The organism is Lacinutrix sp. C3R15, assembly GCF_018860825.1.
Taxonomy (GTDB): Bacteria; Bacteroidota; Bacteroidia; order Flavobacteriales; family Flavobacteriaceae; genus Oceanihabitans.
In genome coordinates this window covers 1-57,671 of record NZ_JAHKPZ010000005.1, presented here as the reverse complement: position 1 = coordinate 57,671, position 57,671 = coordinate 1, and the positions used below count along the sequence as shown (strand labels likewise).

The 57,671-nt window shown below is 30.8% G+C and carries 54 protein-coding genes, 3 tRNA genes and 1 pseudogene (1 of these 58 running past the window's edge); 29 read left to right on the top strand and 29 right to left on the bottom strand.

The features are described from left to right. A protein-coding gene (locus KO494_RS02630; RefSeq protein WP_215966038.1) for an SIS domain-containing protein crosses the window boundary here: on the bottom strand, nt 1-613 show its 5' portion. The gene continues 353 nt to the left of window position 1, outside the view; 613 of the gene's 966 nt are visible here — the first part of the coding sequence; its start codon is at nt 611-613; its stop codon lies beyond the left edge, outside the window. A 197-nt stretch (nt 614-810) separates the two neighbouring features. On the opposite strand from KO494_RS02630, the gene KO494_RS02625 reads away from it, so the two are divergent. Together KO494_RS02625 and KO494_RS02620 are read left to right on the top strand one after the other, a co-directional pair. Next, nucleotides 811-3,012 (top strand): ATP-dependent DNA helicase RecQ, encoded by a 2,202-nt coding sequence (locus tag KO494_RS02625; protein WP_215966037.1) that lies wholly within the window; start codon nt 811-813, stop codon nt 3,010-3,012. A 193-nt stretch (nt 3,013-3,205) separates the two neighbouring features. After that, complete coding sequence (locus KO494_RS02620) at nt 3,206-4,138, top strand: peptidylprolyl isomerase (protein ID WP_215966036.1); 933 nt, start codon at nt 3,206-3,208, stop codon at nt 4,136-4,138. Nucleotides 4,139-4,350: 212 nt separating this feature from the next. On the opposite strand, the gene KO494_RS02615 is transcribed toward KO494_RS02620, so the two are convergent. Together KO494_RS02615 and KO494_RS02610 are read right to left on the bottom strand one after the other, a co-directional pair. Then, nucleotides 4,351-4,698, bottom strand: coding sequence for a transposase (locus tag KO494_RS02615; RefSeq protein ID WP_252730258.1), 348 nt, complete (start codon nt 4,696-4,698; stop codon nt 4,351-4,353). Between the two features lie 58 nt (nt 4,699-4,756). Next, nucleotides 4,757-5,386, bottom strand: a complete 630-nt coding sequence (locus tag KO494_RS02610) for a T9SS type A sorting domain-containing protein (protein ID WP_215966035.1) — start codon at nt 5,384-5,386, stop codon at nt 4,757-4,759. Nucleotides 5,387-5,805: 419 nt separating this feature from the next. Here KO494_RS02610 and KO494_RS02605 point away from each other — a divergent pair, with 419 nt between their 5' ends. Then, nucleotides 5,806-6,348: a YfiT family bacillithiol transferase gene (locus KO494_RS02605; protein WP_215966034.1), complete on the top strand. Its 543-nt coding sequence runs from the start codon at nt 5,806-5,808 to the stop codon at nt 6,346-6,348. Between the two features lie 44 nt (nt 6,349-6,392). Here the strand turns inward: KO494_RS02605 and KO494_RS02600 are convergent, their stop codons facing one another. Continuing rightward, nucleotides 6,393-6,992, bottom strand: a complete 600-nt coding sequence (locus tag KO494_RS02600; protein ID WP_215966033.1) for a cupin domain-containing protein — start codon at nt 6,990-6,992, stop codon at nt 6,393-6,395. A 278-nt stretch (nt 6,993-7,270) separates the two neighbouring features. Beyond that, nucleotides 7,271-8,230: a hydrogen peroxide-inducible genes activator gene (locus tag KO494_RS02595; RefSeq protein ID WP_215966032.1), complete on the bottom strand. Its 960-nt coding sequence runs from the start codon at nt 8,228-8,230 to the stop codon at nt 7,271-7,273. Between the two features lie 103 nt (nt 8,231-8,333). Between KO494_RS02595 and KO494_RS02590 the strand changes: the two genes are divergently transcribed. Beyond that, nucleotides 8,334-8,813: a Dps family protein gene (locus KO494_RS02590; protein WP_215966031.1), complete on the top strand. Its 480-nt coding sequence runs from the start codon at nt 8,334-8,336 to the stop codon at nt 8,811-8,813. Between the two features lie 99 nt (nt 8,814-8,912). Here the strand turns inward: KO494_RS02590 and KO494_RS02585 are convergent, their stop codons facing one another. Continuing rightward, nucleotides 8,913-9,389 carry a DUF2141 domain-containing protein gene (locus KO494_RS02585; RefSeq protein WP_252730257.1) on the bottom strand — a complete coding sequence of 159 codons (477 nt, stop codon included), beginning with the start codon at nt 9,387-9,389 and terminating at the stop codon, nt 8,913-8,915. 159 nt (nt 9,390-9,548) lie between these two features. On the opposite strand from KO494_RS02585, the gene KO494_RS02580 reads away from it, so the two are divergent. Continuing rightward, nucleotides 9,549-10,151, top strand: a complete 603-nt coding sequence (locus KO494_RS02580) for a trimeric intracellular cation channel family protein (protein WP_215966030.1) — start codon at nt 9,549-9,551, stop codon at nt 10,149-10,151. A gap of 49 nt (nt 10,152-10,200) precedes the next feature. On the opposite strand, the gene KO494_RS02575 is transcribed toward KO494_RS02580, so the two are convergent. Both KO494_RS02575 and KO494_RS02570 read right to left on the bottom strand, forming a co-directional pair. Next, complete coding sequence (locus tag KO494_RS02575) at nt 10,201-12,348, bottom strand: M3 family metallopeptidase (RefSeq protein WP_215966029.1); 2,148 nt, start codon at nt 12,346-12,348, stop codon at nt 10,201-10,203. 57 nt (nt 12,349-12,405) lie between these two features. Beyond that, nucleotides 12,406-13,113 carry a peptidylprolyl isomerase gene (locus KO494_RS02570; RefSeq protein WP_215966028.1) on the bottom strand — a complete coding sequence of 236 codons (708 nt, stop codon included), beginning with the start codon at nt 13,111-13,113 and terminating at the stop codon, nt 12,406-12,408. A gap of 2 nt (nt 13,114-13,115) precedes the next feature. On the opposite strand from KO494_RS02570, the gene KO494_RS02565 reads away from it, so the two are divergent. Both KO494_RS02565 and KO494_RS02560 read left to right on the top strand, forming a co-directional pair. Beyond that, a complete protein-coding gene (locus KO494_RS02565) occupies nt 13,116-13,757 on the top strand; it encodes a CoA pyrophosphatase (protein ID WP_215966027.1) in 642 nt (213 codons plus the stop codon). Nucleotides 13,758-13,805: 48 nt separating this feature from the next. After that, complete coding sequence (locus KO494_RS02560; protein ID WP_215966026.1) at nt 13,806-14,609, top strand: 1-acyl-sn-glycerol-3-phosphate acyltransferase; 804 nt, start codon at nt 13,806-13,808, stop codon at nt 14,607-14,609. A 7-nt stretch (nt 14,610-14,616) separates the two neighbouring features. Here KO494_RS02560 and KO494_RS02555 read toward each other — a convergent pair whose 3' ends face one another. Both KO494_RS02555 and KO494_RS02550 read right to left on the bottom strand, forming a co-directional pair. After that, nucleotides 14,617-15,261, bottom strand: a complete 645-nt coding sequence (locus KO494_RS02555; protein ID WP_215966025.1) for a hypothetical protein — start codon at nt 15,259-15,261, stop codon at nt 14,617-14,619. Between the two features lie 4 nt (nt 15,262-15,265). Further along, on the bottom strand, nt 15,266-15,760 hold the full coding sequence (locus KO494_RS02550; protein ID WP_215966024.1) for an RNA polymerase sigma factor: 495 nt from the start codon (nt 15,758-15,760) through the stop codon (nt 15,266-15,268). Between the two features lie 130 nt (nt 15,761-15,890). Between KO494_RS02550 and KO494_RS02545 the strand changes: the two genes are divergently transcribed. Next, nucleotides 15,891-17,168 carry an NAD(P)/FAD-dependent oxidoreductase gene (locus KO494_RS02545; protein WP_215966023.1) on the top strand — a complete coding sequence of 426 codons (1,278 nt, stop codon included), beginning with the start codon at nt 15,891-15,893 and terminating at the stop codon, nt 17,166-17,168. A gap of 144 nt (nt 17,169-17,312) precedes the next feature. Here KO494_RS02545 and KO494_RS02540 read toward each other — a convergent pair whose 3' ends face one another. Together KO494_RS02540 and KO494_RS02535 are read right to left on the bottom strand one after the other, a co-directional pair. Beyond that, a complete protein-coding gene (locus tag KO494_RS02540) occupies nt 17,313-17,549 on the bottom strand; it encodes a hypothetical protein (RefSeq protein ID WP_215966022.1) in 237 nt (78 codons plus the stop codon). Further along, nucleotides 17,542-17,997, bottom strand: coding sequence for an SRPBCC family protein (locus tag KO494_RS02535; protein ID WP_215966021.1), 456 nt, complete (start codon nt 17,995-17,997; stop codon nt 17,542-17,544). The genes KO494_RS02540 and KO494_RS02535 overlap by 8 nt, the downstream gene beginning before the upstream one ends. A 258-nt stretch (nt 17,998-18,255) precedes the next feature. On the opposite strand from KO494_RS02535, the gene KO494_RS02530 reads away from it, so the two are divergent. The 7 genes from KO494_RS02530 (at nt 18,256) to KO494_RS02500 (ending at nt 29,900) form a co-directional block, all read left to right on the top strand. After that, a complete protein-coding gene (locus KO494_RS02530) occupies nt 18,256-20,187 on the top strand; it encodes a peptidylprolyl isomerase (protein WP_215966020.1) in 1,932 nt (643 codons plus the stop codon). An 8-nt stretch (nt 20,188-20,195) separates the two neighbouring features. After that, complete coding sequence (locus tag KO494_RS02525; RefSeq protein WP_215966019.1) at nt 20,196-21,056, top strand: peptidyl-prolyl cis-trans isomerase; 861 nt, start codon at nt 20,196-20,198, stop codon at nt 21,054-21,056. After that, nucleotides 21,022-22,476 carry a peptidylprolyl isomerase gene (locus KO494_RS02520; protein WP_215966018.1) on the top strand — a complete coding sequence of 485 codons (1,455 nt, stop codon included), beginning with the start codon at nt 21,022-21,024 and terminating at the stop codon, nt 22,474-22,476. Before KO494_RS02525 ends, KO494_RS02520 begins: the two co-directional genes overlap by 35 nt. Before the next feature lies 1 nt (nt 22,477). Beyond that, entirely contained in the window at nt 22,478-23,431 is a 954-nt protein-coding gene (locus KO494_RS02515; protein WP_215966017.1) for a MoxR family ATPase, read from the top strand. Nucleotides 23,432-23,858: 427 nt separating this feature from the next. After that, nucleotides 23,859-26,636: a bifunctional aconitate hydratase 2/2-methylisocitrate dehydratase gene (locus tag KO494_RS02510; RefSeq protein WP_215966016.1), complete on the top strand. Its 2,778-nt coding sequence runs from the start codon at nt 23,859-23,861 to the stop codon at nt 26,634-26,636. Between the two features lie 219 nt (nt 26,637-26,855). Continuing rightward, nucleotides 26,856-29,129: an aconitate hydratase gene (locus KO494_RS02505; RefSeq protein ID WP_215966015.1), complete on the top strand. Its 2,274-nt coding sequence runs from the start codon at nt 26,856-26,858 to the stop codon at nt 29,127-29,129. A 270-nt stretch (nt 29,130-29,399) separates the two neighbouring features. Continuing rightward, nucleotides 29,400-29,900, top strand: a complete 501-nt coding sequence (locus KO494_RS02500) for a TlpA disulfide reductase family protein (RefSeq protein WP_252730255.1) — start codon at nt 29,400-29,402, stop codon at nt 29,898-29,900. A gap of 72 nt (nt 29,901-29,972) precedes the next feature. Here KO494_RS02500 and KO494_RS16080 read toward each other — a convergent pair. From KO494_RS16080 to KO494_RS02480, 4 genes and pseudogenes are all read right to left on the bottom strand, one after another. Next, nucleotides 29,973-30,167: pseudogene (locus tag KO494_RS16080) on the bottom strand (T9SS type A sorting domain-containing protein); the annotation flags it as partial. 129 nt (nt 30,168-30,296) lie between these two features. Next, a tRNA-Leu gene (locus KO494_RS02490) sits at nt 30,297-30,380 on the bottom strand. A gap of 56 nt (nt 30,381-30,436) precedes the next feature. Continuing rightward, nucleotides 30,437-30,509 (bottom strand) — tRNA-Lys (locus KO494_RS02485). A 152-nt stretch (nt 30,510-30,661) separates the two neighbouring features. After that, a tRNA-Lys gene (locus KO494_RS02480) sits at nt 30,662-30,734 on the bottom strand. 141 nt (nt 30,735-30,875) lie between these two features. On the opposite strand from KO494_RS02480, the gene KO494_RS02475 reads away from it, so the two are divergent. After that, nucleotides 30,876-31,394, top strand: a complete 519-nt coding sequence (locus KO494_RS02475; protein ID WP_215966013.1) for a shikimate kinase — start codon at nt 30,876-30,878, stop codon at nt 31,392-31,394. Here KO494_RS02475 and KO494_RS02470 read toward each other — a convergent pair. Both KO494_RS02470 and KO494_RS02465 read right to left on the bottom strand, forming a co-directional pair. Next, entirely contained in the window at nt 31,386-31,889 is a 504-nt protein-coding gene (locus KO494_RS02470; protein ID WP_215966012.1) for a phosphoribosyltransferase family protein, read from the bottom strand. The two genes, KO494_RS02475 and KO494_RS02470, sit on opposite strands and share 9 nt — an antisense overlap. Before the next feature lie 42 nt (nt 31,890-31,931). Beyond that, entirely contained in the window at nt 31,932-32,306 is a 375-nt protein-coding gene (locus KO494_RS02465) for an RNA-binding S4 domain-containing protein (RefSeq protein WP_215966011.1), read from the bottom strand. Nucleotides 32,307-32,472: 166 nt separating this feature from the next. Between KO494_RS02465 and KO494_RS02460 the strand changes: the two genes are divergently transcribed. Then, a complete protein-coding gene (locus KO494_RS02460) occupies nt 32,473-33,531 on the top strand; it encodes an FKBP-type peptidyl-prolyl cis-trans isomerase (protein ID WP_215966010.1) in 1,059 nt (352 codons plus the stop codon). A 72-nt stretch (nt 33,532-33,603) separates the two neighbouring features. On the opposite strand, the gene KO494_RS02455 is transcribed toward KO494_RS02460, so the two are convergent. Further along, the gene (locus KO494_RS02455; RefSeq protein ID WP_215966009.1) at nt 33,604-34,188 is read right to left on the bottom strand and encodes an outer membrane beta-barrel protein; all 585 of its coding nucleotides are present in this window, start codon (nt 34,186-34,188) and stop codon (nt 33,604-33,606) included. Nucleotides 34,189-34,376: 188 nt separating this feature from the next. On the opposite strand from KO494_RS02455, the gene tgt reads away from it, so the two are divergent. The 10 genes from tgt (at nt 34,377) to KO494_RS02405 (ending at nt 44,827) form a co-directional block, all read left to right on the top strand. Further along, complete coding sequence (gene tgt, locus KO494_RS02450) at nt 34,377-35,507, top strand: tRNA guanosine(34) transglycosylase Tgt (protein WP_215966008.1); 1,131 nt, start codon at nt 34,377-34,379, stop codon at nt 35,505-35,507. An 18-nt stretch (nt 35,508-35,525) separates the two neighbouring features. After that, entirely contained in the window at nt 35,526-36,602 is a 1,077-nt protein-coding gene (locus tag KO494_RS02445; RefSeq protein WP_215966007.1) for an LptF/LptG family permease, read from the top strand. Further along, nucleotides 36,589-37,491 carry a DMT family transporter gene (locus tag KO494_RS02440; RefSeq protein WP_215966006.1) on the top strand — a complete coding sequence of 301 codons (903 nt, stop codon included), beginning with the start codon at nt 36,589-36,591 and terminating at the stop codon, nt 37,489-37,491. Before KO494_RS02445 ends, KO494_RS02440 begins: the two co-directional genes overlap by 14 nt. A gap of 54 nt (nt 37,492-37,545) precedes the next feature. Next, nucleotides 37,546-38,499 (top strand): acetyl-CoA carboxylase carboxyltransferase subunit alpha, encoded by a 954-nt coding sequence (locus tag KO494_RS02435; protein ID WP_215966005.1) that lies wholly within the window; start codon nt 37,546-37,548, stop codon nt 38,497-38,499. A 253-nt stretch (nt 38,500-38,752) separates the two neighbouring features. Further along, nucleotides 38,753-40,285: a replicative DNA helicase gene (gene dnaB / locus KO494_RS02430; RefSeq protein ID WP_215966004.1), complete on the top strand. Its 1,533-nt coding sequence runs from the start codon at nt 38,753-38,755 to the stop codon at nt 40,283-40,285. A gap of 45 nt (nt 40,286-40,330) precedes the next feature. Then, on the top strand, nt 40,331-41,344 hold the full coding sequence (locus tag KO494_RS02425) for an AI-2E family transporter (RefSeq protein WP_215966003.1): 1,014 nt from the start codon (nt 40,331-40,333) through the stop codon (nt 41,342-41,344). A 56-nt stretch (nt 41,345-41,400) separates the two neighbouring features. Further along, entirely contained in the window at nt 41,401-42,318 is a 918-nt protein-coding gene (locus tag KO494_RS02420; protein ID WP_215966002.1) for an aminotransferase class IV, read from the top strand. Continuing rightward, the gene (locus tag KO494_RS02415) at nt 42,311-43,036 is read left to right on the top strand and encodes a sulfotransferase (protein ID WP_252730253.1); all 726 of its coding nucleotides are present in this window, start codon (nt 42,311-42,313) and stop codon (nt 43,034-43,036) included. Before KO494_RS02420 ends, KO494_RS02415 begins: the two co-directional genes overlap by 8 nt. 248 nt (nt 43,037-43,284) lie before the next feature. Beyond that, nucleotides 43,285-44,469: an asparagine synthetase B gene (locus KO494_RS02410; protein WP_368496050.1), complete on the top strand. Its 1,185-nt coding sequence runs from the start codon at nt 43,285-43,287 to the stop codon at nt 44,467-44,469. Between the two features lie 91 nt (nt 44,470-44,560). Beyond that, the gene (locus KO494_RS02405; protein ID WP_215966000.1) at nt 44,561-44,827 is read left to right on the top strand and encodes an EF-hand domain-containing protein; all 267 of its coding nucleotides are present in this window, start codon (nt 44,561-44,563) and stop codon (nt 44,825-44,827) included. Nucleotides 44,828-44,912: 85 nt separating this feature from the next. Here the strand turns inward: KO494_RS02405 and KO494_RS02400 are convergent, their stop codons facing one another. The 3 genes from KO494_RS02400 to KO494_RS02390 are packed head-to-tail and all read right to left on the bottom strand — an operon-like array spanning nt 44,913 to nt 49,207. Continuing rightward, on the bottom strand, nt 44,913-45,713 hold the full coding sequence (locus KO494_RS02400) for a hypothetical protein (RefSeq protein ID WP_215965999.1): 801 nt from the start codon (nt 45,711-45,713) through the stop codon (nt 44,913-44,915). Continuing rightward, on the bottom strand, nt 45,686-46,861 hold the full coding sequence (locus tag KO494_RS02395; protein ID WP_215965998.1) for a CHASE2 domain-containing protein: 1,176 nt from the start codon (nt 46,859-46,861) through the stop codon (nt 45,686-45,688). Before KO494_RS02395 ends, KO494_RS02400 begins: the two co-directional genes overlap by 28 nt. Before the next feature lie 30 nt (nt 46,862-46,891). Beyond that, nucleotides 46,892-49,207 carry a sel1 repeat family protein gene (locus KO494_RS02390; protein ID WP_215965997.1) on the bottom strand — a complete coding sequence of 772 codons (2,316 nt, stop codon included), beginning with the start codon at nt 49,205-49,207 and terminating at the stop codon, nt 46,892-46,894. A gap of 185 nt (nt 49,208-49,392) precedes the next feature. Here KO494_RS02390 and KO494_RS02385 point away from each other — a divergent pair, with 185 nt between their 5' ends. Both KO494_RS02385 and KO494_RS02380 read left to right on the top strand, forming a co-directional pair. Beyond that, a complete protein-coding gene (locus KO494_RS02385) occupies nt 49,393-49,605 on the top strand; it encodes a hypothetical protein (protein ID WP_215965996.1) in 213 nt (70 codons plus the stop codon). A 27-nt stretch (nt 49,606-49,632) separates the two neighbouring features. Continuing rightward, nucleotides 49,633-50,835: a cupin domain-containing protein gene (locus tag KO494_RS02380; protein ID WP_215965995.1), complete on the top strand. Its 1,203-nt coding sequence runs from the start codon at nt 49,633-49,635 to the stop codon at nt 50,833-50,835. A gap of 99 nt (nt 50,836-50,934) precedes the next feature. On the opposite strand, the gene KO494_RS02375 is transcribed toward KO494_RS02380, so the two are convergent. From KO494_RS02375 to thrS, 7 genes are all read right to left on the bottom strand, one after another. Beyond that, a complete protein-coding gene (locus KO494_RS02375) occupies nt 50,935-51,360 on the bottom strand; it encodes a hypothetical protein (RefSeq protein ID WP_215965994.1) in 426 nt (141 codons plus the stop codon). Nucleotides 51,361-51,436: 76 nt separating this feature from the next. Further along, the gene (locus KO494_RS02370; protein WP_215965993.1) at nt 51,437-52,879 is read right to left on the bottom strand and encodes a C1 family peptidase; all 1,443 of its coding nucleotides are present in this window, start codon (nt 52,877-52,879) and stop codon (nt 51,437-51,439) included. A gap of 157 nt (nt 52,880-53,036) precedes the next feature. After that, nucleotides 53,037-53,825 (bottom strand): HAD family hydrolase, encoded by a 789-nt coding sequence (locus tag KO494_RS02365; RefSeq protein ID WP_215965992.1) that lies wholly within the window; start codon nt 53,823-53,825, stop codon nt 53,037-53,039. A gap of 99 nt (nt 53,826-53,924) precedes the next feature. Continuing rightward, complete coding sequence (rplT, locus tag KO494_RS02360) at nt 53,925-54,269, bottom strand: 50S ribosomal protein L20 (protein ID WP_215965991.1); 345 nt, start codon at nt 54,267-54,269, stop codon at nt 53,925-53,927. A 97-nt stretch (nt 54,270-54,366) separates the two neighbouring features. Next, nucleotides 54,367-54,564, bottom strand: coding sequence for a 50S ribosomal protein L35 (gene rpmI / locus KO494_RS02355; RefSeq protein WP_133758826.1), 198 nt, complete (start codon nt 54,562-54,564; stop codon nt 54,367-54,369). Between the two features lie 58 nt (nt 54,565-54,622). Beyond that, nucleotides 54,623-55,138, bottom strand: coding sequence for a translation initiation factor IF-3 (infC, locus tag KO494_RS02350; protein WP_303426868.1), 516 nt, complete (start codon nt 55,136-55,138; stop codon nt 54,623-54,625). A 69-nt stretch (nt 55,139-55,207) separates the two neighbouring features. Next, entirely contained in the window at nt 55,208-57,142 is a 1,935-nt protein-coding gene (gene thrS, locus KO494_RS02345) for a threonine--tRNA ligase (RefSeq protein ID WP_215965990.1), read from the bottom strand. Between the last annotated feature and the right edge of the window lie 529 nt (nt 57,143-57,671).

Sequence of the window (57,671 nt, the reverse complement as noted above, 5' to 3'; positions counted from 1 at the left end):
AAATATCCTGAACACGTAAATATAATTTTTTACCTAAAGCGCCACCTGGATGGTATTTAGCAAAGTCATTACTAGAAAAACCACGTAGTTCTAATAAACAAACAGCAAGTGCATCACCAAGCACTAATTGTGCAGTAGTACTGGTTGTAGGCGCAAGGTTGTTTGGGCAAGCTTCTTTTTCTACAAAAGCATTTAAAACATAATCTGCTTGCAGTCCTAAAAAGGAATCTTTATTACCTGTTATGGCAATCATTTTATTACCTGCACTCATAATTAAAGGCACAAGTACTTTAATTTCTGGCGTGTTTCCGCTTTTAGAAATGCAAATAACCACATCATCTTTTAAAATTAAGCCTAAATCTCCATGAATAGCATCTGCAGCATGCATAAAAACAGCTGGTGTACCTGTAGAGTTTAAAGTAGCTACAATTTTAGTAGCAATAATAGCACTTTTACCAATTCCTGTAATAATTACTCTACCTTTAGAGTTGTAAATAAGGTTAACGGCTTCAGCAAAATTATCATTTACTAAATGCGATAAATTTAAAATTGCTTTGCTCTCTAACTCAATAGTTTGCTTTGCTGTAGAAATAATAGAATGTATATTGCTCAAAATTTATGAGTTTTTTAAGTTGTTGCTAATAAAGATTTTTTTATCTTTAATGTTGGTCAATTAAATTCAATTTGTAGACATACAAAATGAGCTGCAAAGTTAACGAAAAATTAATGAGGTTGATTATATACACTACTAATTAATAGCAAAAAGAATTTAGTGTATTTTTATAATAATTTTAATATTAAAAATAATACATGTCTATTACTGAAAAGGACTTACAAGTCTCCCTAAAAAAATATTTTGGCTTTGGTAAGTTTAAAGGATTGCAAGAAGGTGTAATACAGAGTATTTTATCTGGACAAAACACTTTTGTTATAATGCCAACAGGAGGAGGTAAATCTTTATGTTACCAACTGCCTGCTTTAATGCAAGAGGGAACAGCAATAGTTGTTTCTCCATTAATAGCTTTAATGAAAAACCAAGTAGATGCTATACGTAGTGTCTCTGAACACGATGGTGTTGCTCATGTTTTAAATTCTTCACTGAACAAAACAGAAGTAAAACAGGTAAAACAGGATATTACAAATGGTATTACTAAACTATTGTATGTAGCTCCAGAATCTTTAACAAAAGAAGATAATGTAGAGTTTCTTCGAACCGTTAAAATTTCTTTTATGGCTGTAGATGAAGCTCATTGTATTAGTGAATGGGGACATGACTTTAGACCAGAATACAGAAATTTAAGAAATATTATTCAACGTATAGGAGATAATATTCCTATTATAGGTCTTACTGCTACAGCTACACCAAAAGTACAAGAAGATATATTGAAAAACCTTGGCATGTCTGATGCTAAGACTTTTAAAGCCTCTTTTAATAGACCCAATTTATATTATGAAATACGACCAAAAACCAAAACTGTAGATGCAGATATTATTCGATTTATAAAACAAAACGAAGGTAAATCAGGTATTGTTTATTGTTTAAGTAGAAAACGCGTAGAAGAACTTGCTCAAGCGTTACAGGTAAATGGTATTAAAGCAGTGCCTTATCATGCAGGTTTAGATGCTAAAACTAGGTCTAAACATCAAGATATGTTTTTAATGGAAGACATTGATGTTGTTGTTGCAACTATAGCCTTTGGTATGGGAATTGACAAACCAGATGTGCGTTTTGTAATACATCATGATATACCAAAAAGTATTGAAAGTTATTACCAGGAAACCGGAAGAGCAGGACGTGATGGTGGTGAAGGGCATTGTTTGGCTTATTATGCATATAAAGATATAGAAAAGTTAGAAAAATTTATGTCTGGCAAACCAGTTGCCGAACAAGAAATAGGTCATGCTTTATTACAAGAAGTGGTTGCCTTTGCAGAAACATCAATTTCTAGAAGAAAGTTTATACTGCATTATTTTGGTGAAGCTTTTGATAATGAAACAGGAGAAGGTGGTGATATGGATGATAATGTGCGTTATCCTAAAAAACAACAAGAAGCAAAAGAAGATGTGCAATTGGCTTTAAAAATTGTTGCCAGCACCAATGAAAAATATAAGTCTAAAGATTTAGTAAACGTTATTATAGGTAAAGAAAATGCCTTAATAAACTCACATAAAACCAATGAACAACCGTTTTTTGGTTCAGGAAAAAACCATGATAAAATATATTGGATGGCTTTAATAAGACAAGCACTAGTTGCAGGATTATTAAAAAAAGATATAGAAACGTATGGTGTTATAAAATTAAAACCAGCTGGTAAAGATTTTATTGAAAACCCCGTGTCTTTTATGATGACTGAAGATCATGTTTTTAATGAAACTACAGATGATTCTATAATTACACAATCTAAAGGTGGTGGTGCAGTAGCAGATGCTGCATTAATGGCAATGCTAAAAGATTTGCGTAAGAAAAATGCTAAAAAGCTAGGAGTGCCTCCATTTGTGATTTTTCAAGATCCTTCACTAGAAGATATGTCTTTAAAATATCCAATTTCGTTAGCAGAACTTTCTAATGTACATGGTGTAGGAGATGGAAAAGCAAAAAAATATGGTAAAGATTTTGTAGCGCTTATTGCTAAATATGTAGAAGAAAACGATATTATTAGACCAGATGATATGGTAGTTAAATCTACAGGAAGTAACTCTGCATTAAAACTTTATATTATTCAGAATGTAGATAGAAAATTACCATTAAGTGATATTGCATCTGCAAAAGGAATGGAAATGGCTTCTTTTATTAAAGAAATGGAAGCTATTGTATTTTCTGGAACCAAATTGAATATTGATTATTGGATAAATGATATTTTAGACGATGACCAACAAGAAGAAATTCATGACTATTTTATGGAGTCTGAAACCGATAAAATAGATGTTGCTATTGAAGAGTTTGATGGTGATTATGATGATGAAGAACTACGTTTGTATAGAATTAAGTTTATAAGTGAAGTGGCTAATTAGTTTTTTTAGGCATTACATAAAATAAAAATACAGAAAAGAGTTAGGTGTTAAAAGATAACACTTGGCTCTTTTTTATTTTTTTTTGTTCTTGGTTAATTAGTATTAAAAATAAGATGTAACTAAACTTTCTATCTTTAACTTTTTAACTTGAAACTTAGTTTCCTATCTTTGCACCTTATTAAAAAACTACAAGATGCAAGACGGATTATACGCAAAATTTAATACTACAAAAGGCGAAATATTAGTAGCTTTAGAATACCAGAAAACACCAGGTACTGTGGGTAACTTTGTTGCTTTAGCAGAAGGAAACCTAGAAAACGAAGTAAAACCACAAGGAACTCCTTATTATGATGGTTTAAAATTTCATAGAGTAATTCCAGATTTTATGATTCAAGGAGGTTGTCCTCAAGGAACAGGAACAGGAAATCCAGGTTATAAATTTGATGATGAGTTTCACCCAGAATTAAAGCATGATGCACCAGGAATTTTATCTATGGCAAATGCAGGACCAGGAACTAATGGAAGTCAGTTTTTTATCACTCACGTGGAAACCCCTTGGTTAGATAATAATCACACTGTTTTTGGTAAAGTTGTAGAAGGACAAGATGTAGTAGATGCTATTGCGCAAGGCGATGAAATTACTACTTTAGAAATTGTAAGAGTAGGAGCAGATGCTGAAGCTTTTAAAGCTGTTGAGGCATTTAGAACTTTTGAAGGATCTCGTGAAAAACGTTTAGCAGAAGAAAAAGCAGCACAAGAAGCAGCTTTAGATAAAATTGCAGCAGGATTTAATAAAACAGATAGTGGTTTACGCTACCAAATACTTCAGGAAGGTACTGGAGCAAAAGCAGAAAAAGGAAAAACAGTTTCTGTACATTACAAAGGACAATTAGCAGACGGAACCGTTTTTGATTCTTCTTATAAAAGAAAAGAACCAATTGAGTTTCCTTTAGGAGTAGGACAAGTAATTTCTGGATGGGATGAAGGTGTTCAATTATTAAAAATTGGAGATAAAGCACGTTTTGTAATACCTAGTCATTTAGGTTACGGAAGCAGAGGAGCAGGAGGAGTAATTCCACCAGATGCTACATTAATTTTTGATGTAGAGCTAATGGATGTTAAATAAACTCTGTTACAATATAATTTTTAAAAACGCTTCATGAAAATGAAGCGTTTTTTTATACTCATAAATTCTTTTGAAATGTATATCTTAGAGTTAGCATTTATGTTGGCCCGTCCTGAATAAAGGCTACATAATTTTATAAAAACAAGTTAAAATACGCTCTTTAAGGGAGTTTATTTTTGGGATTAAGTAAAATTAGAGGGACTGTGTGGTGCTTAAATTAGCATTAGTATTGTTTTTATGGCCTGTATATGTGCTGCGCGACTTTTACAGCGTCTTTCTGTAAATTTCAGGTGCTTTTTAAGGTTGTAGTTTATGGCAGAGAGCTGCATACATTTATTGGCCTGCTTGATACTGATGGTGTTAATCTTGCTTAGCTCCATAAACTGGGTTAGGGTGCCAAATACAGGTTCTACCGTACTTTGCCGGTTGTCTTTCATGTAGCGTCCTTTTAGGCTATTTGCTCTAGCAATATTTTGCTTATACACGGCGCAGTAATGGGTGGAGTTGCTAACTTTACTCGAGCATAAAATTGTTACAAAACAAATATAATTGGTAAGCAAAGAGGCTGCTTAAAAAATCAAGACAGCCTCTTTGCTTCAATTTATAAATTCAATATTTCTATAATTTGATAATCTTTCTGTGAAAAGTTATGTTCTCTGTTTCAATAATTAAAAGATAAACTCCAGGTCGTTGTTTACTTATGTCGATACTATTATCGTTATCAATTATTGATTCTAACACTATTTTTCCCTGTAGATCTGTTATTTTTATATTTCCTCCTTTAATACCATCTATAGATATTACCCCATTCGTAGGGTTTGGGTAAACATTTAATTTATCAAAAATCTTTGATTCATTAATTGATAATGTAGCACAATCAGGACTAGCTTCTACTCCTGGACCACATAGCATAGGAGCAGGGTTAAGACCATTTGAATTATAAGAGACCCATCCCGTTGAAGGAGGTGCAGGAGCTGTATTGCTAGGGTTTACATACATTATAGTTCTAACGCCTTCTGAGCCAGTAGTTTGATGAACAATTTCCCATTGACCAGTACCATTGTAGTTATAAACCACCCAAATTTGAGGATTTGAATTAAAATACCAGAAATCGGCACCATTATATGGTCCAATATTTGATGTGGTAGTTATGTTAACTGATGTCGATCCTGCTCCAGATATAGTAATTTGGGAAAATGAATTTGAGATACAGAATAGTGTGCAAATAAAAAGTAAAGTTTTTTTCATATTATGATATTTGGGTTATTTGACAAAACTAACTGCTTTTTTCTTATTATGAAATAAAATTCCTACTTTTTTAGTTAAGATAAGTTTACATAGGATTAAAAAGAAACAAGATAGATATTAGTATGACAGAAGAAAATCATTGTTACGAAATGCCATGGCAGAACGTGTATACGCTACATTAAAAGATGAGTTTTACCTAAATCAAAACTTTGATAACGTGGCTCACGCTAAAAGCGCTGAAAAAATGCAATTAATCTATACAACGAAATGAGATTACACTTATCTTTAGATTTTAAAACACCTAATATGGTATATAAATTTTCAGCTTAAAAATCAATTTTAACCTATAGCCATATTTCAGGACGAGACATGTAGCACCTGAGTTACTTGTTTAAAACATTATACCTATTTTGTTTATTATGAAAGATACTATAGCATACTTAAAATATCCTATTGGCCAGTTTGTATGTCCTGAAGAAATAACAAAACAAGATATAGGTGCATGGATTTCTGTACTAGAGCACTTTCCTAATCGATTAGAAACACTTGTTTCATCATTAAATGATGCGCAATTAGATACTGCATATAGACCAGAAGGTTGGACTGTTAGGCAGGTAATACATCATCTTTCAGACAGTCATCTGCATAGTTATATACGTTTTAAATGGGCTTTAACAGAAGATAAACCTGTAATTAAATATTATTATGAACAACTTTGGGCAGCATTAGAAGATGCTAAAACAGCACCTATTGCCATGTCTTTACTTCATTTAAAAGCTACGCATATTAAATTGGTGTATTTGTTAAAGGGTTTAGATCCTACAGATTTAAACAAGTATTTTATACATCCAGAACATACGGAAGCAGTAGTTTTAAAAAAGAATATTGGTATTTATGCATGGCATAGTAACCATCATTTTGCACATATAGAAAATCTTTTAAAGCGAAAAGGTTGGTTGTAATACCTTAAAAATAAAGATATTTCTGTTATTGGTATGCGCTGTTATTACACAAACTTTAGGTTGTACTTACCACAAATTTTTGCCACTTTTTCAAAATCTGGAGAGCCAGGAGGTAATTGTGCTAGTTCTTCAAACATGTTTTCAAGTCCTGCAGGAAAAATACTTAACATTGCTCTGGTATCTTGTTCTCCAATAACTTTCCAAGAATGCGGAATTCCTCTAGGACAAAAAATTAAATCACCAGCATTTAATGTGGTTGTTTTTTCTCCTATACGCATTTCTACTTGTCCTTCAATTACTTGAAAAACTTCATCTTCATTTTCATGAACATGAGGAGGAATACCAACTCCAGGTTTGTTATTCTGTTCTATTAAAGTAAACTGTCCGTTGGTGTCTTTACCTGTTAATTTAATATTTTGATTATCACCAAGAACATTTAAAAGTTTGCCTTCTTTGTTTTTAACAATTTTAGGATCTATAGCTTTTACAGTTTTGGCAACCTCTTTATTTTTTAGAGATTTTATTTGTGCTAACTCGTTTAAATTTTCATTTTTAGCTTCTAGTTTAGAGGCATTAACCATAGGAGCAAAAGATAGAGCTCCTAAACCTAATGCAGTCGATTTTATAAACTTTTTTCGGTCCATAATAGTTGGTTTTTACTAGGTTATTACACTTCTCCAAATTGTTGTAAACTTTAATTGAGTAGTCTTTTTTTTAGACTTTTAGTTAAAGTTTATACGTAGTTTTAATTTGTAAGTTACTGTATTTTAGTAAAATAAACAAGTTTAGGTTCTTGCTTGGCTTTGCAAATACTAGTGCAAGCTGTGCCAGTTTAAATTCTATTTATTGTGTTTTAAGTAGCACAATAAGAAAAGAAAATACATATTATGGTTTGTAAAAGGGTATTGATTATTGCGTGTATCTAGTTGCTTAATAAGCTATGTTTTTTAGGTAAAGGACTTATAATTTCTACATTTTGAAACGCAATAGCACCTCTAATAATACTAGAAATAACATCTTGTAAAGCTTCAATAATTTGCATTTTAAGTTCGCTTTTATGGTATATAATGCTTACTTCTCTTGCAGGAGAAGGTTCTGTAAAATGATGCAGGTTTTCTTTGTTTTTTTCAGACATGTCTAAGGTGTGTAAATATGGTAATAAGGTCATACCTAAACCTTCATTAGATAATTTTATTAAGGTTTCTATGCTACCACTTTCTAACTGAAAAGAATTGTCTGTGTGGTCTTTTAGTACTTTACATAAGTTAATTACACCATCTCTAAAACAGTGTCCATCTTCTAGTAAAAGCATGTCATCAATTTCTAGATCTGTAGTGTTTATTTTATTTTTAGCATGCAATCTATGATTTTTAGGTATGTATGCAACAAACGGTTCAAAATAAAGCACACGTTCTTTAATGTTTTCATTTAATAAAGGTGTAGCAGCAATGGCAGCATCTAGATGTCCTTCATTAATTCTAGAGATAATTTCGTCTGTGGTTAACTCTTCTATAACAAGTTTTACTTTAGGGTATTTTTTAATGAATGTTTTTAAAAACATAGGAAGCAATGTTGGCATTACAGTAGGTATTATTCCTATTTTAAATTCGCCACCAATAAATCCTTTTTGTTGGTCAACTATATCTTTAATTCTATAAGATTCATTCACTATGTTTTTTGCCTGGTTTACAATTTTACGGCCAACATCTGTAAGTTCAATAGGTTTCTTGCTTCTGTCAAAAATAAGAATATCTAACTCGTCTTCTAGCTTTTGTATTTGCATGCTTAAAGTGGGTTGTGTAACAAAGCACTTTTCTGCAGCTTTTGTAAAATTTTGATTTTCGGCAACAGCCAATACGTAGTATAATTGTGTAATTGTCATCTATATCAATTTAGACTATAAAAATATAAAAACTATCAATAAAATTTATGCGAATAGAGGGTAAATATTAAATAACTTTGTAGTATAACAAAAAGCAATAATTATGACACTAAATAGTATAGGATTAGATTCAAAAATCACAAAAGAATTAGCACAAGATTTAAATGGATTATTAGCTAATTTTCAAACGTATTATCAAAATTTAAGAGGTATTCATTGGAATATTAAAGGAAAAGCATTTTTTAATCTTCATATAAAATTTGAAGAATTATATACAGATGCTAATATGAAAGTAGATGAAATTGCAGAACGTATTTTAACTTTAGGTGAAACGCCTTTACATACTTTTGCAGACTATAGTGAACTTGCAAAAGTGCCTGTAGGTAAAAACATATCTGAAGATACTAAGGCTGTGCAATTAATTGTAGATTCTTTATCAGAATTATTACAAATTGAACGTGCTATTTTACAGAAAGCAGGAGATGCAAATGACGAAGGTACCAACTCTATGATGAGTGATTTTATTTCAGAACAAGAAAAAACAGTCTGGATGATGAAAGCTTGGTTAAATGAAACCGTCTAATCATTAAGTTATTCCTTAAATAACTGATTATTAGCAAAACGAAAGCCACGAAAACATCTGTTTTACGTGGCTTTTATTTATAGCTCTTTTTGTGTGTTACTAAAAACGAATAGTAATATTTACATCTTCTTTTTTAAGCTCAAATTTAGCAGCATCAAAAGTTGGAGGTCCATAAAGTATTGGGTTGTTAGACATGCCGTAACTTTCTTTAGGCATTCCGTTTAACTCAAAATCCATTTGGTTGTTGCTGTTTTCGTCATGAACTCCCATTATGGCATATTCACCAGGAATTACATTTTTAAATGTTAAAGTAGCTGTATCTCCATTTATTTCAGTGATGCTACTTTCTAAACCTTTTCCTTTCATAAAAGTAGATGCATTATGTAAAGATAAAATAACTTTTCCGTTGGTGTTTTTAATGTTTTTAACGGTTACTGTTATTTGCTTGCCTTCGGTTTCAGATTGTGCATGACTATTAAAAGTTGATAGAATAAAAACAAGTAGTAAAGCCAAAGATTTAGCCATTGTATTTTGATTTAAAAATTGGGTTCTGTGGTTTTTTTGTAAAGACTTCATTGGTTATGGTTTTATTGATTACTATGTAAAGATGCTTGTAATAAAGTGTTTTACATAAACGTTTTTACCCAATTGTAGTAATTGAAGGCTGAATTGTATTTTAAAACTTTAATGCTATACATTTGCAGCTTTAATACGTGTAATTTTAATTAAAATTTTATGTTCTATGTTATTGATCTATTAGGAACCATTGCTTTTGCTATTTCTGGCGTTTTAATAGCTATGAATAAAAAAATGGATGCTTTTGGTGTTTTAATTATTGCTTTTGTAACTGCAGTAGGAGGAGGAACTTTAAGAGATATACTTATAGGGCAAACTCCTGTTGGTTGGATGACAAATATGACCTTTACCTATGTAATATTAATTACTACATTATTCACCATACTTTTTAGATCAAAGATTAATTACTTACGTACTTCTTTGTTTTTATTTGATACTATTGGTATTGGCTTATATACTGTTGTAGGTATAGAAAAAGGACTTTTAGCAGGATTAGACCCTATAATTTGTATTGCTCTTGGTACTATATCTGCTTGTTTTGGTGGTGTTATTAGAGATATTTTGTGTAATGAAATACCTGTAATTTTTAGAAAAGAAATTTATGCAACAGCATGTATACTAGGCGGACTTACTTATTTTTTAGTTCGCAAGCTACCAATAGATAATAATTTTGTATTTGTAATAGCAGGAGTAGTGGTTATACTTACACGATTAATTGCGGTAAAGTTTAAAATTAGTTTACCTAGTTTGTATAAGCAATAAAAAAAGCCATACAGTAAGTATGGCTTTTTTATTTATAATAGAGGGGTTGTTATTTGGTAATAGGAAAACCTCTGTCTTTCATTAAAGCTTCAATTTTAGCATCTCGACCTCTAAATAATCGATATGCTTCTGCAGGATCCATTGCATTTCTAGGAGCAAATAAATACTTCACTAGTTTGTCTGCTATTTCTTTATCATAAAAACCATCAGGAGCTTCCGCAAATGCTTCCGAAGCATCGCTAGTTAAAACATCTGCCCACATATATCCATAATATGCAGTAGCGTACCCTTCGCCAGAAAAAACATGTCCAAAGTGAGGCGTTCTATGACGCATTGGTAACTCTTTAGGCATTTTTAAATCGGCTAGTGTTTCTCTTTCAAAGGCATCAATATCTATATTTGTTGGGTCTGCAAGGTGTAATTTCATATCCATTAAAGCAGAGGCTAAATATTCTGTAGTGGCAAATCCTTGATTAAATGTTGCTGCTTTTTTTATTTTTTCCACTAATGTTGCAGGAATAGGTTCTCCTGTTTTATGGTGTACTAAAAATGTATTGATTACTTGATCTGTAGCTAGCCAGCGCTCTAATAATTGCGATTGAAATTCTGTATAATCTCTAACACCACCATTTAAAGTAGGGTATTTTACGTTAGATGAAAAGAAGTGTAAGGCATGGCCAAATTCATGAAAAAAGGTGGTAGCATCATCCCAAGAAACAAGAACCGCTTCACCAGGAGCTGGTTTTACAAAGTTAGAATTGTTTGATGCTAGTACATTGGTTTCGCCTTCAAAAGTAGTATGACTTCTATAGGTTGTAGCCCAAGCTCCCGAGCGTTTTCCTTGTCTAGCAAAAGGATCTAAGTACCATAAGCCAATGTTTTTACCTGAGTCTTTATCTGTAACTTCCCAAACGTTTACATCTTCATGAAATACTGGAACAGTTCCTTTTTTTACAGGAGTAAATTTGTAGTTAAATAATTTTTCTGCAGTAAAGAATAAAGCTTCGGTTAATTTATCTAATTGTAAATACTGTTTTACTTCATCGCTATTTAAGTTATATTTCTTTTTTCTTACTTTTTCTGCATAAAATCTGTAATCCCAAGGCGCTATGGTGATGTTATCTCCATTTTCGTTTGCTACTGTTTGCATATCTGCAACTTCTTCTGCAACTCTTGCAATAGCAGCAGGCCAAACAGCCATCATTAAATCCATAGCATTTTCAGGTGTTTTTGCCATGCGATCTTGTAAACGCCATGCTGCATAATTAGTGTAGCCTAACAAAGCAACACGTTCTTTACGTAACTTTAGTATTTGAGCTATAATAGCATTGTTGTCATAACTATCTGCATTATCACCTCTAGAATAATAGTTTTCCCATACCTGTTTACGCAATTCACGATTGGTTGCATAGGTAAGAAAAGGATCTATAGAAGACCTTGTGTTTGTTATAGCGTATTTGCCATCTTGTCCCTTATCTGTTGCAATTTTAGCAGCAGATTTTATAAAAGCTTCAGACAGGCCTTCCAGTTGTTTTTTATTTAAAAAAGTAACGTAGTTTTCTTCATCATGTAAAACATTATCAGAAAACTGGTTATATAAAGTAGAAAGCTCTTTGTTAATGGCAGCATAACGTTCTTTTTTAGCAGCATCTAGGTTTGCGCCATTCATTTCGTACCTTTTATAGGTAAGCTCAACTACGCGTTGTTCTTGAGGTTTTAAAGGTTTTTTTTGAGAAGCAGTATATACGGTTTTTATGCGTTGAAATAGTTTTTCGTTTTGTGTTATTTTAGATCTATAATCAGATAGTTTTGGTGCTAACTCTGCTTGTATGCTTCTAAATTCTGGCGAAGACATATTGCTACTTAAAATACCATAATATGCATACACTCTGTCTAGTGTTTTTCCTGAGGCTTCAAGAGCTTCAATAGTATTTGTAAATGTTGGAGGTTCTGTATTGTTGGCAATTTTGTCAATATCTGCTAAGCTTTCGTTCATACCAAACTCCATTGCTTCTTTAATGTCACTAACTTTCATTTTGTCAAAAGAAGGAACTCCTTGGTAAGGACCAGTCCATTCTTTTGTTAATATATTTTCACTCATTTGGTTGTTGTCTTTTGTTTCTTCTTGTTTACAATTAGTAAATGAAATTAAAATGCATATAGATAAAGCTTTAAAGTATTGCTGTTTGGTTCTCATTATTTAAGTTTTGTTTCAGGTTTTTAAGATACAATTTAGTGTGTTTAAAAGGTGTTATTATTCTATAATTTCTACCTTTTTAATGTAGACATTATGCAAAGGCCATTCTGCATTATCTGTTTCTTGTTTAGCTATTTCATCTACCACATCCATACCACGAGTTACTTTACCAAAAATGGTGTAATCCCCATCTAAATGGTATGCACCATCCTTTTTTTGTACAATAAAAAATTGATAAGGAGAAGCAAGTTTATAAGGGTTTTTTATAGCACCACTAGGCATACTTACAACGCCTCTATGGTGTTTAAAACCTCTTTTTGTATCTTTAGGTAATAAGTATTTTCCAATTTTTTTTCTTTTTCGTTTTACCTTAGCATCATCTGTATTACCACCTTGAATGATAAAATTATTTACAATTCTGTAAAACTGTGTATTGTTAAAATAGCCTTGTTTGGTTAAAAATATAAAGTTAGCACGATGAAATTTAGTCTCGTTAAAAAGTAAAATATCTATATCGCCAAAATCTGTTGTGATTCTTACTTTGTTTTCTTTATTGTGTTTTTCATATTCTAAAAAGAACTCCATAGCATTTTCATCTGTAAGAAAAGGGTATTCTCTTTCAGGTTCTATTACAGAATCTTTTTTAGCTTCTTTTTTTTCTTCTGAAGTTTTTTGAACTATTTTTGAAGTCTTCTTAGGTTCTGTTTTTTTATCTTCACAATTCAGAAAAAGAAGAGGAATAAAGCATAATAATACAAATCGCATAGATGAATTTTAATGAGTTTTTAAAAGTAACATCAAAAATAAACAATCTAGAGCTTCCAGCCGAAGCATCGCAGTTTAAAATGTCTCCTCCTTTTAGAGAAAGGCTTTTACAAAAGCAACAAGACAAAATTAAAAACGCGAAACAGTCTGCTGTTTTAGCTTTGTTTTATCCAGATGTGTTAGAAAAAACAAATTTTGTTTTAATATTAAGAAAAACCTATAAAGGAGTGCATTCTGCTCAAGTAGGTTTTCCTGGCGGAAAAGTAGAGAAAGAAGATACTTCATTAAAACATACCGCTTTACGTGAAACCGAAGAAGAAGTGGGCGTGCCTATGCAAGATATTAAAGTACTTAAAAGCTTAACTCAAGTATATATTCCGCCAAGTAATTTTTTTGTGCAACCTTTTATAGGTTATAGTAATAGCAGGCCTAATTTTATTAAACAAGAAAGTGAGGTAGAAGCAATTATAGAAGTTTCTCTAGCGCATTTTTTAGACGATAAAAATGTTATAACTGAGTTGGTTTCAACTTCTTACAATCAGCATATTGCTGTTCCTGCTTTTAAACTTAATGATCATGTAGTTTGGGGAGCTACAGCCATGATGCTAAGTGAAATAAAAGACTTGTTAAAACTAGCCTTGTAACGCTTATGTTTTATTACTTTTGTTGTTTAACAGATATAAAATTTATTTATGGGATTATTTAAAAAAAATCCTTTTGGTCATATTCTTTTTGTAAAAAAATGGTTGATTCGCATTTTAGGTGCATTAACACATAGACGTTTTCGTGGTTTTAATGAGCTACAAATTGAAGGTTCAGATATTATTAAAAACCTTCCAGATACCAATGTATTATTTATTTCTAACCATCAAACGTACTTTGCAGATGTAGTTGCAATGTTTCATGTGTTTAATGCTAGTTTAAGTAATAGAGACGATTCTATAAAAAACATTGGGTACTTATGGAATCCTAAATTAAACATATACTACGTAGCGGCAAAAGAAACTATGAATGCAGGTTTATTGCCAAAAATATTAGCCTATGTAGGCTCTATTAGTATTGAACGTACCTGGAGATCTAAAGGAGAAGATATTAACAGACAGGTTAAAATGAGTGATATTTCTAATATCAGTAAGGCATTAGATGATGGTTGGGTAATTACATTTCCGCAAGGAACAACGACTCCTTTTAAACCAATTAGAAAAGGTACTGCACACATTATAAAAAGATATAAGCCTGTTGTTGTACCTATTGTTATAGATGGTTTTAGACGTAGTTTTGATAAAAAAGGATTGCGTATTAAAAAGAAAAATATCTTGCAAAGTTTTGAAATAAAACAACCTCTTGATATTGATTATGATAACGAAAGTATTGCAAGTATAGTAGAAAAGATAGAATATGCCATAGAGCAACATCCTTCTTTTTTAAAGGTGATACCTCAAAAAGAACTAGCTTTACAAGAAGAGCTTAATAAAAAGCGTAAGTGGAATACCTAAGTAATTTTTAGACTTCTAGTTTTTTTAATTCTTTGTAATTACTGTTTAATCTTTTTAGCAGAATACCATAGATTAGGTAATAAAAACCTAGTATAATAGCAATAAGAATAGCAATAGCAGCTACTGTTATTAAAATAGTGACTGCGTAAAACTTTAATAACTCTCCGTTAGCAGAAGCTTTTTCAATATAGCCAAGCATTTCTTCGTCTCTATTAAATTGAATAGCTAATACAATAAAAGAAGATAGCGCTAAATATATTAGATTAAAACCAACATATTGTTTTACGGTTTTTCGTGTTTTTAATATGTTTTCCATGAGTACTTTTGCATTATCTGTAGCAGAAATGTTTCTGTAGTTCATATAAAATCTATAAAAAAAGTAAGCTAACACAATATAGCCAAGAACTATAAAAGGAGTTATAATATTTTCTGCATGATAAGACTCAAAACGTTTGTTATAATCTGCATCTTTTAAGCCAAAAGATATGACAGACCATAGTATAAATTCTAAAATGCTAATAATAAAAATCCATTTAACAATAGAAGAAGACTTCTTCAATATCATTTTATAAATTTCGTTATATGTAAGTTTAGGATAGCGTGATGCATCCTCTTTCTTCCAGTCTTTTTTTAATAGTTCTAATTCATCCATAGTTTTACGGATTTAAAATGGTTCTTAATTTGTTTTTCACCCTATTCATTTTCACTCTTGCATTCACTTCACTAATTCCCATTGTTTCGCTAATCTCTTTGTAGTTTTTATCCTCTAGGTATAAAAAAACTAAGGCTTTTTCAATATCGTTTAATTGGTGTACTGCTTTATATAGTAGTTTTAATTGTTCTTCTTCTGTGTCATCATATTCATCTGCTTTAATTTTAAATTGTATGGCATCAAAGTCTTGTGTGTTAATTCTACGTTTGCTTTTTCTGTAAAGTGTTATGGCTGTGTTTAGTCCAACACGATACATCCATGTGCTAAATTTAGCGTCTCCTCTAAATTTAGGAAAGGCACGCCAAAGCTGTATGGTTATTTCTTGAAACAAATCATTATGCGCATCTTGATTGTTGGTGTAAAGCCTACAAACCTTATGTACAATGTTTTGATGTTTTTCAAGTTGTTCTACAAAACTATGTTCTAACTCTTTATTCAAATTGGTGGTTTAGTTACTCTATTAGTAGTATAAATTTAAAAATGTTACACGATATGTAATAGTTTCTTTAAAAATAGTATTTACTCTGGCAATTTAGTAACTTTGACTTACTTATTTTTTTTACTTTATTATGAATATTCCCGAATCAAAAATACCTAGAATTGTTATTATAGGAGGTGGTTTTGCTGGAGTTAAGCTTGCTAAGTCTTTAAAAAACAGCAAGGTGCAAATTGTTTTATTAGACAAGCATAATTACCATACTTTTCAACCTTTATTATATCAAGTATCTAGTGCAGGATTAGAGCCAGATTCTATTGCTTATCCGCTTAGAAAAATTATTAAAAAAAATGATAATGCTTTTTTTAGGTTAGCAGAGGTGGAGCAAATTTTTCCCGAAAAAAAATCTATTAAAACAAGTATTGGTAATTTAAGGTATGATTATTTGGTAATCGCTACAGGAACAAAAACAAATTTTTTTGGAAATCAAGCTGTTGAAAAATATAGTATGGCAATGAAAAGTATTCCGCAAGCTTTAGATATTAGAAGTTTAATGCTTCAAAATCTAGAACAAGCAGCTATTTCAAATACTTTAAATGAAAGAAAAGCCTATTTAAACTTTGTAATTGTAGGAGGAGGACCAACTGGAGTAGAGTTGGCAGGAGCAATTGCAGAACTTAAAAACAATATACTACCAAGAGATTACAAAGATTTAAATCCTAGTGATATGCAAATTCATTTGTTAGAAGGTAATGCAAGGTTATTACCACCAATGAGTGAACATGCTTCAGCCAAAGCAGAAAAATTTTTAGTTGATCTTGGTGTGCAAGTACATTGTAACACTTTTGTAAAGGATTATAATGGTAAAACAGTATTGACCAATTCTGAGTTAGCCTTAGCGTCTGAAACTCTTATTTGGGCTGCAGGAGTAACCGGAAATCCAGTGCATGGGTTAAAAGCAACTGCAGTTGCAGAACGTAGTAACCGTTATTTGGTTAATGAGTACAACCAAATACAAGCTTATGATGCTATTTTTGCTTTAGGAGATATTGCTTTAATGAAAACAAAAGATTATCCTAATGGTCATCCTCAAGTAGCACAACCAGCAATACAACAAGGAGAACTTCTTGGTAAAAACTTAATACGTTTAATAGCAGGTAAACCTCTAAAAAAGTTTGTGTATAAAGATAAAGGTTCTATGGCTACTGTTGGAAGAAATAAAGCGGTTGTAGATTTAAACCGTTTTAAATTTGCAGGGTTTTTTGCTTGGTTTGTGTGGATGTTTATTCACTTAATGGCATTAGTGGGTTTTAGAAATAGAATCATCGTTTTCTTTAATTGGACGTATAATTATATTAACTTTGATAAAGCAGCAAGATTAATAATTAGACCTTATAAAAGGTTGAATTAAAGGTTTGTTTTGTAGGTTTATCTTTTTGGTTTACAGTTTTTTGGTGTTTTACTATAGATTTAATTTATACTAGTTTTTTTTAAAAAGAACAATATGTGAATTAAGTAACTGTTTTAAAAATATACGTAAAAAGAATGTATTAAATTAGTTTTCAATCCATTCTCCACGATGCGGTTTTAAAGCATCTCTAAATGTTATTATATCTGCTTCATTTATAATCATAAAAGCAATGGTGTGCATATCATTTATTGTTTGATGTCCAACCAGATCTACATTTAAGGTTTGGTTTTGTATGTATTCATTTAAATGAATTTCATGATGTTGTGCTGTTTTTTCTGCAGCAGGACCTCTAAAGTCCCAGATTAGTTTTAGTTTACGCATTTTGAATAGATGTACCGTTTTCGGCAAAATTTTTAAAGTCTAATAAGTATTTTTCAGATTGTTTTTTAAAGGCTTTAGGCATTAATAAAACCATTATTTTGTAAAATAAGTTGGTTGGTGAAAATTCATTTTCAATAACCCATTTTGTGTAGCCTTCAGGAGTAGTATAGAAATGATTTTTTTGGGTGTTATGCATTCCTTTCGTTTCATAACTCATGTAAATTTCATGAGGTAGATTAATATGTGTTATGGTTTCAATAAGTTCTATTTTGCGTTTATTAACGGTATAATTTAGTTTCATTTTACTGCCAACAGTTCCTGGTACACCAGAAATATGCTCAAAACTAGTTAAGTCTTTTTGCCAATGCTTCATGTTGTCTGCATTGTCTAGTTTTTTTATAAATTCTTTTAAAGTTATATTAACTATAATCTCTGTGGTGTAAATCATTATGGTAAAATGAAAAAGTGTGCTATAAAGATAGCTTTTTTAGAGCTTTTATAAAATAAAATACCTGTTATTACTAGTATGGTTTTAATATAGGTTTAAAATAAACTTTAAAAAGAAGCTGCACCTATTTTTGTTAAAATATTAATACTGTAATTTTTTTATCTTATTACTTACTTAATGCTTTGTTAATACAGCTTGTTAAATAGGTTTATATTTCTATTTTTGCAAGAACCTATACATTATATATTTATCTAAACTATGAGATTATTTACCACTCTTTTCTTTTTAGTGTTTACACTACAGATTTTTGCTCAAAACAATAGTGAAGAAGTACTTTTTACAGTAGATGAAGATCCTGTATATGCTTCAGAATTTATAAGAGTTTTTAATAAAAATTTAGACTTAGTTAAAGACGAGTCTCAAAAAGATATTGATGCTTATTTACAACTTTTTGTAGGTTACAAACTTAAAATAAAAGAAGCAAAAACATTGGGTTTAGATACTATGCCTAAGTATAAAAGAGAGTTAAATAATTATAGAAGTCAATTAGCAAAAAATTATTTGACAGACAATAAAGTTACAGATGCATTAGTAGAAGAGGCGTATGAGCGAATTTCTAATGAGGTAAACGCTAGTCATATTTTAATACGATTAGATGAAAACGCTAGTGCTAGTGACACGTTGGTAGTGTATAATGAGTTACTTCAATTAAGAGATCGTGTACTTAAAGAAGGCTTTACAGCAGTACAAAAAGACGTGCATGATGGTAAAAAAATATATGCAGAAGACTTAGGGTATTTTTCTGGTTTTAAAATGGTTTATCCTTTTGAGACTGTCGCTTTTAATACAGAGATAGGTACGGTTTCTATGCCTTTTAAAACCCAGTTTGGGTACCATATAGTATCTGTTAAAGATAAACGTAAATCTAGAGGAAAAAGAGAAATTGCGCATATCATGGTAAACCTTGACCAGGCAGATGCAGAAAGTAGAATACAAGATATTTATAAAAAAATAGAACAAGGGGAAGATTTTGAATCTTTAGCAAAACATTTTTCAGAAGATAAAAGTACAGCAGAAAAAGGTGGTAAATTATCTCCTTTTTCTAGCGGAGAATTGCGCTCTAAAGAATTTGAAGAACAAGCTTTTGCTATTAAAAATGAAGGCGATTATACCAAACCATTTAAGTCTAACTTTGGTTGGCATATTGTTAAGCTTATTAATAAAATAGAAACCGCTCCTTTTGAAGATATGAAACCTTCGCTAGAAGCAAAAGTTTTACGTGATAGTAGATCTAAATTAATTAGTAACTCTAGAATAAATGAGTTAAAACAACGTTATGCAATTACTAATGTAGATAAAGATTTAAACTATTTTACCTCTATATTAAACAACGAGTATTATACTAGTAAATGGCACACACCTAAAGGTTTTGATTCAGAAAAAGCATTTGTTAAAATAGAAGATAAGCAATTTACATATCAAGATTTTGCTAATTATTTAATTAAAAACCAACGTAGAAACGCTAAAAAATTACCTTTTAATGATATTGTTAAAAATACATACAATACATTTTTAGAAAAACAATTACTAGACTACCAGGAAGCGCATTTAGAATATGAAAACCAGGATTTTGCAAACATACTTAGTGAGTATCGTGATGGTTTGTTGTTGTTTGATTTAATGGAAAATGAAATATGGAAAGCGGCAATAAAAGACACTCTTGCTGTTCAAGAATATTATAACACCAATAAAGAAAACTATTTTGTTAAAGAACGTGTTGATGCTGTTGTGGCTTCCTCTGCAAAAAAGAAAGATATAAGTAAGGTTGCTAAGCTACTTACAAAAGGAAAAACAATAGATGAAATTAAAAATGCAGTAAATACAAAAGATCAAGTAAATGTGCTGTTTACAACAGGTGTAATGGATGGAGAGCACCAAGTGTTACCAGATGATTTTCTGTTTCAAAAAGGAGTTTCAGAAATATATAAGCATAATGATGCATTTGTAGTAGTGCAAGTAAATAAAGTGCTGCCAAAAACCTACAAAACTTATGAAGAAGCTAAGGGTAAAGTGGCTAGTGATTTTCAAGATGCAAAAGAAAAAAAATGGCTGGTAGACCTAGAAAATAAGTACCAAGTAAAAATTAACCAAGAGGTATTAAACAGCGTAAAATCTAAATTAAATAAATAATTAATTAATTGAAAATCACATCTTATATATTCGTTTTCGCATTTTTTTTTCTATTGGTTTCTTGTAAATTTTTTAAAGAAACAGATATTAAAACTCCTGTAGCAAGAGTAAATGATACGTATTTGTATCAAGAAGATATACAGGATTTAATTTCTTCAGAAGCTTCTAAACAAGACAGTACTATTTTAATCAATAATTATATTAAAAGTTGGGCAACCCAGCAATTATTAGTACAAGGAGCAAAGCTAAACTTAAACGAAACAAAACTAGATCAATACAATAAATTAGTAGAGCAGTATAAAAACGATTTGTATGCAAAAGCCTATTTAGAGGCATTGGTAAATAGAGATTTAGATACAGTAGTTACTCAAGAAGAAGCAGAAGCGTTTTATCAAGAAAACAAAGAAGCCTTTAAATTAAATGAAGAGCTTATTCAATTTAGATACGTTAATCTTGATCCTAAAATGCAAGAGAAAAACGCAAAAGAAATAGCCGAAAAATTTAAAAGATTTGATGCTAATGATAAAAAATACCTAGATTCTATATCTATTCAATTTAAATCCTACTCCCTTAATGATTCTATTTGGATAAAATGGAATCAAATAGTTAAGAAAATACCAGTAATTAATAAAGATAATAAAGACGAACTGTTAAAAAAAACTAATTTTATACAACTCAAAGATTCATTAGGTTTATATTTGATGCAAATTAATGACGTACTATTGCAAAACAATACAGCTCCTTTAGAGTATGTAAAAACAACAATAGATCAAATTGTTATCAATAAAAGGAAATTAGAAAAAACAAGAGAACTAGAAAAGGATATTACAAAAGATGCAATTACAAACAAAAAATTTGAAATCTACTAATAATTTGAAACCACTATTTATATTAAGTATAGCAGTATTAATCTCTAATGTATTAACAGCACAAGAGATTATTGAAGATCAGGTAAAAGAACAACCAGCAGATAGTGTTAAAACATTTACGCAAAACAATGCAACCAAAGTAGATGGAGTAGCAGCTGTTGTTGGTGAGTATATTATTTTAGAATCTGACATAGATAAAACTATTTTACAAATGAAAGCACAAGGCGTATCTACAGAAGATATTCCTAGATGTCAATTATTTGGTTCTCTTTTAGAAAACAAACTATACGCACATCACGCTATACAAGATAGTATTGAAATTTCTGATGCAGAAATTAGATCTAATGTAGATTACCAAATACAACAGTTTTTATCTCAAACAGGAGGAGATATGCAAGAGCTTTTAGACTTCTATAAAAAAGAAGACGAAAAAAGTTTTAGAGATGAAATGTATGAAATTAACAGAAGTAATGAACTTGCAAAACGCATGCAAAGTAGTATTATTGATGAAGTAGAAGTTACACCAGAAGAAGTAAGAATCTTTTTTAATAAAATACCTGAAGACGAAAGACCAACTTTTGGAACAGAACTTAAAGTGTCTCAAATAATAATAGAACCAAAAGTAGCACCAGAAGAAACACAAAAAGTAATTAACAGACTTAAAGAGTTTAGAATAGATGTGTTAGAAAACGGAGCAAGTTTTCGTTCTAAAGTAGTATTGTATACAGATGACAAAGCATCTATTGCAAAAGGAGGATTGTATACCTTAAATAGAGAAAGACCTTTAATGGTAAAAGAATTTAGAGATGTTGCTTTTTCTTTACAAGAAGGAGAAATTTCAGAACCATTTGAAACCGATTTTGGTTACCATATTATTCAATTAGAAAAAATTAGAGGACAAGAATTTGATGTTCGTCATATACTATTAATTCCTCAAGTATCTGAAGATGCAGTTGCCGAAGCAAAAACACAACTAGAAGATGTACGTAAACAAATAGTTGATGGAGAAATTTCTTTTGAAGATGCTGCAAGAAAATATAGTGATGAAAAAGAAACAAGAAGCGAGGGAGGGTTTTTAATTAACCCAGCAACACAAGATTATAATTTTGAGTTAACTAAAATGGATACAGAACTGTATACACAAATTCAAGATTTAAAAGAAGGTGAAATTAGTTTAATTCAAACCGATCAAGACAGAACAGGAAAAGTAAAATTTAAAATATTACGTGTAACAGATAGAGTAGATGAGCATGAAGCAGATTACTCACGTGATTATTTAAAAATTAAAGAATTGGCTTTAACCGAAAAACGTTTTAAAGCTATTGAAAAATGGCAAGACGAAAAAATAAAAGACACGTATATTAAAGTTAATGGAGAGCATAGAGATTGTGATTTTTCTAGTAATTGGTTAAAAAAGTAATATGTCTGACGTAGCAGCTGTAAAACAATTTGTAAATAAATATAAAAACTTAAAGCAAGAAATTGCTAAAGTTATTGTAGGGCAAGATGAAGTAGTAAATCAAATCCTTATCTCTATATTTTCTGGAGGTCATGCGCTTTTAATAGGAGTGCCAGGTTTGGCAAAAACGCTAATGGTAAATACTATAGCTCAAGCCTTAGGATTAGATTTTAAACGTATACAGTTTACACCAGATTTAATGCCTAGTGATATTTTAGGTAGTGAAATATTAGATGAACACAGAAACTTTAAATTTATAAAAGGGCCAATATTTGCTAATATTATTTTAGCAGATGAAATTAACAGAACACCTCCAAAAACGCAAGCAGCACTTTTAGAAGCTATGCAAGAAAGAGCAGTAACGGTTTCTGGGCATCATTATAAATTAAGCTTACCATACTTTGTTTTAGCAACGCAAAACCCCATTGAGCAAGAAGGAACTTACCCTTTACCAGAAGCACAATTAGATAGGTTTATGTTTGCCATTCATTTAAATTACCCCTCTTTTCAAGAAGAAGTACAAGTTGTAAAAGCAACAACAACAGATTTAAAAGCTACTGTAAAGGCTTTATTTACTGCCCAAGAAATAATAGATTTTCAACAACTTATACGTCGTATTCCTGTTGCAGATAATGTTATAGAATACGCTGTAAAAATGGTGGCTAAAACTAGACCTAATAGTGAAACAGCTGCAGATTTAGTAAAAAGCTATATAGATTGGGGAGCAGGACCAAGAGCCTCACAAAATTTAATTTTAGCAGCAAAAACTCATGCAGTAATTCAAGGGAAATTTTCTCCAGATATTGAAGATGTACAAGCAGTAGCAATTAGTATTCTACGTCATAGAATTATTAAAAACTATAAAGCAGAAGCAGAAGGCGTTTCAGAAGAACAAATTATTACCTCTTTATTTTAAAAAGTAGCTCAAGGATATCTTTTTTGCGTTAAAAAGATTTTTTTTTACTAAATCGTTGTAGTTTTTATAGAAATCGATTCTTTTTTACTTATACAGAGACATACTTTAGAGTATGTTTTTTATTGTTTTGGTATTTTTTAGGGTTTAAAATTTTGTTATTCTTAAAAAGAAACCACTCAAAATACGAAATCATTAAATTATATTTAATCATTCCTGCATATCTTTATATATTTTTTAAACTCTCTTTAATTTCGTAATTTCGCATGATATTTAATAAAAAAATAAACCCTAAATCTTAAATATATGGGATTTGTCATCGATATAATTATAAATGTTGATGAAGCATTCAAAAAAAGTTAAAGATTCTCTAACATTTTTTGAATATGAAATTACATTTTATTAAGATTCAAAAGAATTATTCTATTATATGAACATGTATAACGATTACATTAAGGAGATTGAAGAACGTAAACTTCATGGTCTTCACCCAAAACCAATTGATGGTGCAGAATTACTAAGCGAAATCATTGCGCAAATTAAAGATTTAGATAATGCGTACAGAGAAGATTCTCTACACTTTTTTATCTATAACGTTTTACCTGGTACCACAAGTGCTGCTGGTGTTAAAGCAGCATTTTTAAAAGAAATTATTTTAGGAGAATCTGTAGTAGCAGAAATTACTCCTGCTTTTGCTTTGGAACAATTATCGCATATGAAGGGAGGACCTTCTATTGAAGTATTGTTAGATTTAGCCTTAGCGGATGATGCAGCTATTGCAAAAGAAGCAGCAGAAGTTCTTAAAACACAAGTGTTTTTATATGACGCAGATACTTCTCGTTTAGAAGCAGCTTATAAAGCAGGTAATGCTATTGCTAAAGAACTTTTAGAAAGTTATGCAAAGGCAGAATTTTTTACAAAATTACCTGAAATTGATGAAAAAATAGAGGTAGTTACATTTATTGCTGGAGTAGGTGATATTTCAACAGATTTATTATCTCCAGGTGGTGATGCACACTCTCGTTCTGATAGAGAGTTACATGGTCAGTGTTTATTTGAGCACAATAAAGAACAACAAGCAGAATTAAAAGCATTACAAGCTCAACATCCTGATAAAAGGGTGATGTTAATTGCTGAAAAAGGAACGATGGGAGTTGGTTCTTCAAGAATGTCTGGTGTAAATAACGTGGCATTATGGACAGGGATTAAAGCAAGTCCATATGTTCCATTTATAAATATTGCTCCAGTAATTGCTGGAACAAACGGAATTTCTCCAATTTTCTTAACCACAGTTGGTGTAACAGGAGGTATTGGTTTAGACCTTAAAAACTGGGTACAACAAAAAGACGCTGAAGGAAACACTATTGTAGATGCCGATGGAGAACCAGTATTAAAAGAAGTATATTCTGTTGCAACAGGAACGGTACTTACTATTAATACCAAAGAGAAAAAATTATATAACGGAGATACAGAATTAAAAGATATTTCTGCAGCATTTACACCACAAAAAATGGAGTTTATGAAAGCAGGTGGTTCTTATGCAGTAGTTTTTGGTAAAAAATTACAAACTTTTGCTTCTAAAGTATTAGGCATAGATGTAATACCTGTTTATGCACCATCAAAAGAAATTTCTATTGAAGGTCAAGGCTTAACTGCTGTTGAAAAAATATTCAATAAAAATGCCGTTGGTACAACTCCTGGTAAAACATTACACGCAGGATCAGATGTTCGTGTAGAAGTAAACATTGTAGGCTCACAAGATACTACAGGTTTAATGACTTCACAAGAATTAGAAATGATGGCTGCAACAGTAATCTCTCCTATTGTTGACGGAGCATACCAATCGGGTTGTCATACAGCATCTGTTTGGGATGATAAATCTAAAGCCAACATACCAAGATTAATGCGTTTTATGAACGATTTTGGTTTAATTACTGGTCGTGATCCTAAAGGGAAATATTTCCCAATGACAGATGTTATTCATAAAGTACTTAATGATATTACTGTTGGTGATTGGGACATCATTATTGGTGGAGATTCACACACACGTATGTCTAAAGGTGTTGCTTTTGGAGCAGATTCAGGAACAGTAGCTCTAGCGCTTGCTACAGGGGAAGCTTCTATGCCTATTCCACAATCTGTAAAAGTAACCTTTAAAGGGGAAATGAAATCATATATGGATTTCCGTGATGTAGTGCATGCAACGCAACAACAAATGTTAAAGCAGTTTGGTGGTGAAAATGTATTTCAAGGACGCGTCATTGAAGTGCATATTGGAACCCTTACTTCCGATGAAGCTTTTACATTTACAGATTGGACAGCAGAAATGAAAGCCAAGGCTTCTATCTGTATTTCTGAAGACGAAACCTTAATTGAATCTTTAGAAATAGCAAAAGGCCGTATCCAAATCATGATTGATAAAGGAATGGATAATGAAAAGCAAGTACTTAAAGGACTTGTTGAAAAAGCTGAAACTAGAATAACAGAGCTTAAAACAGGAATTAAACCAGCTTTAAGACCAGATGCTAATGCCAAGTATTATGCTGAAGTTATTATTGATTTAGATGAAATTGCTGAACCAATGATTGCCGATCCAGATGTAAATAACGAAGATGTTTCTAAACGTTATACACACGATAATATTCGTCCGTTATCTTATTACGGAGGAACTAAAAAAGTAGACTTAGGATTCGTAGGTTCTTGTATGGTACATAAAGGCGATATGAAAATATTAGCGCAAATGTTAAAGAATATTGAAGCACAAAGTGGTAAAGTAGAATTTAAAGCGCCACTTGTAGTTGCACCTCCAACATACAACATTGTAGATGAGTTGAAAGAAGAAGGAGATTGGGAAGTATTACAAAAATACTCTGGTTTCGAATTTGATGATAGCGCACCAAAAGGTTTAGCACGTACTAAATATGAAAACATGTTATACTTAGAGCGTCCAGGCTGTAACTTATGTATGGGTAACCAAGAAAAAGCAGAGCCAGGAGATACAGTTATGGCAACTTCTACTCGTTTATTTCAAGGAAGAGTTGTAAAGGATGATGGCGAGAAAAAAGGAGAATCTTTATTGTCATCTACTCCTGTGGTAGTATTATCAACAATTTTAGGAAGAACACCTACTTTGGCTGAATATGAAGCAGCGGTTGATGGTATTGTTTTAACTAAGTTTAAGCCTTCGCAAAAACAATTAGTTAGATAATATAATAGCTATAAATATAAAAAAAGCCTGAATCTTAAATTCAGGCTTTTTTTTTGTTTTTAAAATAAAAATAGAGAATTAAAAAAACAATCTAATTTTAAAAATTACCAGCATAGAAAAAACTTATTTCACTATCATTATATATATGTTATTTACACTTTTATAGTCATTTTACATTTTGTATATTAGTACAAATAAATCCAAAAAAAAATAAATACTATGGCATTCGACATTGATATGATAAAAAAGGTTTATGCGCAAATGGCAGAACGTGTTGATAAAGCACGTGAAGTTGTTGGTAAGCCCTTAACACTTTCTGAAAAAATCTTATATAATCATCTTTGGGATGGAAGCCCGACAAAAGCATTTACAAGAGGAAAAGATTATGTAGACTTTGCTCCAGATCGTATTGCTTGTCAAGATGCAACTGCTCAAATGGCCTTATTGCAATTTATGCAAGCAGGAAAACCAAAAGTTGCAGTGCCAACTACAGTACATTGTGATCACTTAATACAAGCAAAAGATGGTGCTACAACAGATTTAAAACATGCAAATTCTGTAAGTAGTGAGGTTTTTGAATTTTTAGCATCTGTATCTAATAAATATGGTATTGGTTTCTGGAAACCTGGAGCAGGAATAATACATCAAGTAGTATTAGAAAATTATGCGTTTCCAGGAGGAATGATGATTGGTACAGATTCTCATACAGTAAATGCAGGAGGATTAGGAATGGTTGCTATTGGTGTTGGTGGTGCAGATGCAGTTGATGTGATGGCCGGAATGCCTTGGGAACTTAAATTTCCTAAATTAATAGGTGTGAAGTTAACCGGGAATATTTCTGGTTGGACTGCGCCAAAAGATGTAATATTAAAAGTTGCTGGTATCGTTTCTGCTAAAGGAGGTACAGGTGCAATTGTAGAATATTTCGGACCAGGAGCTATTTCTTTATCTTGTACAGGTAAAGGAACTATTTGTAATATGGGAGCAGAAATAGGAGCTACCACTTCTACCTTTGGATATGACGCTTCTATGGAACGCTATTTGCGTGCTACAGAAAGAGCAGATATTGCAGATGCTGCAAACCAAGTAAAAGAATATTTAACAGGAGATCCAGAAGTGTATGCAAATCCTGAACAATATTTTGATCAAGTTATAGAAATTGACCTATCTAAATTAGGACCTTTATTAAACGGACCTTTTACTCCAGATTTATCTACTTCTGCAGGTAAAGATATGGGAGAAAAAGCAAAAGCTAACGATTGGCCAATTAAAGTAGAATGGGGTTTAATCGGGTCTTGTACCAACTCTTCGTATGAAGATTTATCTAGAGCTTCTTCTATTGCACAACAGGCTTTAGATAAAGGTTTAAAAATGAAAGCTGAACTTGGTATTAATCCAGGATCAGAACAAGTACGCTATACTGCAGATAGAGATGGTATTTTAGGAATCTTTGAAAAATTAGATGCTAAAATATTTACCAATGCCTGCGGACCATGTATTGGGCAATGGGCAAGATATAGTGACCCTAAAAATGCGCCAAAAAACAGTATTGTACATTCTTTTAATAGAAACTTTGCTAAACGTGCCGATGGTAACCCAAATACACATGCGTTTGTAGCTTCACCAGAATTAACGGCTGCAATAGCCATTGCTGGTAGGTTAGATTTTAACCCAATGACAGATAAGCTAATTAATGAAGATGGTCAAGAAGTAATGTTTGATGAACCTACAGGTTGGGAGTTACCTCCAAAAGGATTTGCAGTAGAGGATGCAGGTTATGTAGAACCAGTTGCAGATGGTAGCAAAGTAGAAGTTTCTGTTAGTCCAACTTCAGAACGTTTACAATTACTTACACCATTTGAACCATTAGGAAACGAAATAAATGGAGCTAAACTATTAATTAAAGCTTTTGGTAAATGTACTACAGACCATATTTCTATGGCTGGACCTTGGTTGCGTTTTAGAGGACATTTAGATAATATTTCTAATAACTGTTTAATAGGTGCTGTAAATGCATTTGGTAAAAAAACGAATTTTGTTAAAAACCAACTAACTGGTGAGTTTGAAGGCGTACCAGATGCAGCAAGAGCATATAAAGCGGCTGGTGTAAAAACTATAGTAGTAGGAGATCATAATTATGGTGAAGGTTCCTCTCGTGAACATGCTGCTATGGAGCCAAGACACCTGGGTGTTGCTGCTGTTATTGTTAAATCATTTGCACGTATACATGAAACAAACCTTAAAAAACAAGGAATGTTAGGTTTAACTTTTGCTAATGAAAACGATTACGATTTAATTCAAGAAGATGATACTTTTAACTTTATTGATTTAAATGAATTTGCACCAGATAAACAACTAACATTAGAGATTGTTCATGCAGATGGTTCTAAAGATACTATTAAGCTAAACCACACCTATAACCAACCACAAATAGATTGGTATAATGAAGGTTCTGCTTTAAATTTAATTAAAAAAGAAAACGCGTCTGCATAGATTATTAAAGTTTATAAATTCAAAAAAAGCTTCTGTATTTTCAGAGGCTTTTTTTGTTTAACTGTAAGTTGGCTAAGAAAAAGAAAGTCATTTAACGCTTAGTTATCTATTATTGTTTTAGCGATTGGTATTAGGTATATAAAACAAAGGATTAACTATTAATTTTTTTGGTAAATTTGAAACGTTGTTTACTTATAAATAACGCTTCATTTTTTTATTATGAATAACTCCAAATTTAAAAATATACTCTTTGTTGTAATCATTGTTCTAATGATAATACCGCAAACAAGAAAACCTATACAAGTAATGCTACATAAGGGTTTAGCTTTGTTTAGTCCATCTGTTAAAACGGAAGCAGACAGCAAGGTTGTAAATTATACTTCTTGGCAATTACAAGATGTAAAAGGAAATACCATTGACTTTAAAGATTTAAAAGGTAAAGTCGTATTAATAAATTTCTGGGCTACTTGGTGCCCTCCTTGCATTGCTGAAATGCCTAACCTTCAGAAGCTGTATGATGATTATAACCATAAGGTGGTGTTTCTATTTGTTTCCAACGAAAAAAAGGAAAAAGTAGAAGCGTTTTTATCTGAAAATAAGTATTCGTTTAACGTCTTTACTCCTTTAGAGCATCCTTCAGAATTTGAAGTTTCCAGTATTCCGAGAACATTGCTAATAAACAAAGAAGGAAACATTTTAATAGATAAAGAAGGTGCTGCAAATTGGAATAGTGAAACCGTTAGAGAAACACTAGATAATTTACTAAAATAGAAAGGTGTAAAATAAAAAAAGAAAAGCCAACGTGGATTTCCCTTTTTTAGAAAAAACGGCTAATAGCTTCATTTATTTCTTAATAAAACGTTTTATCTTTTCGGTGTTATCTTTAGATACTATTTTTAAAAGATACATGCCTTGCGCCAAGTTGCAAATATCTATTGTTTTTGTTTCCGCTTTTAAAACTTCTTTTCTTAAGACAGAATAAATAGCTATAGCTTCAATATCTTGTTTCGATTTTATGATTAAAGAGGAAGTAGTTGGGGTTGGATAAAGTGAAACGTAAAGCTATTAAATTAGAAATAAGAATGTAATAAAAATATGTAAAATGCGTAATTCTTATTGTGAATGGTAGAAAGTAAGTGACAGTTTCACCTTGTTAAATCTTATAAGTGCGCACGAGAAGATTCGAACTTCCACGTCCTAATGGACACTAACCCCTCAAGCTAGCGCGTCTACCAATTCCGCCACGTGCGCAAAATTAAAAAAGCAATATAAACAAAAAAAGTTAAGCGTTTGCTTAACTTTTTTAGTGACCGGGCTGGGGCTCGAACCCAGGACCCTCTCCTTAAAAGGGAGATGCTCTACCAACTGAGCTACCAGGTCATTTTTTATTCGTTATTACGAGGGTGCAAATATAGGAAGTTTTATTAATAAAACAACCTTTTGCAAGATAGCTTTTTAATCTATTTTGTAACCTGCACAAAATAGAGAAACCTTACAAAAAAAAAGTTAAGCGTTTGCTTAACTTTTTTTAGTGACCGGGCTGGGGCTCGAACCCAGGACCCTCTCCTTAAAAGGGAGATGCTCTACCAACTGAGCTACCAGGTCATTTTGTTTCGCTCTAACGAGGGTGCAAATATAGAAGGTTTTATTAATAAAACAATGCTTTTATTTAATTTTTTTTATTTTTTTTTCGTTTTTTTGTCAAGCGATAATGTATGTTTTTAATAATCAATAAGAAGCGTTAAAATGAAAATAATTTTAATAGGGTATATGGCTTCGGGAAAATCATATTTAGGCAAAAAAATAGCCAAAATTTTAGATTTTGAATTTTTAGACCTGGATGATTTTATAGAAAAGGAAGAAAAAACCACCATAAAAGAAATATTTTTAAATAAGGGAGAGATATATTTTAGAAAAATAGAACACCTTTACTTAAAAAAAGCTATTGCTGCCAACATGAATACTGTAATAAGTTTAGGTGGTGGTACTCCTTGCTATAGTGATAATATGAGTTTGCTACTAAACAAATCAAATATTAAAACGGTTTATTTACAAGTTACTATCCCTAATTTAGTAGAAAGGGCTTTTAACGAAACAGCTAAAAGACCAATTATTGCGCATCTTAAAACAAAAGAAGAACTTACAGAGTTTGTTGGTAAACACCTTTTTGAAAGATTACCTTTTTACTCTAAAGCAACGTATACTATAGATGCTAACAAGAAGGAAAACGAAATTATAGAATCTATTTTAATGCAATTATTTTAAGAAAGCTTCAAAATTAGTTCCTTCTAATACAACATCAATATGTTCGTGTAAGGAAGTAGAAAGAGAAATACCTTTAAAATCTGCTTTAACGGGATACTTTTTATGATTTCTATTTACTAATACAGCGGTTTTAAATTGCTTTAAAGGTACATCTAAAAAATGTTTAACACCATAAACTAGTGTAGTACCACTGTTTAACACATCATCTATTAATATAACAGACTTGTTTGTGTATTCTGTTGCTGGTATAGAAGTATTAATTGGGTTTAAAGGATTTTTTTTATCTATTATAACTTTACAAAGTATAGGTTTTATAGTAGAGATTTTAGATAACACGGTTTTAAGCTTTTTAGCTAAAATGTAGCCATTACTATCTATTCCTGCTAAAACAACTTCCGCTTCATTTACATTGCTTTCATATATTTGATACGCAATTCGTTTAATTTTATGTTGTATTTCTTCGTGTGATAGGATGCTGTTTTTTTTGCTAACCATAGTTATAGTTGTTTTTTCAAAGATAAAATAAAAGTAATAATTTTAATCTTGATTTTCTTCATTATAATCTTCAATATCTCTTCTGTCTTTTTTTGTAGGTCTACCAGTTCCTTTTTTTCTATAATAATCCTTAGAATATTTTAAAAGTTCTTGCGCTTCAAAAGCCTCTTTAGGTGTAATATCTGTTCGGTAAATATCTACCAACTTTGCGCCAACTCGATTTGGTGGTATATCATTCACCTTTAACTTATAATTTATTTGGTTTTTTCTAACCTCTATAGTATCTGTAGGGTAAACTTCTCGACTTGGTTTTGTAGTATCTCCATTTACTTTAACATGTCCTTTTTTACAAGCAGTAGTAGCAATACTTCTTGTTTTAAAATATCTAACACACCACAAAAATTTATCAATTCGCATATTATTTAATATAAAAAACTAGGTTAATCTTCTTGTGCAAAATTAGTTTAAAATTGTATCTTGCGTGCAAAAAAATAGTAATATTGAAATAACCTAAATTTTTTGTTTATAAACAAATAAGGTTAATCTTTATTATTATGGAATAAGGAAAAATAAAAATATTAAGATGAAATTAAGAAAAATAGCAATCGTTGTATTTGCATTAATAGTAGTTATAGCATCTTGTACACCAGATGATGATACCAATACTGTTGCATTAAGAGATAGAACAGAGGTTTACGCAGAAGATTTAGAAGAAATTGAAACCTTTTTAGAAACACATTTTTATAACTATGATGATTTTGACTTTACAAACCCTTATAGTGTAGCTAATGATGATTTTGAAATTGTTTTTACAGCTCTTACTGAAGACCCAAGTAAAACAGCGATTATAGATAGACCAGAACTTAAGTTTAAAATGGTTGAAGACCCATTAGAAGAAGGTTTATTTTATAAAATGTATTATATAGAGGTAAGACAAGGTCAAGGCCAAGATGTACATTTTATAGATAAAGTTTACGTAACCTATGAAGGTAGTAGTACTGGTGGTGTTATTTTTGATAGCGTTGCTAATTTACAAGACTTTGAGTTAACTCAAGTGTTAAGCGGAGGAGTAGTTACAGGATTTAGAGAAGCTTTAGTAGAATTTAAAACGGCTACTAATTTTACGCCTAATGGTGATGGTACAGATACCTACCATAATCATGGTATTGGTGCAGCTTTTATTCCTTCAGGTATTGGTTATTTTGCTCAAGTATTAGAAGACGTATCCAATTATACTCCATTAATTTTTAAATTTAATTTATTTGATCGCGTTTTATTAGATCATGATGGTGATGGTATTCCTTCGTTTTTAGAAGATCTAGATGCGGATTTAGATGTTTATGATGATGATACAAATGAAGATGATGCTCCAAACTTTTTTGATACAGATGATGATGGTGATGGAGTAAACACAGCCGATGAAATTGAATTAAAATCTTATCCAGAAGAAGGTATGGCAGATTTTACTACTAAAGAAGAAGCACAAGCTTATTTTGATGCTAATGCAGTAGAAGGAGAAGTTTTTATCGAAATTGATTATAGTAATACTAATGCTACGTATACCCTTTATACATTTATAGCGCCAGACTCTAATGGTAATGGTACACCAGATTATTTAGATGATACGTATCCAGAACAATAAAACAAAATCATAAAATAAAAAAAAGCCACTTTTATTAATAAAAGTGGCTTTTTTTTATTTATCTATTTGCAATTATAATAAAATAGAAAGACTTAAAATTAATTGGTCAGGTCTTGTATCAATTCTACTAACATTTAAACCATTATTACTAACAAAAGTAGCTTCGTTTTCAGTAAAACCTCTTTCATACCTTAAATCTATTCCTATAGAGTTAAAGCTTACTCCAAACCCAAAATTAAGACCTACCGTAAAATCTTTTTCAACTTCGCTAATAGCAACACCGTCAAACTCTGTGTCTAAAATGTATTGTAAAGAAGGACCTCCAAATGCATTAAAATAATTTAAAAACTTTACACCTATTAATAGTGGTGCATCTAGTTTTTGCATGGTAAAGTCATCACTATCATAATCACTTTTCGTTTTAGTATAAACAATTTCAGGTTTAAAAAATATTTTATCTCCTACCTTACCAAAAGCACCAATATGAAAGCCAACATTTCTATCTGGATTTTCAGAGTTTGCATTAATAGACTCAAAATATTTACCATTAGCATTGTAGTTTAAACCAGCTTTTAAACCAAATCCGCTACCATTTTGTCCTTGCATATTACAAAGGAAACCCAAAAATAATATACCTGTAATAAAGATTTTTTTCATAATTATTCTTTTTATTGATTTGTAGTTAAAACGAAGATACAAAGTAATTATTTTCTTTTACAAATCTTTCTGTTGCATTTATATGAAATTTTAATAGCCAAAAAAGGGTAAGAATTAATAATTTTATTAAATGTTTAAGAAGGTATCTTGTTTAGTTAATTATATTTGCCACTTCTTAATATGTTTAAATGAAATTTGAATTAAAAGCAAAAGACCCACAAAGTAGTGCAAGAGCAGGAGTAATGACTACAGATCATGGTGAAATAGAAACTCCTATATTTATGCCTGTTGGTACAGTAGCTTCTGTAAAAGGAGTACACCAACGCGAATTAAAAAAAGATATCAATCCAGATATTATTTTAGGAAACACTTACCATTTGTTTTTAAGACCTAAAACTACCATTTTAGAACAGGCAGGAGGACTGCATAAGTTTATGAATTGGGATAGAAATATATTAACAGACTCTGGTGGTTATCAAGTATATTCTCTTTCTGCTAACAGAAAAATTAAAGAAGAGGGTGTTAAGTTTAAATCACATATAGATGGAAGTATGCACATGTTTACTCCAGAAAATGTAATGGAAATTCAACGAAGCATTGGTGCAGATATTATTATGGCTTTTGATGAGTGTACACCTTATCCTTGTGATTATAACTACGCAAAACGCTCTATGCACATGACGCATCGTTGGTTAAATAGATGTATCAATCATTTAGAAAAAACACCTTTAAAATATGATTATGGGCAAACCTTTTTTCCTATAGTACAAGGTAGTACATATAAAGATTTACGTCGCCAATCTGCCGAATATATAGCAAATGCAGGAGCAGAAGGAAATGCTATTGGAGGGCTTTCTGTAGGAGAACCTGCAGAAGAAATGTATGCTATGACAGAAGTGGTTACAGAAATTTTACCAGAAGATAAACCTCGCTATTTAATGGGTGTTGGTACACCAATAAATATTCTAGAAAATATTGCTTTAGGTATTGATATGTTTGACTGTGTTATGCCAACACGTAACGCCAGAAACGGAATGTTATTTACTGCACATGGTACCATTAATATTAAAAATAAAAAGTGGGAAAATGATTTTTCTGCCATTGATGATATGGCTATTACTTTTGTTGATACTGAATATAGTAAAGCATATTTAAGACACTTATTTACTGTAAATGAAATACTAGGAAAGCAAATAGCTACTATTCATAATTTAGGTTTTTATTTATGGTTGGTTCGCGAGGCTAGAAAACATATATTAGCAGGAGATTTTAGAATCTGGAAAGATAAAATGGTAAAACAAATGGATAAACGTCTATAATTAACAACAAAAAGAACGTTGAAAATACTCGATTGGTACATATTAAAACGCTATTTGTCTACATTTTTCATGATGTTGCTACTCTTTATTCCTATTGGAATAACAGTACACCTAGCAGAAAAAATTGGTAAAATTCTTGAAAACGATGTGCCACTAGGAGAAGTACTACTATATTTTGTAGACTTTACCGTTTATTTTGCACATTTACTTTTTCCTTTATTTTTATTTTTATCGGTAATCTTTTTCACGTCAAAATTAGCTAACAATACAGAAATAGTTGCCTTTTTAAGCTCTGGAGTTTCTTTTACAAGATTTTTAAGACCATACTTAATTGGTGCATCTATTGTTGCAGTATTTGCACTTATTTTAGGACTTTATTTAGCACCAGAAGCAAGTAAAGGGTTTAATGATTTTGACTATAAATACTTTAAAAAAGGAAAAAGTGCAGCAGATACTAGAAACGTGTATAGGCAGATAAATGATAACGATTACATTTATGTAAGTAGTTTTAATATAAAAGAAAAACTAGGGCATAATTTTACTTTAGAACATTTTGAAAATGATAAAATGATCTATAAAATGGAAGCACAAAACATTCGTTTTATAGAAAAAGACTCTACCTATAGATTAATAAGATACGTTAAACGAACCATAGGAGATCATGATGATATTATAGTAAAAGAAAGAAGAAAAGATACCTTGTTTTCTTTTGATTTAGAAGATCTTACTCCTGTAGAATATATTGCAGAAACACTAACCTATGGTGATTTAACAAATTTTATTGCTAAAGAAGAGCAAAGAGGGTCTTCTAACATTGGTCGTTATAAATTAGTAAAATACAGAAAATGGAGTTTGCCAGTTTCGGTGTTTATATTAACCATAATAGCAGTAGCAGTTTCTTCTATTAAACGTCGAGGAGGAATGGGTGTAAATCTTGCTTTTGGTATTTGTATAGCAATGGTTTTTGTGTTTTTTGATAAGATTTTTGGGGTTATGGCAGCACAATCCGATTTTTCACCAATTTTAGCAGTTTGGTTCCCTAATATACTATTTGGTATATTAGCCTTATACTTACTTTACAATGCTAAACGATAAGCTTAAAAATTATCTGCACTTACATATTTTAGTATTTATTGCAGGTTTTACAGCAATACTTGGCGAGTTAATTACCATTAATGCAGTACCATTAGTTTGGTTCAGAATGCTAATGGCAACCATATTAGTTAGCGTTTATGTAGCCATTTCTAAAACTAAAATTAAACTATCTATAAGCGCAATTGCAAAACTATCTCTAGCAGGAATTGTTATTGCTTTACATTGGATTACTTTTTTTGGAGCCATAGATGTTTCTAACGTATCTATTACGTTAGCCATGTTTTCAACAGGTGCATTTTTTGCATCTCTATTAGAACCTATAATTTATAAACGAAAAATTATTTGGTACGAAATTCTCTTTGGTTGTATTGTAATTGTGGGTGTTTTTATAATTACACAAAGTGAAATAAAATATATAAACGGAATTATTTTAGGAATTACTTCTGCTTTTTTATCCTCTTTATTTGCTGTTTTAAACGGAAAATTTCTAGAAAAATATTCAGCAACTACCATTTCCTTTTATGAGTTTATTAGCGGAGTAGCTTTTATAACTATATTTCTTATGGTTTTTTATGATGGTTTCTCGGTTTCCTTTTTTCAATTGCCAACAACAGATTATATATACTTGTTTATTCTTGCATCTGTATGTACTGCCTATGCTTTTATAGCTTCGGTATACGTAATGCGCTATATAAGTCCGTATACAGTTGTGCTTACCTATAATTTAGAACCTATTTACGGCATTATTTTAGCAATTTTGCTTTTTCCAGAAAAAGAAAAAATGTCAACAAATTTTTATTATGGCGCTTCTTTAATTCTTGGAGTAGTGCTACTTAACGGGATTTTAAAAAATAGAAAAGCTTTAAAAGCAAAGAAGATAAAAGAGTAAACAAAAAAATACGTAATTTTGCACTCTAACTATTAATTAAACTTAAATTCAAAAATGGAATATTTAGAATTTGAACTACCTATAAAAGAGCTAGAAGATCAATTGCAAAAATGCCAAATTATTGGTACAGAAAGCGAAGTAGATGTTACTGAAACTTGTAAGCAAATTGAAAAGAAACTTTTAGCTACCAAAAAAGATATATACAAAAACTTAACACCATGGCAGCGTGTACAAATGTCACGTCATCCTAATAGACCATATACTTTAGATTATATTAAAGCACTTTGTGGAGAATCTTTTTTAGAGCTTCATGGAGACAGAACCTTTAAAGATGATAAAGCAATGATTGGTGGTCTTGGTAAAATTGGTGACCAAAGTTTTATGTTTATTGGGCAACAAAAAGGGTACAATACAAAAACAAGACAATACAGAAACTTTGGAATGGCAAACCCTGAAGGATACAGAAAAGCATTGCGCTTAATGAAATCTGCCGAAAAATTTGGTATTCCTGTAGTTACGTTGTTAGATACTCCTGGAGCATATCCTGGTTTAGAAGCCGAAGAACGTGGGCAAGGTGAAGCTATTGCCAGAAACATTCTTGAAATGACAAGACTTAAAGTGCCAATTATTACTATTGTTATTGGTGAAGGAGCCTCTGGAGGTGCATTAGGTATTGGTGTAGGAGATAAAGTACTTATGTTAGAAAACACATGGTACTCTGTAATTTCTCCAGAATCTTGTTCTTCTATTTTATGGAGAAGCTGGGAGTACAAAGAACAAGCAGCAGATGCTTTAAAGCTTACAGCTACAGATATGAAAAAACTTAAAATTGTAGATGAAATTATTAAAGAACCGCTTGGTGGTGCACATCAAGATAGAGAAAAAACGTTCGCTACTGTAAGTGCTGCAATTCTTAAAACTTTTGAAGAGCTTAAAAACTTATCACCAAAAGATTTAGTAGATCAACGTATGGGAAAGTACGCAAATATGGGAGTGTATAAAGGCTAGTTCTTATTAAAACCACTTGATAAAAAAAATCTGAAGTTTTACGCTTCAGTTTTTTTTATGCTTATTAACAATATTTTTTATTTATTAACAGTTAAAATGTTGACTACCTGTGGAGATTGAACTATCTTTATAAGTGTAATTATCTCAACAATTATTTACTTTCGCCATATTAAAATAAGCCGAAAATATTAAATGCAGTTGTAGCTTAATAATACAAACTACAGCTAACCTTACAAAAAAAGCTATCAATTAAATGAAACAACCTAACCCAATAAAAGGCTATCCAGTCGATAAAAGTACCATTATTAACCTTGAAAAAGGAAAGATACCTCCGCAGGCTCTTGAATTAGAAGAGGTGGTTCTTGGTGCTATGATGATAGATAAAAAAGGTGTAGATGAAGTAATTGATATTTTAAGTCCTGATGCTTTTTATAAAGAAGCTCACCAACATATTTTTGAAGCTATTTTTCAACTGTTTGAAAATAGTGAGCCTATTGACTTGTTAACCGTTTCAAGCCAGTTAAAGAAAAGTCAAAAATTAGATGTTTCAGGTGGTGATTTTTACTTGATTTCGCTTACGCAAAAAGTATCCTCTTCAGCACATATAGAGTTTCATGCACGTATTATTTTACAAAAGTATATTCAGCGTAGTTTAATAAAAATATCTTCAGAAATTATTGAAGATGCCTATGATGAAACACAAGATGTTTTTGATTTATTAGATAGCGCAGAATCTAAACTATACGAAGTTACCCAAGGAAATATCAAAAAATCGAGTGAAACAGCACAAGATTTAGTAATCCAGGCAAAGAAGAAAATTGAAGAAATATCTAATCAAGAAGGACTAAGTGGTATTGCTACAGGTTTTAATAAGTTAGATAAATTAACTTCTGGTTGGCAACCTTCCGATTTAATTATTGTTGCTGCTCGTCCTGGTATGGGTAAAACAGCTTTAACCTTATCTATGGCTAGAAATATTGCTGTAGACCAAAATGTACCAGTAGCTTTCTTTTCTTTAGAGATGGCTTCTGTACAGTTAATAACACGTTTAATTTCTAGTGAAACGGGTTTATCTTCAGAAAAATTAAGAACAGGTAAACTTGAAAAACACGAATGGGAACAACTAAACGTGAAAGTAAAAAGTCTTGAAAAAGCACCTTTGTTTATTGATGATACACCATCACTTTCTATTTTTGATTTACGTGCAAAAGCAAGACGTCTAGCATCTCAACATGGTATTAAACTTATCATGATTGATTACTTGCAGTTAATGACAGGTGGACCAAGCCATGGTGGAAACCGTGAACAAGAAATCTCGATGATTTCTAGAAACTTAAAAGCATTAGCAAAAGAATTAATGGTGCCAGTAATTGCACTGTCACAATTATCACGTGCTGTAGAAACGCGTGGAGGTAGTAAAAGACCTTTACTGTCAGATTTACGTGAATCTGGTGCAATTGAGCAAGATGCCGATATTGTAAGTTTTATTTATAGACCAGAATATTATAAAATTGATGAATGGGATGATGAAGAACGCTCACCAACAGAAGGTCAAGCAGAATTTATTATTGCAAAACATAGAAATGGTGGACTAGAAAATATTCGTTTAAAGTTTATTGGGCATTTAGGTAAGTTTGATAACCTTGATGATTTTGATTCGCCTTTTGAGTTTCATTCTAAAATGAATGCTGCCGCAAATGATGATTCTTTTAAAACCGAACATTTTCCATCACCAAATGATGCTTTTGGTGCTCCAGAAGAATTTGATAATGATGTACCATTTTAAACCAGTAAATAAAAGCAGATCTAATACTAAAAATGAAAACCTACAATGTTAAACGAACGCAGAACTACTAACATACTATTATTAGTTATAGTAATACCAATAGTGTTTTATCTATTAAAAGTATTGTCTTTTATATTTATTCCGTTGGTGTTTGCTATGTTTATTGCACTGTTATTTTTACCATTAATGCGTTGGTTAAGCAAACGTAAAGTGCCAAAAATTGTAAGTATTCTTATCGTAGTTTTATTAATAGGTATAGGCTTAAAAGTAGGCGTAGAGCTCATTAAATTATCTAGTAAACAAATCATGGCTAGTGATACTGCCTTTTTTGATAAAGCAGAAGTGAAAATAAACGATGCTACACTATATTTAGAAAACACTTTTGGTTTGGTTCTAGAAAAAGATAAAAGCCTCATATCTCAATTTGTTAAAAAAGAAAACATTGGTACTACTGTAGGTTTCTTAAGACAATTTTTAACCATGTTACTTATGACTGCTTTTTTTGTAGTGCTCTTATTGGCAGAGTCTATTAATATGCAGGACGTTTTAAATAAAATAATCTTAAAACAAAAACACACCTCTTTACGTACTTATGGTAAAATACAAAAAGAGCTAAATACCTTTATTAAGGTAAAGTTTTTAGTTAGTTTTTTAACAGGTGTTGGTACAGGTTTGGCTTGTTACTTTTTTGATGTTAGTTTTCCTATTTTCTGGGGCCTTTTTGCTTTTGTAATTAACTTTGTGCAAATGGTAGGCTCTTTTATAGCTGTAATAGCGCTTTCTATTTTTGCTTTTGTAGAGTTAGAACCTACAAGTACTTTGTTTTTCTTTGTGCTTGCAATTACAGGAGTTCAAGTTTTATTTGGTGCTATTTTAGAACCAATATTTATGGGGAAATCTTTTTCTATAAATATTATTACAGTTTTAATAATGCTTATGTTTTGGGGTTTTCTTTGGGGAATTCCAGGGCTTATTATGGCAATTCCAATTACAGTATTTATTAAAATTATTTTTGAGCAGTTTCCTAGTACTAAGAAAATATCAGATTTAATTTCTTAGATGAATTCACACGTTTTTTATTATCTTTCTTTTCTAAATTTAAAGATAATAAGTAAATGGTACATGGTACACATAATGCTGTTGAAGACAGCAGAAATAAAGACATTAAAATTTATATTAATGGCGATTTTTTTACTCGTGAAAATGCTAAGATTTCTGTTTTAGATAGTGGTTATCTTGTAGGAGATGGTATATGGGAAGCACTGCGTTTACACAAAGGCGTTCTTGTTTTTCTTAAAGATCATTTAGATAGATTGTGGCAGTCTGCTGCTACTGTTGGTATGCAATTTCCTTTTACAAAAGAAGAGTTAGTAGCAGAAGTATGGAAAACCTTAAACATTAATAATATGCAAGACGATGTGCATGTTAGAATAATGATTACTAGAGGTATTAAAAAAACACCATCACAAGATCCTAGGCTTACAATTTCTGGACCTAATGTGGTTATTTTACCAGAATACAAAAAAGCTTCTCCAGAAAGTAAAGAAAAAGGGATCACCTTATTTACAAGTACTATTCGTCGTGGTTCTCCAGATTATTTAGATCCTAGATTAAATTGTCACAGTAAATTACATGAAGTACAAGCACTAATTCAAGCTATTGAAGCAGGAGCAGATGAAGCCCTAATGCTAGATGTTAACGGTTTTGTTGCAACTTGCAATGCCACCAATTTCTTTATAGTAAAAAACAATGAAGTATATACTTCTACAGGGCAATACTGTATGAATGGTATTACTCGTGCCAAAGTAATTGAAGCTTGTAAATTAAATAATATAGTGTGTCACCAAAAAGATTTTTCTTTATTTGATGTATATGGTGCAGATGAAGCTTTTGTAACCGGAACCTTTGGTGGTTTAACTCCTGTAACCAAGATTGATGGCAGAAAAATAGGAGATAAACCTTTTGGTGATTTTACAAGAAAATTAAGTGGTTTATATCATGACTTAATCGATAAAGCAGTTTTAAATGGCTAATAGTAAACGTATTTGTTTGTGGTCTGGACCACGAAATATATCTACCACTTTAATGTATAGTTTTGCACAAAGACAAGATACTAAAGTGTTTGATGAGCCTTTATATGCGCATTATTTAAGTAATACAGAAGCAAAAGAATACCATCCAGGAACCCAGGATATTTTAAATACCCTAGAGCATGATGGTACTAAGGTGATAGAAAGTATGATGACAAATACAGAAAAACCAGTTTTGTTTTTTAAAAATATGACACATCATATATTGCATTTAAATAAAGATTTTATGAAAGATGTGTATAATGTAATACTAACTCGTGATCCAGTAGAAATGCTTCCGTCTTTTGATAAAGTGATAAAAAACCCAACTATTGAAGATGTTGGTTATGCTAAACACTCCCAATTATTAAACTATTTGGAAGCAAATAATATTAAGCCTATTGTTTTAGATTCTAAACGAGTATTGTTAAATCCAAAAAAAGTATTAAAAGAACTTTGTAGTTTTATAGGTATTCCTTTTGAAGAAAATATGCTAGACTGGCAAGCAGGAGCAAGGCCAGAAGATGGTGTTTGGGCAAAATATTGGTATGCAAATATCCATAAGTCAACAGGATATTTGCCTTATAAACCAAAAACCGAAACTTTTCCAGAACATTTAAAACCATTATTAAAACAATGTCAACCACATTATAATAAGCTTCTTAAATATGCAATTGGTTAAAATTGTGCTAATGCAGTTTTAATCAGAATAATTTTTAAGTACCTTTCTTGCTAAGAAAAAAAATACTTGAACAAAGATATTAAAGATTGAAAGCTAATAATATTTTAATACGAGTGATTTTAAGAGATAAAAAATAGTATCTAGAACCTATAATACAAAAAGCACACAGCAATATTTTGAAAAAACTAATAACACTATTACTTATACTTTTTGTAACGCAAACGTATGCGTCTTACATCCTAATTCCTATGGATGCAGAAACGCAAAAAAACCATTTAAAAGCTTACGGAATTACGTATTGGACGCTAGAAAAACAGCTAAAGGTAAAATGGTTACTTAATTATAGAGGCGGTTCTTTTTTATTGCCAGATTCTATTGAAATTCAAAAAGAATGCCAGATTAGAGGGGTTTCTTTCGAAATTCTATCTAACGCCAAAACCGAGAGTATTCTAGAAGAAATTAGTAGTCCTAGTAAAAATATGGAAGCTGTAGTTTTAGAAAAAGCACCTAAAATTGCAGTATATACACCAAAAGGAAAATTACCTTGGGATGACGCAGTAACTATGGTTTTAAGTTATGCCGAAATTCCTTATGAAACCATTTATGATGAAGAAGTATTGAATGATGCTCTTTTATTATATGATTGGTTACACTTACACCATGAGGATTTTACTGGTCAATACGGTAAATTTTATAGAGCCTACAGAACTGCATCTTGGTATATTGAAGAAAAAAAGGAAGCAGAAGCCTTGGCAACAAAACTAGGTTATGATAAGGTCTCGCAAGAAAAATTAGCGGTTTCCTTAAAAATTAGAGATTATGTAATTGGTGGCGGATTTATGTTTGCTATGTGTAGCGCAACAGATAGTTTTGATATAGCGCTTTCTGCCCAAGGCATAGATATTTGCGAACCTATGTTTGATGGTGATGGTAGTGATGCCAATTACCAGAATAAAATAGACTATAGTAAAACCTTTGCTTTTACAGATTTTACGCTAGAACAAAGCCCTAATGTGTATGAGTTTTCTAGTATTGATATGACGCAAAAAAGAAAAATAGCTAAAACCGTAGATTATTTTACACTTATGGATTATTCTGCAAAATGGGATCCTATACCAACCATGTTATGTCAAAATCATACTGCATTAGTTAAAGGTTTTATGGGGCAAACCACCTCTTTTACACGCGAAGAAATTAAAAGTAATGTGTTAGTAATGGGAGAAAATAAAACCAATGGCGAAGCAAAATACATTCACGGTATAAAAGGAAAAGGTTTCTTTACTTTTTATGGAGGTCATGATCCAGAAGATTATACACATCGAGTAGGAGACCCAAAAACAGAATTAGATTTACACCCAACTTCACCAGGTTATAGATTAATACTTAACAATGTATTATTTCCTGCCGCTAAAAAGAAGAAACAAAAAACTTAAAGGTGAAATATATTTTATTTTTTTCGCAAATTTCATTTATAAGAATTCAAACAAAATTTCATAAATTAAGAAAACTATAAAACCATAGATTATGGCAACCAAGGAAATTATATTAAACAAAATTCAAAAATTAATAACCAACAACTTTAATACACCAGAAGAAGCATTTGCTTTCTTTGATAAAGATAGTGATGGTAAACTTTCAAAAAGCGAAATCGTTAAATTACTTAAAGAAGCAGAAATTAACGGATTTATTCGTGGTTTAGTATCTTCCAAACTTATTGAAGGATATGATAAAGATGGCGATGGTCTTATTAGTTGGCAAGAGTTTAAATTAGCAATTGATGAAATTGCTTAAGCGAGTAAATAAAAAAACCGATGCTTAAATGAATCGGTTTTTTTAGGTGTAATTATAAGTTGTATTACTAATATATAAAACCGGTTTAATAACATAGTTTATAATCTTTACATAAGATATTTTTAATTTCTTGCTTAGATAAGCCTAAATTTTTAAGGTCTGTAATTAAGTGTTCAAGTTTAGATTTTTCTACATTAAAAGTATTCTTGTCTAATAACTTAAAGTTATGAAATTCTATAGCATTAAGATTAGGGTACTTGCTATTAGAAATAGCCCAAAGATATTCTTTACCAGGAACAAGTACTTTTTTATCTACAAATAATACCAAGTTATTTCCTGTAACTCCTATTTTATTGATATAATCATAATCTCCTTTTTCTTGCAATAAAAAATACGTAGGTTCATTATTGTTATTAGGTGTCCATGAAAACTCTATTTCCGGAAGATAAATATTAATACTATCTGTAGGATTTAGCATTAAAGTGTCTAAATTACTTCGGTAAACTACTCCTGTGTGTTCTTTGGTATTGTCTTTTTTAGAAAATTGATTCCAAACATAAGACAAGTATTTTTTTGAAAAAGACGAAACCTCTTTTGTGGTTTTGTAGTTACTAATTTCTTTAATTGCGTATTCCTTTTTATTAGAATCTTTATTTGGTAATTGATACAAGTTTCCTTTATTATCTACAATTAATAAAGTATCATTTGTTTTTAAGTTTAGTATGTCATTTGTTTTGAGTACGCTACCTTTTTTTATGCTTTTTGTACTATTTAATAAAGGATTACCAACACTTTTAAATACACAATATGTTTCTTGTGAGTAACTAATAAAAGAGATTAGGCTAATTGAGAGTACAATTAGTCTTGAAAAAAGTAACTTTTCCATGAATATTTTTTGTTTAAATAATTTGTTAATAATTTATATAAGCCAATAAACTCTACACTTAACAACATGACTGCAATAATGGGAGCAGCTTTAAAATAGATGTTTTTCTTCATTAAATATAAAGAGATCCAAATAAAAACAATAGTAAAAAGTAACTGAGTCACCTTTTTTAAGATCATGTATTTTGCTGCTTGTGTTACACTTTTAGCAATAAAGTACACTAAAGCAAAAAAGGTAATTATAACGGTTATAAGGCCAATTATAAATTTGGGTACTAAATAAATAAACTCGTTATTAATGAGCATTTGTATAATGTTTGCTTGAATGATAATACCAAACATGTCTGGAGCACTTTTGCCAATTGGTCTGCTGTTTAAAGGCGTAAAATGTTTGTCTTCAATATCATAAATATTTCCTAGAGGTTTGCCTACATAGCCAAGTAAAACGATAGCATTTTTAATGGCATCAATATTTTTAGCTTCTATAATTTCTGTATAGCTATAGGTAAGATATTTATTATAATCACCATAGTATTTTATAGGAATTTCTTTTTGTAATTTTTTATCTAGTTTAGAATTCCATTTATCTCCTAAGTATTGTTGAGCTACAACAGCAGCAAAAGATTTATATGTGGTATCGTTTAATTTTTTAATGCCTTGATAGTTTCTAATTACATTGTTTTGTTTATCAAAATTTAAATTAGAATAACCATGAAGACTTGTTGTATTGGTTATAGAACTGTGGTTTCTGGTAATAACATCATTGTAAAAAGCATAAGAATTTATAACATTTTCTTTATTTAATTCTGTAGCCAGTAATGAGTCTACAAAAACATCTTTTTGTTGTTTAAAAATAGCATCTACACCAATAACCTTTGGGTTGTTTTTTTGAATGTTATGTAATAGCTCCTGTAGTTCAAAACGATCTAAATGTTCAATATTTACAATAATAATATCGGTATTAATATTGGCTTGATCTCCTAATTTTTCAGAGTAATAAAGATCTAAAAAGCTAAAATCTTTAAAGGCATTAGCAAACGGGTTAAAAATAGACATATTAACCACAATAAATGAAACTATAAAAAGTATGAAAAAGGAGAATAACATACAAAAGAAAGCATCTTTGTATAATAGTTTTCTTGTATTCAAAATAATAAATTTAGGTTCAGATAAAAATGATTAATTTTTAACGTTTAAAGGTTGATTCATTTTTTTTAATCTTTTTAAAGCAAATTCATCTCCTTGCATACCTGCTTTTCTGTACCAATACACGGCTTGTTTTTTACTTTTTTCTGTACCTTTTCCGCGTTCAAAAAGATTTCCTAAATACGATTGGCTTTCTTTATGCCCTTGGTTAGAAGCTTGTTTAAAATACAGTAGGGCTTTTTCGTAATTTCTTTTTACATCGTCTCCTTCTTGAAACATGTAACCAAGTGTATATTGACAATTTACATCTTCTAATTCGGCACCACTCATATACCAATTTATTACTTTCTTTATATCTGTTTCTACACCATCACCTTGAAGGTAAATGGTACCTATTCTATAATGAGCTGCAGGATGGTTTTGTTTTGCTGCCTTAAAATAATATTCAAGCGCAGTTTGATAATTTAACATTGGTCCTGCTTCTACAGAATACATTTCGCCAAGCAGGTATTGTGCATTTTTATCTCCTTTTTCTTCTGCTTTAATATACCAATAGATGGCTTGTTTTTTATTGGTATTAACGCCAATGCCATAGTGGTACATTCTTCCTATGTTTGTTTGAGCTTCTGTATAATTTTGTAAAGCAGCTTTTTCATATAATTCTGCAGCTAGTGCTGGATTTTTAGAAACACCAATACCGTTTTCATAAAATTGTGCTAAGTTATTTTGAGCGTGTGCATCTCCTTTTTTTGCTGCTTGTTCATATAAAGTATAAGCTAGTTCAATGTTTTTATCTAAACCAGTACCAGTTTCATACATATAACCTAAACCACTTTGGGCAGTAGCATCTCCTTTTTCTGAAGCTTTTTTAAACCAAAATTCTGCTTCTTCAAGATCTATAGAAACACCATTTCCGTTAAAATACATCATACCTAAGCTACTTTGTGCTTTTGTATTTTCTTTTTTTGCGGCTTTTTCATACCACGAAAATGCTTCTTCTAAATTTTTAGAAACACTTATTCCATTTTCTAAAGCATTTCCATAATTAAATTGTGCATTTGCGTTTCCTTGTTCTGCTGCATTTTTGAAAAGTGCTACAGCTTTATCAGTGTTTTTAGAAACTCCTATACCATTAAAATACATAACACCCAATTCATTTTGTGCGATAGCATAATTACTTTCAGAAGATTTTTTTAACCAATAAACCGCTTTTTCTAAACTTTGAGTTTTTGTGTCTGATCCATTTTTATAAATCATAGCAAGTTTAAACTGTGAAAGTACATCTCCTAATTCTGCTGCTTTTTGTACCCAATAAACTGCTTGGTCATTATTTTTATCAAAACCTAAACCATTTTCATACATAAAACTTAAAGCGCTAGCATAAATAGGTAGTTTTGTTTTTTCAAATTGTTTTGTAAACCAATTGGTTTGAAACCCTTGAGTAAATGTTTTTTTTGCTTCTTCTTCATTAGCAGTTACACCAATACCATCAATATATAATTTTGCTAACTGAAAGGACGATGCTACAGAACCTTGATTATGACCTTCTAATGCATAGAAAAAAGCTTTTTCTTTATCAACAGGAGTACCAAGCCCCATTACAGACATATTTGACAGGTAAAAATTAGCGTCACTAACTCCTTCTTCTGCGGCAGTTTTAAAACTAGAAAGGGCTTTGTCAAATTCTTTTTCACTGTATTGTTTTTCGGCAGTTTTAAAAGATGAAGAGCTTACAGATCTTACTGCTTCTGTGGTTGTTCCGTCAGAAGCTTTCGTCCAACCTTTTTCTATAGATGCAAGTCTTAAACTTTTTTCAGGATGTGTTAAAGAAGGTGTATCACTAATTAATTCATTAATTGCTTTTTGGGTATCTTCTAAAGAAGCTCCCATTTTTGCTAAAACAAAACCAGAAAATTCATCTGCTTGCAGTTCTACCTCATGGTTACTACCACCAGATTTAAGCGTGTGTCCGTTTAAATGATGCCCAATTTCATGTGCTAATATACTTGTAGCTCCCCAATCTGTTTCTGTTTCATTATTTACTTTTGCAAAAAACGCTTTATCATAAAGTATATATCTTTCCATGCTACCTAGTCCAGAAGGTACTGTTGCAGCAATTGCATTGTTAATATTAGGACACTCTTGAACCATGAAATTACGGTACAATCCTACTTGTTCTAAAATATCATCTACAACAGCTTCTGCTTCATGATTACTCATAAAGCCGTATTGAGCGCATGCATTTTTTACTTCTTCTACACTTTGGTATCCTTGATATCCGCACATTTTAATTTCTTGAGAGTATACTGCAGAAGATATAAAAAATAGAAGTATTGAAAACTTTTTCATGTTTAGGGTTACTTTTGGTTGGTTTGGTTAAGAAAATTATTTCATTATAGCTATAACAAATATAATATTATCTGCAAAAAAAATATTACAATTGGTCAATTTTATTGTTTGACATTTTTTTTTATATTTACCAAGAATGTTTTAATCAATAATTTATAAACCAAAATTAAACCAAACCAAATTTTATGAAATCATTAAAAAAGAATCAATTAAAATCAAAATCAATCCTGGGTGTTTCAGGTAAATCTGTAGCTAAAACTTTTGCAGTTATTGGCCTTGTAGCATCTGTTTATGGTTGTGAAGAAACAGTAGCTTGTGATAATGACACAAATTCTTATGCAGATCCAGCAAGCTCAAATTCAGATTCTGATGTTACTTCTTATTCAGACGATTGCTAATTGTATTGTAATTTTAGGAAACACAGAATGCCTCAAAAAAATAAATATTTTGATTGGTTAATTCATCCAATTGCAAAAGAGACTTTTTTATCAAACTATTTTGAAAAAGAAGTTTTACATATTAAACAAGACAAATCGAGAACATCTAGTTATTATAATCAATTACTAACTAGAAATGTTTTCGATTTGTTTTTAAATGAACAAAATGTAAAATATCCTGATGTTCAACTTGTAGGAACTTCAATAGATTTTAAACATCGGGAATATTTACATCCAGATAACAGTATAAACTTACCTAAATTGTATAAATTTTATGCAGAAGGCGCAACTATAAATGTAGTAGGTTTAAACAATTATTTAATGTCTTTAGGTGAATTATGTGATCATCTAACTAAAGAAACTTCACATAGATACCAAACCAACATATACTGTACACCTAAAGAAAAACAAGGTTTTAATACGCATTATGATTCTCATGATGTAATTGTTTTGCAAATTCATGGTTCTAAAGAATGGGAGATTTATGATAACCCAGTAGAATTACCTTTAAAAGGTCCTCAAAATTTTACTCCTGAAATGGATTTAACTCCTACTTTAAAACAAAATATTACTTTAAAAGAAGGCGAGTTACTTTATATTCCTCGTGGTGTTATGCATAATGCAAAAACAACAGATACTTCGTCTATACATATTACTTTAGGCCTAATGGGAACTTCAATGTTTAAATTAGTTTCTAATAGTATTGCAAATGCAGCTACTAATAATGTGGAATTTAGAAAATACCTTCCTTTTGGCTATATTAATGATAAACAACTTAAAGATGAAATAATACAATCTTATAAAAAGTTGATTGGTCAATTAGAAAACGATATTGATTTAAATACTATTATTAATGATATGGAAGATGAAGTAATTAAACAAGTACCTTCCAAATTAGTTGGCCAATTAGAATTGATTGACGGCTTAAATGAAAATAAAATTGATTATTATAATAGTACTTTTTCTTTGAGAAAAAATATATTAATTAAATATGAAGTTGTTGACGAAGAACTTATAATTAAAGCAAATGGTTTAGAGCATTCTTTTCCAGATTATGTGTATAATACATTTCATATTATGTATACTAAAGACCGTTTTAATTTTAAAGAATTAGAAACAGATTTAGATGATGAAGGTAAAGAAGTACTATTAGAACATTTAATTACAGAAGGACTTGTTTTTACACTTTAACCTTTGCATTTTCAGACTATAAATAACTGAGTATACTAAATTATTAAACAAAAAAAAACATCTATTTTAAATAGATGTTTTTTTGTTTTTACTTAATTCTTATTGTAATTGCATAATAATTTCATGCAAGGTATTAGTAGCAGGAATAATATTTTGCCCTTCTAGATTAATAAAGCCTATATGTTTAAGCTCAGTATCATAAATAACATTTAGAAATTCATTATCTTTTTTTACAACAAATTGTAGAGTAGGATAAATAGCTAGTTTTTCTGTATAGTTTTTCCATTGATAAGAAGTATCATCTAATAAGTTTTGAACAAATAGATTAGTTGCTTCTTCATCTAGTTTTTTCTGAAAAACAAGCTTATTAGCCATTTCTCCATCTGAATTTTCTATAGGTTTTTGTATAATAGTATACAAAGAGATTTCATTGCATTGTTCTAAAACAGTTATAGGTGTAGTATTTAATAAACTTGTTATAACCGTTATCTCTGGTTTGTTATTAGCCTTATCTACTGTATGCATATTTTTATTGCTTTTACAGCTACATAAAAATAAAAACAGTAAAGATGAAGAAGCTAATTTTATAGTTTTTAGCATATTATCTTCTTTTAATATCAAGAATCATTAATGCAATGCTACCTTCTGTAAACTCTGATGTAAAGCCTATTTTTTCTTCACTTAGCGTGATGTCTTCTTTATTTATAAGTTTGTCATTAAAAATAACATACAACTTGTCTAGTATATTACCTTCCATAGTATCTAGTTTGTTTTTTACATCATCCATATCTATTTTGTCAAGAGAAAAAATAACAATAGAATAATCAGAATCTATATCTCCATTTAGTCTAAACCAATGTCTTTCACCAGGAATAACAACAGAAGTGTTTTCGTAATTTATATACGGACTAACATCTTGCTTGTGAGGAAATAATATGCCGTTTTGTCCTTCGCTATCTGCACCTAATACATATACATAAGATGGTTTATTTACTTTTGCATACATTCTATATTTTGTGCCAGAAGGATAAATTTCTTTTGTGGTGTAGTCACCTATACTTTGTACATCGTCTTCAACAACCACTTCTTGCCAACCAAGAACACTCTTTTTGTAATCTCCAGAGCCTAAGTTTATATCCATTGTTGAACCGTCAAATAATTCTAAATCTAATTCACCAGACAACACATTTTTTTCTTGTTTTATTGGTTTTTTTTGAGGTATCATCTCAAAAGCATACTTTGTTAAATTGGCAAAATCTTCATATCTAACCCAAATAAACCCATTGTTTCCCCATTGTTCTCCCCAACTATTTACAATTTCAAAAGAACCTCCATATTTTTCATCATCATAGCCAATAACACACATAGCATGTCCTCCTGTTGTTTCAGTATAAGCTGGTTCAAATACGTTTTTGGCAGTATAAAAGGCATTTTCTACCATAAACCCAATGATTACAGGGTTTCCGTTTACTAAAGATCTTTTTACAGATTCTATTTTAGTTTCATTGCTTTCATCACCACTATATAATCTTGTAAAATCTTTTATTTTGTTTTCTTTAGCCTTGCTAAGCAGTTCGTCAGGTACAGAAGAATCACACATGACATCATAGTCATTAAACAATGGTGTGCCAACTTCTACCATGACTTTTAAAGCTCTATTAATGTATGCTCCTCCTTGACAATTATAGTCGTCATCTATATTTGAATTTAAATAGGTGAAAACTGGTGAGTAGGTGTTTTGGTTAATATCTTCTTTAGTGATAAGGTCATTTCTTCTTGCATTTAAGATAGTTCTGCCATAATAGGCAGAAGACCACCCAACGCAAGTACCATATCCGCCTTGGTTTTTAATTTCTGGAACAAACTCTTTTAAAGAGGAACTTGTTTGTTCACTAATAACATCTTGAAAAGCTACATTTCTAGCTTTCATAGGTGTTTTGTTGTAAGATGCATCATCAAATAATAGTCCTGTTTTAGGTTTGTTTTGTGCAGAAATAGAGATGGTAATAAAAAAAAGGAATAGAATGGTTAGGTTCTTTTTCATGAGTTTTGGTTAAATTATTAAATAAATAGCTATGGACTAAACTAAATAAAAAATAATTAATACACAATTCATTTATTTATTAGTATTTATAGCTTAAATACAATTGCTTGATTTTCTAGAAAAACTTTATATAAGTAGAGATTTTGTATTGCTAATTTTAAAATATTAATTGTTCTAAAACGCTTTCTACACCAAAAGCATCGTTACTTTTTGTTTTATAGTTTGCAATAGCTTTAATGTTATCATGAGCATTTTCCATAGCATAGCTATAGGTAGCACATTGTAACATTTCAAAATCATTATTGTAATCACCAAATGCCATTGTTTCATCAGGACTTATATTATAATATTTTTGAAGAAAACGTATAGCATGCCCTTTATTAGTAATTTTGTCAGATATATCTACCCAGTGATTTCCAGAAACAACAACACTAAATTCTGTACTTAAATGTTTAACAAAAGGGTAGATGTTTGTTTCAGAATTTAAAGGATGATAAAGGGCTATTTTAATGACCTCGTCTTTAATTTCTTCTATAGAATCTATAATGGTGTAATTTGTATAATACTCAGAAAATATAGCTATCATTTCCTCTGAAGCTCTTTTAATGTATACTTTATGCTTTGTGCAATAAAGAGGAAATGTGTTTTTTAAAGTGTCTACTGTTTCAATCAAACGAATAAGATTTTTTGTACTTAGGGTATTTGATACAAGTAATTCGTCATTTTTAATAACTAAACCACCATTTTCGGCAACAATAGTAATATCATTTTTTATGGATTTTAGTTTTTCAGTAATGCTATAATAGGGTCTACCACTTGCAGCTACAAATTTAATATTTTGTTGCTTTAGCTTTTTAAATATTTCAAAAAACTTGCTACTTACTTCATGGTTTGAGTTAAGTAAAGTCCCATCCATATCTGTGATTACCATTTTTACGTTTTCCATAGGTCTTTTTATTTACTTCAATATTAAACAAAAAAAATCCGATTCAATTAAGAATCGGATTTTTTATAAGCGAAATTTGTTATTAATTAGGCTAAAGCCTTATTTTACTTTATCTACAATTGCTTTAAAAGCATCTGGGTTGTTCATTGCTAAATCGGCTAAAACCTTACGGTTTAATTCGATGTTATTAGCTTTTACTTTTCCCATAAATTGAGAATAAGATAATCCGTGTTCTCTAGCTCCTGCGTTAATACGCGTGATCCATAAGGCACGAAATGTTCTCTTTTTATTTCTACGGTCTCTGTACGAGTATTGCATCGCTTTGTCAACCGCATTTTTTGCTACTGTCCAAACGTTTTTACGACGTCCGAAGTAACCTTTTGCTTGCTTAAGAACCTTTTTTCTTCTGGCTCTCTTTGCTACTGAATTTACTGATCTTGGCATAATTTAATTGTTTTTTGTAGTAGGCGACTTAATTAAAAGTACTTTTATATGGCCTAACTCCAGGGTTATTAATTTGTTTTAACCTATTAAAACAATGTTACTTTAAACGTAACATTACTTTAACATTGTTCTCGTCAGCCTTATGTACTAATGTATCATGGGTTAACGCAAGCTTACGCTTTTTAGATTTCTTTGTTAAGATATGACTCTTAAATGCGTGCTTTCTTTTAATTTTACCAGTACCTGTAAGCTTAAAACGCTTTTTGGCACTTGATTTTGTTTTCATTTTAGGCATCTTGTTCCTAGGTTTAATTATTTCGCTTATTATTTTTATGCTAAACTTGTTTTAGCATTTATTTTCCTTTTTTTGGAGCAATAAACATAGTCATACGTTTACCCTCTAATCTTGGCATTTGTTCTACTTTACCAAATTCTTCTAAATCTTGAGCTAGTTTTAATAGTAATATTTGCCCTTGCTCTTTAAAGATGATTGAACGTCCTTTAAAGAATACAAAAGCTTTTAATTTAGCTCCTTCTTTTAAAAACTTTTCAGCATGTTTCTTTTTAAATTCATAATCATGGTCATCTGTTTGCGGACCAAATCTTATTTCTTTAATAATAACTTTAGTTGCCTTAGATTTTAAAGCTTTATCTCGTTTCTTTTGTTCATAAAGAAACTTTTTATAGTCCATAACTTTACACACAGGTGGTTTGGCCTTAGGAGAGATTTCTACAAGATCTAAACCTTGTTCGTCTGCTATTGCTAAAGCTTGCTTTGTTTTGTATACACCTACTTCAATATTATCTCCTACTAGTCGAACTTCTTCGACTCTAATTTTAGAGTTAATTCTGTGTTGGTCCTCTTTTATTACTCTAGGCGAGGATGATCTTCTTCTACGTATTGCTATGACTTTTGTATTTAAGTTAAACTTATTATTTTAAAATTGTTTTAATGTCTTGTTTACTTCTGTTTCAACAATTTCTGAGAATGCATCTACACTAATCATGCCTAAATCTTCTCCTCCATGTTTTCTTACAGAAACTTTACCTTCTTGCTCTTCATTTTCTCCAACAATAATCATATAAGGAATTTTTTTCATCTCTGCATCCCTTATTTTCTTCCCCATCGTTTCATTTCTATTGTCTATCAAGGCGCGAATTTCGTTATTTTCTAGCAAATTTAAAACTTTTTTCGCGTATTTTTCATATTTCTCACTAATAGATAGTACAATAACTTGATCTGGCATCAACCAAAGAGGGAAATTTCCTGCAGTATGCTCTAGTAAAATAGCTATAAAACGTTCCATACTTCCAAAAGGAGCTCTGTGAATCATTACTGGTTTGTGAAGTTCATTATCACTACCTTTATAGGTTAATTCAAAACGCTCTGGTAGGTTGTAATCTACTTGAATAGTACCTAGTTGCCATTGTCTACCAAGTGCATCTTTTACCATAAAGTCTAATTTAGGACCATAAAAAGCAGCCTCACCAGTTTCAACAACATAATTTAAGCCTTTATCTATTGCTGCATTTAGTATTGCTTTTTCTGCTTTCTCCCAATTTTCATCACTTCCTATATATTTTTCTGGATTTTCAGGGTCTCTTAAAGATACTTGAGCCGTAAAGTCTTCAAAACCTAAAGATCCAAATACATATAATACTAAATCTATTACGTCTTTAAATTCTTTGTCTAGTTGGTCAGGAGTACAAAATATATGCGCATCATCTTGAGTAAAGCCTCTCACTCTTGTTAAACCATGTAATTCACCACTTTGTTCGTATCTATAAACGGTTCCAAATTCTGCAAAACGTTTTGGTAAGTCTTTATAAGACCATTGATTGCTGTTATATATTTCACAGTGATGCGGACAGTTCATTGGTTTTAATAAAAACTCTTCTCCTTCTTTTGGTGTGGTTATTGGCTGAAAACTGTCTTCTCCATATTTAGCATAATGCCCAGAAGTCATGTAAAGTTCTTTTTGCCCAATATGTGGCGTAACAACCATTTCATAACCCGCTTTCTTCTGTGCCTTTTTTAAGAAGTTCTCTAAACGCTCTCTTAAAGCAGCTCCTTTTGGTAACCATAAAGGTAGACCTTGACCAACTCTTTGAGAAAAAGTAAAAAGTTCTAGTTCTTTACCTAGTTTTCTGTGGTCTCTCTTTTTGGCTTCTTCTAATAATTCTAAATATGCTGTAAGCTCTTTTTGTTTAGGAAATGAAGTACCATATATACGTGTAAGTTGTTTGTTTTTTTCATCACCTCTCCAATATGCTCCAGCAACAGATAAAATTTTCACAGCTTTTATAATTCCGGTATTAGGTATATGTCCGCCACGACATAAATCTGTAAAGGTGTCATGATCACAAAAAGTAATAGTACCATCTTCAAGGTTTTCTATTAATTCTGTCTTATACTCATTGTCCTTATATAATGATAATGCTTCTGCTTTTGTTGCGTTTCGCATTTTAAACTCATGTTTACCACGAGCTATTTCTATCATTTTACTTTCAATAGATTTAAAATCTTTGTCAGAAATAGTATGTTCACCAAAATCTACATCATAATAAAATCCATTTTCAATAGCAGGACCTATGGTAAGTTTAATTCCAGGATAAAGCGCTTCTAAAGCTTGTGCTAATACATGTGCACTAGAATGCCAAAACGCGGTTTTACCTTCGTCATTATTCCAGGTATATAAAATTAAAGATCCATCTGTGGTTAACTCCGTTGAAGTTTCAATCGTTGTTCCGTTAAAACTAGCCGAAATAACATTTCTAGCTAAACCTTCGCTAATACTTTTAGCAACATCCATTGGAGTAGAGTTCTCTTCAAACGCTTTTACACTCCCATCTGGCAAAGTAATCTGTATCATTCTTTAATATTAATTATAAGGGACAAATATAATAGTATAAAAATTCACCCACAATATATATATAGGGATAAATTCAGAAATAGAATAAACAAAGAGATTTTATTGATGTAAATTTATTTTCTTCTACATTAATAAGTAGGGCAGGAGTACCGTTTTGTGCTCTATTTATATGTATACAATTATCTTCACAGTTCGCTTCGGAGTCGTTTGGAACTTCTTTTTATAATACTAATGGCGTTACCTTACTTTACTATATGGTAAAGTAAGGTCAGGCTATCCGCTATATCTTTTTGTATTCGTTTTATAGTTTAAACGTTTGTTTATAAAACAATTACCAATTAAATAACAGTGGTTTTTAGTTTTTTTTACAAAAAGGATGCCGCTGCTATCCTTAACGCAAAACCATCCATCTCAAAAAAATAAACAAAAAAACAACACATAAAGTCCTGGAAACAAACTCTTAAAAGCCACATGTTACAATAAGATTAAAAAAACATTAAAAAAGTCTTTGTCAGAATAAAAAAGGTAT

What these genes read in the sequence shown, in the direction of transcription:
- KO494_RS02625 (WP_215966037.1), top strand. Translation starts at nt 811, where the DNA reads ATGTCTATTACTGAAAAGGACTTACAAGTCTCCCTAAAAAAATATTTT.
- KO494_RS02620 (WP_215966036.1), top strand. Translation starts at nt 3,206, where the DNA reads ATGCAAGACGGATTATACGCAAAATTTAATACTACAAAAGGCGAAATA.
- KO494_RS02610 (WP_215966035.1), bottom strand. Translation starts at nt 5,386, where the DNA reads ATGAAAAAAACTTTACTTTTTATTTGCACACTATTCTGTATCTCAAAT.
- KO494_RS02605 (WP_215966034.1), top strand. Translation starts at nt 5,806, where the DNA reads ATGAAAGATACTATAGCATACTTAAAATATCCTATTGGCCAGTTTGTA.
- KO494_RS02600 (WP_215966033.1), bottom strand. Translation starts at nt 6,992, where the DNA reads ATGGACCGAAAAAAGTTTATAAAATCGACTGCATTAGGTTTAGGAGCT.
- KO494_RS02595 (WP_215966032.1), bottom strand. Translation starts at nt 8,230, where the DNA reads ATGACAATTACACAATTATACTACGTATTGGCTGTTGCCGAAAATCAA.
- KO494_RS02590 (WP_215966031.1), top strand. Translation starts at nt 8,334, where the DNA reads ATGACACTAAATAGTATAGGATTAGATTCAAAAATCACAAAAGAATTA.
- KO494_RS02585 (WP_252730257.1), bottom strand. Translation starts at nt 9,389, where the DNA reads ATGAAGTCTTTACAAAAAAACCACAGAACCCAATTTTTAAATCAAAAT.
- KO494_RS02580 (WP_215966030.1), top strand. Translation starts at nt 9,549, where the DNA reads ATGTTCTATGTTATTGATCTATTAGGAACCATTGCTTTTGCTATTTCT.
- KO494_RS02575 (WP_215966029.1), bottom strand. Translation starts at nt 12,348, where the DNA reads ATGAGAACCAAACAGCAATACTTTAAAGCTTTATCTATATGCATTTTA.
- KO494_RS02570 (WP_215966028.1), bottom strand. Translation starts at nt 13,113, where the DNA reads ATGCGATTTGTATTATTATGCTTTATTCCTCTTCTTTTTCTGAATTGT.
- KO494_RS02565 (WP_215966027.1), top strand. Translation starts at nt 13,116, where the DNA reads ATGAATTTTAATGAGTTTTTAAAAGTAACATCAAAAATAAACAATCTA.
- KO494_RS02560 (WP_215966026.1), top strand. Translation starts at nt 13,806, where the DNA reads ATGGGATTATTTAAAAAAAATCCTTTTGGTCATATTCTTTTTGTAAAA.
- KO494_RS02555 (WP_215966025.1), bottom strand. Translation starts at nt 15,261, where the DNA reads ATGGATGAATTAGAACTATTAAAAAAAGACTGGAAGAAAGAGGATGCA.
- KO494_RS02545 (WP_215966023.1), top strand. Translation starts at nt 15,891, where the DNA reads ATGAATATTCCCGAATCAAAAATACCTAGAATTGTTATTATAGGAGGT.
- KO494_RS02540 (WP_215966022.1), bottom strand. Translation starts at nt 17,549, where the DNA reads ATGCGTAAACTAAAACTAATCTGGGACTTTAGAGGTCCTGCTGCAGAA.
- KO494_RS02535 (WP_215966021.1), bottom strand. Translation starts at nt 17,997, where the DNA reads ATGATTTACACCACAGAGATTATAGTTAATATAACTTTAAAAGAATTT.
- KO494_RS02530 (WP_215966020.1), top strand. Translation starts at nt 18,256, where the DNA reads ATGAGATTATTTACCACTCTTTTCTTTTTAGTGTTTACACTACAGATT.
- KO494_RS02520 (WP_215966018.1), top strand. Translation starts at nt 21,022, where the DNA reads ATGCAATTACAAACAAAAAATTTGAAATCTACTAATAATTTGAAACCA.
- KO494_RS02515 (WP_215966017.1), top strand. Translation starts at nt 22,478, where the DNA reads ATGTCTGACGTAGCAGCTGTAAAACAATTTGTAAATAAATATAAAAAC.
- KO494_RS02510 (WP_215966016.1), top strand. Translation starts at nt 23,859, where the DNA reads ATGAACATGTATAACGATTACATTAAGGAGATTGAAGAACGTAAACTT.
- KO494_RS02505 (WP_215966015.1), top strand. Translation starts at nt 26,856, where the DNA reads ATGGCATTCGACATTGATATGATAAAAAAGGTTTATGCGCAAATGGCA.
- KO494_RS02500 (WP_252730255.1), top strand. Translation starts at nt 29,400, where the DNA reads ATGATAATACCGCAAACAAGAAAACCTATACAAGTAATGCTACATAAG.
- KO494_RS02475 (WP_215966013.1), top strand. Translation starts at nt 30,876, where the DNA reads ATGAAAATAATTTTAATAGGGTATATGGCTTCGGGAAAATCATATTTA.
- KO494_RS02470 (WP_215966012.1), bottom strand. Translation starts at nt 31,889, where the DNA reads ATGGTTAGCAAAAAAAACAGCATCCTATCACACGAAGAAATACAACAT.
- KO494_RS02465 (WP_215966011.1), bottom strand. Translation starts at nt 32,306, where the DNA reads ATGCGAATTGATAAATTTTTGTGGTGTGTTAGATATTTTAAAACAAGA.
- KO494_RS02460 (WP_215966010.1), top strand. Translation starts at nt 32,473, where the DNA reads ATGAAATTAAGAAAAATAGCAATCGTTGTATTTGCATTAATAGTAGTT.
- KO494_RS02455 (WP_215966009.1), bottom strand. Translation starts at nt 34,188, where the DNA reads ATGAAAAAAATCTTTATTACAGGTATATTATTTTTGGGTTTCCTTTGT.
- tgt (WP_215966008.1), top strand. Translation starts at nt 34,377, where the DNA reads ATGAAATTTGAATTAAAAGCAAAAGACCCACAAAGTAGTGCAAGAGCA.
- KO494_RS02440 (WP_215966006.1), top strand. Translation starts at nt 36,589, where the DNA reads ATGCTAAACGATAAGCTTAAAAATTATCTGCACTTACATATTTTAGTA.
- KO494_RS02435 (WP_215966005.1), top strand. Translation starts at nt 37,546, where the DNA reads ATGGAATATTTAGAATTTGAACTACCTATAAAAGAGCTAGAAGATCAA.
- dnaB (WP_215966004.1), top strand. Translation starts at nt 38,753, where the DNA reads ATGAAACAACCTAACCCAATAAAAGGCTATCCAGTCGATAAAAGTACC.
- KO494_RS02425 (WP_215966003.1), top strand. Translation starts at nt 40,331, where the DNA reads ATGTTAAACGAACGCAGAACTACTAACATACTATTATTAGTTATAGTA.
- KO494_RS02420 (WP_215966002.1), top strand. Translation starts at nt 41,401, where the DNA reads ATGGTACATGGTACACATAATGCTGTTGAAGACAGCAGAAATAAAGAC.
- KO494_RS02415 (WP_252730253.1), top strand. Translation starts at nt 42,311, where the DNA reads ATGGCTAATAGTAAACGTATTTGTTTGTGGTCTGGACCACGAAATATA.
- KO494_RS02410 (WP_368496050.1), top strand. Translation starts at nt 43,285, where the DNA reads ATGGATGCAGAAACGCAAAAAAACCATTTAAAAGCTTACGGAATTACG.
- KO494_RS02405 (WP_215966000.1), top strand. Translation starts at nt 44,561, where the DNA reads ATGGCAACCAAGGAAATTATATTAAACAAAATTCAAAAATTAATAACC.
- KO494_RS02400 (WP_215965999.1), bottom strand. Translation starts at nt 45,713, where the DNA reads ATGGAAAAGTTACTTTTTTCAAGACTAATTGTACTCTCAATTAGCCTA.
- KO494_RS02390 (WP_215965997.1), bottom strand. Translation starts at nt 49,207, where the DNA reads ATGAAAAAGTTTTCAATACTTCTATTTTTTATATCTTCTGCAGTATAC.
- KO494_RS02385 (WP_215965996.1), top strand. Translation starts at nt 49,393, where the DNA reads ATGAAATCATTAAAAAAGAATCAATTAAAATCAAAATCAATCCTGGGT.
- KO494_RS02380 (WP_215965995.1), top strand. Translation starts at nt 49,633, where the DNA reads ATGCCTCAAAAAAATAAATATTTTGATTGGTTAATTCATCCAATTGCA.
- KO494_RS02375 (WP_215965994.1), bottom strand. Translation starts at nt 51,360, where the DNA reads ATGCATACAGTAGATAAGGCTAATAACAAACCAGAGATAACGGTTATA.
- KO494_RS02370 (WP_215965993.1), bottom strand. Translation starts at nt 52,879, where the DNA reads ATGAAAAAGAACCTAACCATTCTATTCCTTTTTTTTATTACCATCTCT.
- KO494_RS02365 (WP_215965992.1), bottom strand. Translation starts at nt 53,825, where the DNA reads ATGGAAAACGTAAAAATGGTAATCACAGATATGGATGGGACTTTACTT.
- rplT (WP_215965991.1), bottom strand. Translation starts at nt 54,269, where the DNA reads ATGCCAAGATCAGTAAATTCAGTAGCAAAGAGAGCCAGAAGAAAAAAG.
- rpmI (WP_133758826.1), bottom strand. Translation starts at nt 54,564, where the DNA reads ATGCCTAAAATGAAAACAAAATCAAGTGCCAAAAAGCGTTTTAAGCTT.
- thrS (WP_215965990.1), bottom strand. Translation starts at nt 57,142, where the DNA reads ATGATACAGATTACTTTGCCAGATGGGAGTGTAAAAGCGTTTGAAGAG.